The 57,671-nt window shown below is 62.8% G+C and carries 45 protein-coding genes (1 of these 45 running past the window's edge); 16 read left to right on the top strand and 29 right to left on the bottom strand.

The features are described 5' to 3' along the window. Together ilvA and AD662_RS01260 are read left to right on the top strand one after the other, a co-directional pair. Positions 1-274: the 3' portion of a threonine ammonia-lyase, biosynthetic gene (ilvA, locus tag AD662_RS01265; protein WP_018608861.1), read on the top strand. The gene continues 1,241 nt to the left of window position 1, outside the view; the window shows 274 of its 1,515 coding nt (coding positions 1,242-1,515); its start codon lies beyond the left edge, outside the window; its stop codon occupies positions 272-274. Between the two features lie 45 nt (positions 275-319). Continuing rightward, on the top strand, positions 320-745 hold the full coding sequence (locus AD662_RS01260; protein WP_024619583.1) for a DUF2269 family protein: 426 nt from the start codon (positions 320-322) through the stop codon (positions 743-745). 151 nt (positions 746-896) lie between these two features. Here the strand turns inward: AD662_RS01260 and AD662_RS01255 are convergent, their stop codons facing one another. Next, positions 897-1,553 carry a histidinol-phosphatase gene (locus AD662_RS01255; protein ID WP_053185031.1) on the bottom strand — a complete coding sequence of 219 codons (657 nt, stop codon included), beginning with the start codon at positions 1,551-1,553 and terminating at the stop codon, positions 897-899. 143 nt (positions 1,554-1,696) lie between these two features. On the opposite strand from AD662_RS01255, the gene AD662_RS01250 reads away from it, so the two are divergent. Continuing rightward, positions 1,697-2,176 carry an RNA pyrophosphohydrolase gene (locus tag AD662_RS01250; protein WP_003186867.1) on the top strand — a complete coding sequence of 160 codons (480 nt, stop codon included), beginning with the start codon at positions 1,697-1,699 and terminating at the stop codon, positions 2,174-2,176. A 22-nt stretch (positions 2,177-2,198) separates the two neighbouring features. Next, on the top strand, positions 2,199-4,478 hold the full coding sequence (gene ptsP, locus AD662_RS01245; protein WP_018608868.1) for a phosphoenolpyruvate--protein phosphotransferase: 2,280 nt from the start codon (positions 2,199-2,201) through the stop codon (positions 4,476-4,478). A gap of 177 nt (positions 4,479-4,655) precedes the next feature. On the opposite strand, the gene AD662_RS01240 is transcribed toward ptsP, so the two are convergent. Then, the gene (locus tag AD662_RS01240) at positions 4,656-5,402 is read right to left on the bottom strand and encodes an NRDE family protein (protein WP_053185028.1); all 747 of its coding nucleotides are present in this window, start codon (positions 5,400-5,402) and stop codon (positions 4,656-4,658) included. Between the two features lie 284 nt (positions 5,403-5,686). Between AD662_RS01240 and AD662_RS01235 the strand changes: the two genes are divergently transcribed. The 3 genes from AD662_RS01235 to AD662_RS01225 all read left to right on the top strand — a co-directional run bounded on the left by AD662_RS01235 (position 5,687) and on the right by AD662_RS01225 (position 8,368). Next, positions 5,687-6,469 carry a sulfite exporter TauE/SafE family protein gene (locus AD662_RS01235; protein ID WP_024619700.1) on the top strand — a complete coding sequence of 261 codons (783 nt, stop codon included), beginning with the start codon at positions 5,687-5,689 and terminating at the stop codon, positions 6,467-6,469. 68 nt (positions 6,470-6,537) lie between these two features. Then, positions 6,538-7,347, top strand: a complete 810-nt coding sequence (lgt, locus tag AD662_RS01230; protein ID WP_018608873.1) for a prolipoprotein diacylglyceryl transferase — start codon at positions 6,538-6,540, stop codon at positions 7,345-7,347. Positions 7,348-7,396: 49 nt separating this feature from the next. Beyond that, complete coding sequence (locus AD662_RS01225) at positions 7,397-8,368, top strand: thymidylate synthase (protein ID WP_014335997.1); 972 nt, start codon at positions 7,397-7,399, stop codon at positions 8,366-8,368. Positions 8,369-8,613: 245 nt separating this feature from the next. Here the strand turns inward: AD662_RS01225 and cadR are convergent, their stop codons facing one another. Continuing rightward, on the bottom strand, positions 8,614-9,060 hold the full coding sequence (gene cadR / locus AD662_RS01220) for a Cd(II)/Pb(II)-responsive transcriptional regulator (protein WP_003196623.1): 447 nt from the start codon (positions 9,058-9,060) through the stop codon (positions 8,614-8,616). Positions 9,061-9,146: 86 nt separating this feature from the next. On the opposite strand from cadR, the gene AD662_RS01215 reads away from it, so the two are divergent. After that, positions 9,147-11,366, top strand: coding sequence for a heavy metal translocating P-type ATPase (locus AD662_RS01215; RefSeq protein ID WP_053185024.1), 2,220 nt, complete (start codon positions 9,147-9,149; stop codon positions 11,364-11,366). A 155-nt stretch (positions 11,367-11,521) separates the two neighbouring features. On the opposite strand, the gene AD662_RS01210 is transcribed toward AD662_RS01215, so the two are convergent. Genes AD662_RS01210 through AD662_RS01200 form a run of 3 tightly spaced genes read right to left on the bottom strand, consistent with a single transcriptional unit; the run spans position 11,522 to position 16,730 of the window. Then, positions 11,522-14,569 (bottom strand): efflux RND transporter permease subunit, encoded by a 3,048-nt coding sequence (locus tag AD662_RS01210; protein WP_053185020.1) that lies wholly within the window; start codon positions 14,567-14,569, stop codon positions 11,522-11,524. Beyond that, on the bottom strand, positions 14,566-15,630 hold the full coding sequence (locus tag AD662_RS01205; RefSeq protein WP_053185019.1) for an efflux RND transporter periplasmic adaptor subunit: 1,065 nt from the start codon (positions 15,628-15,630) through the stop codon (positions 14,566-14,568). Before AD662_RS01205 ends, AD662_RS01210 begins: the two co-directional genes overlap by 4 nt. Beyond that, on the bottom strand, positions 15,627-16,730 hold the full coding sequence (locus AD662_RS01200) for an efflux RND transporter periplasmic adaptor subunit (protein ID WP_053177583.1): 1,104 nt from the start codon (positions 16,728-16,730) through the stop codon (positions 15,627-15,629). The genes AD662_RS01205 and AD662_RS01200 overlap by 4 nt, the downstream gene beginning before the upstream one ends. Positions 16,731-16,970: 240 nt before the next feature. Between AD662_RS01200 and AD662_RS01195 the strand changes: the two genes are divergently transcribed. Continuing rightward, positions 16,971-18,131, top strand: a complete 1,161-nt coding sequence (locus AD662_RS01195; RefSeq protein ID WP_053185014.1) for an AAA family ATPase — start codon at positions 16,971-16,973, stop codon at positions 18,129-18,131. Between the two features lie 108 nt (positions 18,132-18,239). Here AD662_RS01195 and AD662_RS01190 read toward each other — a convergent pair whose 3' ends face one another. The 4 genes from AD662_RS01190 to AD662_RS01175 all read right to left on the bottom strand — a co-directional run bounded on the left by AD662_RS01190 (position 18,240) and on the right by AD662_RS01175 (position 21,312). Beyond that, complete coding sequence (locus AD662_RS01190) at positions 18,240-19,022, bottom strand: MetQ/NlpA family ABC transporter substrate-binding protein (RefSeq protein WP_018608887.1); 783 nt, start codon at positions 19,020-19,022, stop codon at positions 18,240-18,242. A gap of 352 nt (positions 19,023-19,374) precedes the next feature. Next, positions 19,375-20,310, bottom strand: a complete 936-nt coding sequence (locus AD662_RS01185; protein WP_053185012.1) for a sigma 54-interacting transcriptional regulator — start codon at positions 20,308-20,310, stop codon at positions 19,375-19,377. A 47-nt stretch (positions 20,311-20,357) separates the two neighbouring features. Next, positions 20,358-20,939, bottom strand: coding sequence for an alpha/beta hydrolase (locus AD662_RS01180; RefSeq protein WP_053185010.1), 582 nt, complete (start codon positions 20,937-20,939; stop codon positions 20,358-20,360). Between the two features lie 127 nt (positions 20,940-21,066). Beyond that, positions 21,067-21,312: a DUF2789 domain-containing protein gene (locus tag AD662_RS01175; RefSeq protein WP_018608893.1), complete on the bottom strand. Its 246-nt coding sequence runs from the start codon at positions 21,310-21,312 to the stop codon at positions 21,067-21,069. 147 nt (positions 21,313-21,459) lie between these two features. On the opposite strand from AD662_RS01175, the gene AD662_RS01170 reads away from it, so the two are divergent. Beyond that, entirely contained in the window at positions 21,460-21,984 is a 525-nt protein-coding gene (locus AD662_RS01170) for an NfeD family protein (RefSeq protein WP_018608894.1), read from the top strand. Between the two features lies 1 nt (position 21,985). Further along, entirely contained in the window at positions 21,986-22,747 is a 762-nt protein-coding gene (locus AD662_RS01165; protein ID WP_014335987.1) for a slipin family protein, read from the top strand. A gap of 138 nt (positions 22,748-22,885) precedes the next feature. Here AD662_RS01165 and AD662_RS01160 read toward each other — a convergent pair whose 3' ends face one another. Genes AD662_RS01160 through AD662_RS01140 form a run of 5 tightly spaced genes read right to left on the bottom strand, consistent with a single transcriptional unit; the run spans position 22,886 to position 33,398 of the window. Next, a complete protein-coding gene (locus AD662_RS01160; protein WP_053185007.1) occupies positions 22,886-23,839 on the bottom strand; it encodes a sulfotransferase family protein in 954 nt (317 codons plus the stop codon). Further along, a complete protein-coding gene (locus AD662_RS01155) occupies positions 23,827-24,612 on the bottom strand; it encodes an aspartyl/asparaginyl beta-hydroxylase domain-containing protein (protein WP_053185005.1) in 786 nt (261 codons plus the stop codon). The genes AD662_RS01160 and AD662_RS01155 overlap by 13 nt, the downstream gene beginning before the upstream one ends. A 12-nt stretch (positions 24,613-24,624) precedes the next feature. After that, positions 24,625-26,139: a TolC family protein gene (locus tag AD662_RS01150; RefSeq protein ID WP_053185001.1), complete on the bottom strand. Its 1,515-nt coding sequence runs from the start codon at positions 26,137-26,139 to the stop codon at positions 24,625-24,627. Positions 26,140-26,179: 40 nt separating this feature from the next. Beyond that, positions 26,180-32,500: an Ig-like domain-containing protein gene (locus tag AD662_RS01145; protein ID WP_053184997.1), complete on the bottom strand. Its 6,321-nt coding sequence runs from the start codon at positions 32,498-32,500 to the stop codon at positions 26,180-26,182. Between the two features lie 52 nt (positions 32,501-32,552). Next, positions 32,553-33,398, bottom strand: a complete 846-nt coding sequence (locus AD662_RS01140; protein ID WP_033062911.1) for a sulfotransferase family protein — start codon at positions 33,396-33,398, stop codon at positions 32,553-32,555. A 305-nt stretch (positions 33,399-33,703) separates the two neighbouring features. Here AD662_RS01140 and AD662_RS01135 point away from each other — a divergent pair, with 305 nt between their 5' ends. Together AD662_RS01135 and AD662_RS01130 are read left to right on the top strand one after the other, a co-directional pair. After that, complete coding sequence (locus AD662_RS01135) at positions 33,704-34,291, top strand: phage tail protein (RefSeq protein WP_018613174.1); 588 nt, start codon at positions 33,704-33,706, stop codon at positions 34,289-34,291. Between the two features lie 46 nt (positions 34,292-34,337). Then, on the top strand, positions 34,338-34,649 hold the full coding sequence (locus AD662_RS01130; protein WP_018613176.1) for a DUF6916 family protein: 312 nt from the start codon (positions 34,338-34,340) through the stop codon (positions 34,647-34,649). 176 nt (positions 34,650-34,825) lie between these two features. On the opposite strand, the gene AD662_RS01125 is transcribed toward AD662_RS01130, so the two are convergent. The 7 genes from AD662_RS01125 to AD662_RS01095 form a co-directional block, all read right to left on the bottom strand. Continuing rightward, positions 34,826-35,317: a GNAT family N-acetyltransferase gene (locus AD662_RS01125; RefSeq protein WP_018613178.1), complete on the bottom strand. Its 492-nt coding sequence runs from the start codon at positions 35,315-35,317 to the stop codon at positions 34,826-34,828. A gap of 9 nt (positions 35,318-35,326) precedes the next feature. Continuing rightward, positions 35,327-37,423, bottom strand: coding sequence for a site-2 protease family protein (locus AD662_RS01120; protein ID WP_053184994.1), 2,097 nt, complete (start codon positions 37,421-37,423; stop codon positions 35,327-35,329). A 1-nt stretch (position 37,424) separates the two neighbouring features. Beyond that, positions 37,425-38,744 carry an efflux RND transporter periplasmic adaptor subunit gene (locus AD662_RS01115; RefSeq protein ID WP_053177569.1) on the bottom strand — a complete coding sequence of 440 codons (1,320 nt, stop codon included), beginning with the start codon at positions 38,742-38,744 and terminating at the stop codon, positions 37,425-37,427. After that, positions 38,741-39,517 carry an efflux RND transporter periplasmic adaptor subunit gene (locus AD662_RS01110; protein ID WP_018613184.1) on the bottom strand — a complete coding sequence of 259 codons (777 nt, stop codon included), beginning with the start codon at positions 39,515-39,517 and terminating at the stop codon, positions 38,741-38,743. The genes AD662_RS01115 and AD662_RS01110 overlap by 4 nt, the downstream gene beginning before the upstream one ends. Before the next feature lie 261 nt (positions 39,518-39,778). Then, positions 39,779-42,214: an alpha/beta hydrolase gene (locus AD662_RS01105; RefSeq protein ID WP_053184990.1), complete on the bottom strand. Its 2,436-nt coding sequence runs from the start codon at positions 42,212-42,214 to the stop codon at positions 39,779-39,781. A gap of 9 nt (positions 42,215-42,223) precedes the next feature. After that, entirely contained in the window at positions 42,224-43,666 is a 1,443-nt protein-coding gene (locus tag AD662_RS01100) for a TIGR01777 family oxidoreductase (protein ID WP_053185166.1), read from the bottom strand. Continuing rightward, on the bottom strand, positions 43,659-44,147 hold the full coding sequence (locus AD662_RS01095) for a hypothetical protein (protein WP_053184987.1): 489 nt from the start codon (positions 44,145-44,147) through the stop codon (positions 43,659-43,661). Before AD662_RS01095 ends, AD662_RS01100 begins: the two co-directional genes overlap by 8 nt. A gap of 644 nt (positions 44,148-44,791) precedes the next feature. On the opposite strand from AD662_RS01095, the gene AD662_RS01090 reads away from it, so the two are divergent. Beyond that, on the top strand, positions 44,792-45,163 hold the full coding sequence (locus AD662_RS01090) for a DUF6124 family protein (RefSeq protein WP_018613192.1): 372 nt from the start codon (positions 44,792-44,794) through the stop codon (positions 45,161-45,163). 169 nt (positions 45,164-45,332) lie between these two features. Here the strand turns inward: AD662_RS01090 and AD662_RS01085 are convergent, their stop codons facing one another. From AD662_RS01085 to AD662_RS01055, 7 genes are all read right to left on the bottom strand, one after another. Continuing rightward, entirely contained in the window at positions 45,333-46,199 is an 867-nt protein-coding gene (locus AD662_RS01085; protein WP_053184984.1) for an ABC transporter permease, read from the bottom strand. Between the two features lie 12 nt (positions 46,200-46,211). Then, positions 46,212-47,072, bottom strand: coding sequence for an ABC transporter ATP-binding protein (locus AD662_RS01080; protein WP_053184981.1), 861 nt, complete (start codon positions 47,070-47,072; stop codon positions 46,212-46,214). Positions 47,073-47,077: 5 nt separating this feature from the next. Then, positions 47,078-48,103, bottom strand: a complete 1,026-nt coding sequence (locus tag AD662_RS01075; RefSeq protein WP_053184979.1) for an ABC transporter substrate-binding protein — start codon at positions 48,101-48,103, stop codon at positions 47,078-47,080. A 37-nt stretch (positions 48,104-48,140) separates the two neighbouring features. Next, positions 48,141-49,043, bottom strand: coding sequence for a TauD/TfdA dioxygenase family protein (locus AD662_RS01070; RefSeq protein ID WP_053184976.1), 903 nt, complete (start codon positions 49,041-49,043; stop codon positions 48,141-48,143). 306 nt (positions 49,044-49,349) lie between these two features. Then, the gene (locus tag AD662_RS01065) at positions 49,350-50,717 is read right to left on the bottom strand and encodes an HlyD family type I secretion periplasmic adaptor subunit (RefSeq protein WP_018613202.1); all 1,368 of its coding nucleotides are present in this window, start codon (positions 50,715-50,717) and stop codon (positions 49,350-49,352) included. Continuing rightward, complete coding sequence (locus AD662_RS01060) at positions 50,707-52,863, bottom strand: type I secretion system permease/ATPase (RefSeq protein WP_053185163.1); 2,157 nt, start codon at positions 52,861-52,863, stop codon at positions 50,707-50,709. Before AD662_RS01060 ends, AD662_RS01065 begins: the two co-directional genes overlap by 11 nt. 36 nt (positions 52,864-52,899) lie before the next feature. Beyond that, on the bottom strand, positions 52,900-54,249 hold the full coding sequence (locus AD662_RS01055) for a TolC family outer membrane protein (RefSeq protein WP_018613206.1): 1,350 nt from the start codon (positions 54,247-54,249) through the stop codon (positions 52,900-52,902). Here AD662_RS01055 and AD662_RS29140 point away from each other — a divergent pair. Both AD662_RS29140 and AD662_RS01050 read left to right on the top strand, forming a co-directional pair. Next, positions 54,248-54,391, top strand: a complete 144-nt coding sequence (locus tag AD662_RS29140; RefSeq protein ID WP_018613208.1) for a hypothetical protein — start codon at positions 54,248-54,250, stop codon at positions 54,389-54,391. The two genes, AD662_RS01055 and AD662_RS29140, sit on opposite strands and share 2 nt — an antisense overlap. A gap of 215 nt (positions 54,392-54,606) precedes the next feature. Continuing rightward, a partial coding sequence (locus AD662_RS01050) for a retention module-containing protein (RefSeq protein ID WP_156334886.1) occupies positions 54,607-57,671 on the top strand: 3,065 nt, incomplete at its 3' end.

Here is a 57,671-nt window from a genome sequence, read left to right as displayed (position 1 = left end):
CGGGCATGCAGCCCATGTCATCGACGAAGTGGTGCTGCGCTTCGAGTTCCCGGAACGCCCGGGGGCGCTGTTCAACTTCCTCAACAAGCTGGGTGGGCGCTGGAATATCTCGATGTTCCACTACCGCAACCATGGCGCGGCCGATGGCCGTGTGGTCGCCGGGCTACAGGTGCCGCACGATGAGCGTCACCTGGTGCCGGCCGCCCTGGAAGAAATCGGCTACCCGTACTGGGATGAAAGCGATAACCCGGCCTATCAACTGTTCCTGGGTTGATAAAGCCGGGCTAGGCTGTGAGCAAGACTTAAGGAAAATCCAACAATGGAAACATTGACTGCGCTGAAGATCGCACACGTCGTCGCCACCGTACTGCTGCTGGCAGGCGCCCTGGGGCTGGCCGTCTGGGTCTGGCGCACGCGCCGCAATGGCGATGCCACGGCGGCGGCGCGCACGCTGCAACGTCCGCGGCTGTTCATCTGGCTGGTGATGATCCTGGCTCTTGCGAGCCTGCCCTTCACGGGCTGGTGGATGGTGCATCAGGTTGGCTGGCCGCTGGGGCAGACCTGGTTGCTGGCTTCCAGCGTGCTCTACACCTTGGCGGCGCTGGCGGGGTTCTGGCTGGTGGTGCGACTGAACAAATTGCGCAAGGCACCGGGAGGTAGCGGGAAGTTTACCTTTGCCTTGGCGCTGTTCAGTGTTGTCTGCTTTGTCGCCATTGCGGGGTTGATGGGGGCCAAGCCGGTTTAAAACACAGTCTGTGGGAGCAAGGCTTGCCCGCGATTGGCTTTACGCGATGCAAAGGTACGTATGCCAATCGCGAGCAAGCTTTGCTCCCACAGCCAATCGCGAGCAAGCTTTGCTCCCACAGCCAATCGCGGGCAAGCCTTGCTCCCACAGTTCAATTGCGCAACGAAATTACCGGCCAACCCCGCTTCTGGGCCTCGGCCCGAAGATTCGGATCCGGATCCACCGCCACCGGATGCGTCACCACCTCCAGCAGCGCCAGGTCATTCATCGAGTCGCTGTAGAAATAGCTGCCCTCGAGCGCATGCCCGGTCTCTTCCAGCCAACGGTTCAACCGGGTCACCTTGCCCTCGCGAAAACACGGGATGTCGGTGCTGCGGCCGCTGTAGCGCCCGTCGATCATCTCGCACTCGGTGGCGATCAGGGTCTCGACGCCCAGGCGCTCGGCAATCGGCCCGGTGACAAAGCGGTTGGTGGCGGTAATGATCACCAGCTTGTCGCCAGCGTCACGGTGCTTTTCCAGCAATTCGATGGCCTGGGGCAACACGATCGGCTCGATGCAGTCGCGCATGTAGTCCAGGTGCCACTGGGCCAGCACGTGCATTTCGGTGCGACCGAGGATTTCCAGGCAAAAATTCAGGTACTCGGCGTTGTCGAGCTTGCCGGCCAGGTAATCCTGGTAGAACGCGTCGTTGCGTGCCTTGTACGTGACAGCGTCCAGGAAACCGCGCTCGCACAGGTAATCGCCCCACGCGTGGTCGCTGTCGCCGCCCAGCAATGTGTTATCCAAGTCGAATAAAGCCAGCCGCATTGCAGTTACTCGCTGAAAAATCTGAAGAAAGGCGTCCAGAATACGGACTTTTCACAAGAGTGCACATAAGCTAGGGACGCTCGTTGCTGCTTTCACAACCTTTGTGGAACAATGCGGCGACATGCGTTTGCGAGGTTGTTGCCGTGATCGATCCCGATGGTTTCCGTCCCAATGTGGGGATCATTCTTACGAATGATGCTGGGCAGGTGCTATGGGCACGCCGTATCAATCAAGACGCCTGGCAGTTTCCCCAGGGCGGGATCAACCCCCAGGAGACGCCGGAAGAGGCCTTGTACCGCGAGTTGAATGAAGAAGTGGGGCTTGAGCGAGAAGATGTCGAAATACTCGCCTGCACCCGCGGCTGGTTGCGCTATCGTTTGCCGCAACGCCTGGTCAGGACGCACAGCCAACCGCTGTGCATCGGCCAGAAACAGAAATGGTTTCTCCTGCGCCTGATCTCCAACGAGCAGCGGGTGCGGATGGATTTGACCGGTAAACCGGAGTTCGATGGCTGGCGCTGGGTCAGCTATTGGTATCCGTTGGGCCAGGTGGTGACATTCAAGCGCGAAGTGTACCGACGCGCTCTCAAAGAGCTTGCCCCGCGCCTGCTGACGCGCGACTGACGACGGAGTTCGACCCCGAGCCATGCTCAATACGCTGCGCAAGATCGTCCAGGAAGTTAACTCCGCCAAGGATCTCAAGGCGGCGTTGGGGATTATTGTATTGCGTGTCAAAGAGGCCATGGGCAGCCAGGTCTGCTCGGTCTACCTGCTGGACCCCGAGACCAATCGTTTCGTGCTGATGGCCACCGAGGGCTTGAACAAGCGCTCCATCGGCAAGGTCAGCATGGCCCCCAATGAAGGCCTGGTCGGTCTGGTCGGCACACGCGAAGAACCCCTGAACCTCGAAAACGCCGCGGATCACCCGCGCTACCGCTACTTTGCCGAAACCGGCGAAGAACGCTACGCCTCGTTCCTCGGGGCACCGATCATCCACCACCGCCGCGTCGTCGGCGTGTTGGTCATCCAGCAAAAAGAGCGCCGCCAGTTCGACGAAGGTGAAGAAGCCTTCCTCGTGACCATGAGCGCGCAACTGGCCGGGGTTATCGCCCACGCCGAGGCCACCGGCTCGATCAGCGGCCTGGGTCGCCAGGGCAAGGGCATCCAGGAAGCCAAGTTCGTCGGCGTACCGGGCTCACCGGGCGCGGCGGTGGGCACGGCGGTGGTCATGTTACCGCCCGCCGACCTCGACGTGGTACCGGACAAGGCCATCGCCGACATCGAGGCCGAGCTGGGTTTGTTCAAGACCGCCATCGAAGGCGTACGCGCCGACATGCGGGCCCTGTCGGCCAAGCTGGCGACACAGCTGCGCCCTGAAGAGCGCGCTCTGTTCGACGTTTACCTGATGATGCTCGACGATGCTTCCCTGGGCAGTGAAGTGACCACCGTCATCAAGACCGGCCAGTGGGCCCAAGGCGCGCTGCGCCAAGTGGTGACCGACCACGTCAACCGTTTCGAACTGATGGACGACGCCTACCTGCGCGAGCGGGCTTCGGACGTCAAGGACCTTGGCCGCCGCTTGCTGGCCTACTTGCAGCAGGAACGCCAGCAGACCCTGGTCTACCCCGACAACACCATCCTGGTCAGCGAAGAGCTGACCCCGGCCATGCTCGGCGAAGTGCCCGAAGGCAAGCTGGCGGGGCTGGTCTCGGTATTGGGCTCGGGCAACTCCCACGTAGCGATCCTGGCCCGGGCCATGGGCATCCCGACGGTGATGGGCCTGGTGGACCTGCCGTACTCCAAGGTCGACGGCATCCAGATGATCGTCGATGGCTACCACGGCGAGGTCTACACCAACCCCAGCGACGTGCTGCGCAAGCAGTTTGCCGATGTGGTCGAGGAAGAAAAGCAACTGTCCCTGGGCCTGGATGCGCTGCGGGACCTGCCGTGCATAACCCTTGACGGCCACCGCATGCCACTGTGGGTCAACACCGGCCTGCTGGCCGACGTGGCCCGGGCGCAGAAACGTGGCGCCGAAGGTGTAGGCCTGTACCGCACCGAAGTGCCGTTCATGATCAACCAGCGCTTCCCCAGCGAAAAGGAACAGCTGGCGATCTACCGCGAACAACTGGCCGCGTTCCACCCGCAACCGGTGACCATGCGCAGCCTGGACATCGGCGGCGACAAGTCCCTGTCCTACTTCCCGATCAAGGAAGACAACCCGTTCCTCGGCTGGCGCGGTATTCGCGTGACGCTCGACCACCCGGAAATTTTCCTGGTCCAGGCCCGCGCCATGCTCAAGGCCAGCGAAGGCCTGAACAACCTGCGCATCCTGCTGCCGATGATCTCCGGCACCCATGAACTGGAAGAAGCCCTGCACCTGATCCACCGGGCCTGGGGCGAAGTACGCGACGAAGGCACCGACGTGCCGATGCCGCCGGTCGGGGTGATGATCGAGATTCCGGCCGCGGTGTACCAGACCAAGGAACTGGCGCGGCAGGTGGACTTCCTGTCGGTGGGTTCCAACGACCTGACCCAGTACCTGCTGGCCGTGGACCGCAACAACCCGCGGGTCGCGGACCTGTACGACTACCTGCACCCGGCGGTGCTGCAAGCCTTGCAGAACGTGGTGCGTGACGCCCATGCCGAAGGCAAGCCGGTGAGCATCTGCGGCGAAATGGCTGGCGACCCCGCGGCCGCGGTGCTGCTGATGGCGATGGGGTTCGACAGCTTGTCGATGAACGCCACCAACCTGCCGAAAGTGAAATGGATGCTGCGCCAGATCAACCTCAGCAAGGCCCAGGAATTGCTCGCGGAAGTGATGACCATCGACAACCCGCAAGTGATCCACAGCTCCTTGCAACTGGCGCTGAAGAACCTTGGGTTGGCGCGGATGATCAATCCGGCTTCGAACAAAACCCTCTAGGCACGAGCACCTGTGGCGAGGGAGCTTGCTCCCGCTGGGCTCTGTAGGAGCTGGCGAAGCCTGCGATCTTTTGATCTTTTGATCTTTCGCTTGAGATTCAAGTGTCTGGGGAAAGATCGCAGCCTCGCTTCGCTCGTCAGCTCCTACACAGCTCCTACAAGCTCCTACAGGGCTGAATCAAATGTGCAGCGCCACCTCCCCCAAATGCCCCCCATGCGGCCCGAAACTGCGCTCGACCATCTGCCGCGTCCCATCGGCATGGACAATCAGCGCCGTACTCGCCCGCGTCCCGTAGGCCGGGCTGGCGATGAACACACTCGATAACAGCGTCTCGGTCGCCACGCCCACCCCCGTATCAGGCAGCTCAGCCACCGGAGCAGGTTGCGGGTCGTTCAGCAGCGCCAGCAACGCCTCGGGCTGCGGATCATCCAGCACCTCGCCCAGCGCCGCACGAGCCTTGAGCAACTTGGGCCAGGGCGTGTTCAACCCTGCGTTCGACACGCCATAGAGCCCCTCGCCCAACCGCTGCGGCTGGGCATCGCGGGCGTTGTGGTGCCACAGCTCGACGCCATCGCCGAGCAGCAGGTTGAAGCCACCGTACTCGCTGGCGCGGGGCACGACTTCGCTCAGGTAGTCGGCAATCGACAGATTCCCGGTCAGGAACCGCGCCACCAGCTCGCCGCGCGACTTGAAGGCCGGCAATTGGCCTGGGTCACGGATGTTGGTCAGCGCCGCAAAGCGCCCCTCGGCGCCAATGCCGAGCCAGGTGCCGCCGGCCTCCAGGTCGCGACCGGCATGCACATGGGGCGCATCAGGCCACTGGGCCAGGGGCAAGGTCGGCCGGGCATAGAACTCGTCGCGGTTGGCCGCCACGATCAGCGGCCGGGCGTGGCCGGGGCGCCAGGCAAATACGATCAGGCACATCAGGTTGTCCCGTTAACAATGCCAATCCATTGAAAGAATAAAGCCGAACACTGCTTTTGTGGCGAGGGAGCTTGCTCCCGCTGGGCTACGAAGTAGCCCCAAAAACCTTGTTGGGTGGGCTTCGCCCACCAGCGGGAGCAAGCTCCCTCGCCACAAAGGCTATTCGTCGCTTCACCGCCACTCTACCCATACATCACGGACGCATCCATCGCCTTCAGTGGAGCCCGGGGCCATGGATCCGTTACCATGCCGCTCTTATTTCAGGGATGGTCGGGGAGACGCTGGTGGAATTTGTGCTCTATCTGCTGCTCGGCGCCTGCGCCGGCGTGCTGGCCGGGTTGTTCGGTGTGGGGGGCGGGATCATCATTGTCCCGGTGCTGGTGTTCAGTTTCACCCTGCAGGGTTTCGACCCGCAGGTGTTGACGCATCTGGCCGTCGGCACCTCACTGGCATCGATCATATTCACCTCGGTCAATGCGGTGCGCGAGCATCAGCGCAAAGGCGCGGTGCGCTGGCCGGTGTTCGCCTGGATGACCGTCGGCATCCTGATCGGTGCCGGATTCGGTGCGATCACCGCCGAAGCGATTTCCGGCCCGCACCTGCAAAAGATCATCGGCGTGTTCGCCCTGATCATTGCCGTGCAACTGGCCCTGAACTTCAAGCCCAACGCCAGTCGCAACGTACCGGGCAAGGCCGGACTGACCCTGGCCGGCACGGTGATTGGCTGGGCCTCGGCGATTTTCGGCATCGGTGGCGGTTCACTGACCGTGCCGTTCCTGACCTGGCGCAGCGTACCGATGCAGCAAGCGGTCGCGACGTCATCGGCCTGCGGACTGCCCATCGCCGTGGTCAGCGCATTAAGTTTCATGATTTTGGGTTGGCACGATCCGCTGCTGCCGGCCCATAGTCTCGGTTTTGTGTATTTGCCGGCGCTGCTGGGCATCGCCTTGACCAGCATGGTCTTCGCCCGTTTCGGCGCGCGGCTGGCCCATCGCCTGTCACCGCGCTTGCTCAAGCGGTTGTTTGCCGCCCTGCTATTCTGCGTGGGCTTGAGTTTTCTGTTCTGACGCAATCCTGGCTTAATCCCGAGGTGGCAGCGTCGCCCGGGTATTTTTGACGTTTACGAGGAATATCAATGCTGCCTTACCCGCAGATCGATCCGGTAGCCCTGGCCATCGGCCCGCTGAAAATCCACTGGTACGGCCTGATGTACCTGATCGGCATCGGCGGCGCCTGGTTGCTGGCGTCGCGCCGGCTCAACCGTTTCGACCCGACCTGGAACAAGGAAAAACTTTCCGACCTGGTGTTCTGGCTGTCCATGGGCGTGATCGTCGGCGGACGCCTGGGCTATGTGCTGTTCTACGACCTGAGCGCCTATGTGGCCAACCCGACGCTGATCTTCGAAGTCTGGAAGGGCGGCATGTCGTTCCACGGTGGGTTCATCGGCGTGATGTTGGCGGCGTTGTGGTTCGGCAAGCGCAACAACAAGTCGTTTTTCGAGCTGATGGACTTCGTCGCGCCAATGGTGCCGATCGGCCTGGGCGCAGGGCGCATCGGCAACTTCATCAATGCCGAGTTATGGGGCAAGTCGACCGACGTGCCGTGGGCGATGATCTTCCCGCCGTTCAGCGACCCGGCGCAGTTGCCGCGCCACCCGTCGCAGCTTTATCAATTCGCCCTCGAAGGCGTGGCACTGTTCCTGATTCTCTGGCTGTTCTCGCGCAAGCCGCGGCCAACCATGGCGGTGTCGGGCATGTTCGCGCTGTTCTATGGCATCTTCCGTTTCATCGTTGAATTCGTCCGCGTACCGGACGCCCAGCTCGGCTATCTGGCGTGGAACTGGCTGACCATGGGCCAGGTGTTGTGCCTGCCGATGATCATCGGCGGCCTGGCGCTGATCTGGCTGGCTTATCATCGTGCGCCGGCTGCGGCGGCCAAGGTTTAAAATTCGAACCCCGGGGCGTTGGCCCCGGGTTCAAGGACACAGGTAACCCATGAAGCAATATCTCGATCTGGTGGCCCACGTCATCAAGAACGGCACCAAGCAAGCCAACCGCACCGGTGTGAACACCATCAGCTTCCCCGGCGCCATGCTGCGCTATGACTTGAAAGACGGATTCCCGGCCATCACCACCCGCAAAATGGCCTTCAAATCGGCCATCGGCGAGATGTGCGGCTTCCTGCGTGGCGTGAACAATGCCGCCGAATTCCGTGCCCTGGGCTGCAAGGTCTGGGACCAGAACGCCAACGAAAACGCCCAGTGGCTGGCCAACCCGTTCCGCCAGGGCGAAGACGACCTGGGCGAGATCTACGGCGTGCAATGGCGCAAATGGCCGGCCTACAAACAGATCCCCTTGAGCAACCCGGCCGCCATCGAGCAGACACTGGCCCAGGGTTACCGGCAGATCGCCGAGGGCGAAGAAAACGGCCAGGCCTACGTGGTGCTGTACAAGGCCATCGACCAGGTTCGCCAGTGCGTCGACACCATCATCAAGGACCCGGGCAGCCGGCGCATCCTGTTCCACGGCTGGAACTGCGCCCAGCTCGATGAAATGGCCCTGCCGCCGTGCCACCTGCTCTACCAGTTCCACCCGAATGTCGAGACCAGGGAAATCTCCCTGACCCTCTACATCCGCTCCAACGACCTGGGCCTGGGCACGCCGTTCAACCTCACCGAAGGCGCCGCACTGCTGAGCCTGATCGGCCGCCTGACCGGCTACACGCCGCGCTGGTTCACCTATTTCATCGGCGATGCCCACGTCTACGAAAACCACTTGGACATGCTCAACGAACAGCTCACGCGCGAGCCGTTCCCGATGCCCAAGCTGGTGATTTCCGAGCGTGTGCCGGAGTTCGCCAAGACCGGCGTGTACCAGCCTGAGTGGCTGGAGTTGGTGGAGCCGGGCGACTTCTCCCTCGAAGGCTACCAGCACCATGCGCCGATGACCGCGCCGATGGCGGTCTAGAAGAATCCCACCATCCCCCTGTGTGCGGGCCTGTGGGAGCAAAGCTTGCTCGCGATGGAAACGCCTCGATCCGTCAGAAGATCGCGTTATCGTTCATCGCGAGCAAGCTTTGCTCCCACAGGCTCACACCAAGCTTTGCTCCCACAGGCTCACACCAAGCTTTGCTCCCACAGGCTCACACCAAGCTTTGCTCCCACAGGCTCGCCCATAGGCGACTCTGTGTATTGGGGATTGGTGGCAAGGGCTCAATGCCCGTGACTACGCCCCACATGGGAATGCTCCACCTCCGGCGCCACCGCCCCGCTCACCTCCAGGCGCTGCAAGATCCCGCATTGATCCAGGTCCGGTCCTTCGCCACAGCGATGGCGCAGGTCGATCAGTTGCGTCTGCAAGGCCAGCAGGCCGTCGATGCGGGCCTTGACGTGCTGGATGTGTTCGTCGATCAGCGCGTTGACGCTTTCGCACTGGTCCTGGGGGCTGTCGCGCAGGGCCAGGAGGCTGCGGATTTCTTCCAGGGTCATGTCCAGGGTGCGGCAATTGCGGATGAACGTCAGCCGCTCGGCATGGGCCTGGGTGTAGACACGGTAATTGCCGTCGCTACGGGCCGGTTCCGGCAGCAAGCCTTCGCGCTCGTAGTAACGGATGGTTTCGACCTGGCAGTCGGTGATTTTCGCCAGTTCTCCGATCTTCATGCTGCGACCTCCCAAATAGGTGCTTGACCCTATAGTGGCTACAGGGTCTTTACTGCGCAACAGGCACTTTTCACGGACGTCACCCGATGAGCGATTCCCTTCACATCCACAAACCCGACCACGGCCATGACCACGGGCATTCCTGCTGCGCATCGAAAGCAGCCCCGTCGCAGGTGATCCTCGGCAAAACGCCGACGGACGGTGCGCGGCTGAGCAGTTTCCGCATCGAAGCCATGGACTGCCCCACCGAACAGACGCTGATCCAGAACAAGCTCGGCAAGCTCGAAGGCGTGCAGCAACTGGATTTCAACCTGATCAACCGCGTACTGGGCGTGACCCACGATTTGCCCAGCGACGCGCCGATCATCAAGGCCATCGAATCCTTAGGGATGCAGGCCGAGCCGATGACCCCGGGCAAAGAGAAAACCACCCCTGACTTGCCCGCCCCGGCCAAGCCCTGGTGGCCGCTGGCGCTGTCCGGCGTGACGGCCCTGGGCGCCGAGGTGATCCACTTCACCAACGCCGCGCCAAACTGGGTGGTCGCAGTGGTGGCATTGGTGTCGATCCTCAGCGGTGGCCTGGGTACCTACAAGAAGGGCTGGATCGCCCTGAAAAACCGCAACTTGAACATCAACGCACTGATGAGCATCGCCGTGACCGGCGCCGTGCTGATCGGCCAATGGCCGGAAGCGGCGATGGTGATGTTCCTGTTCACCGTGGCCGAGCTGATCGAAGCCAAATCCCTGGACCGGGCGCGCAACGCCATCAGCGGCCTGATGCAGATGGCCCCGGAACAGGCCACCGTGCAACAGGCCGATGGCAGCTGGCAGGCGCAAGACGTAAAAGTCATCGCCCTCGGTGCGCGGGTACGGGTTCGCCCGGGCGAAAGGGTGGGCCTGGACGGCGACGTGGTCGCCGGTCGTTCGACCATTGACCAGGCACCGATTACCGGCGAAAGCCTGCCGGTGGAAAAAACCATCGGCGACAAGGTGTTTGCCGGCACCATCAACCAGGCCGGCGAATTGGAATACACCGTGACCGCAGCGGCCGATCACTCCACCCTGGCGCGGATCATCCACGCCGTGGAACAGGCCCAGGGCTCCCGCGCACCGACCCAACGCTTCGTCGACCAGTTCTCGAAAGTCTACACCCCGGCGGTGTTTGTCCTGGCCCTGGCCGTGGCCGTCATCCCACCGTTGTTCATGGGCGCGGCATGGTTCGACTGGATCTACCGGGCGCTGGTGCTGCTGGTGGTCGCCTGCCCCTGCGCGCTGGTGATTTCCACCCCTGTGACCATCGTCAGCGGCCTCGCTGCCGCCGCGCGCAAAGGCATCCTGGTCAAGGGCGGCGTGTACCTGGAGGGCGGCTACAAGCTCGACTACCTGGCCTTGGACAAGACCGGCACGATCACCCACGGCAAGCCGGTGCAAACCGACTATGTGGCGCTGGACCCGAGCGTGGAAACCATCGCTCCGGCCCTGGCCGCCAGCCTCGCCGCCCGCTCCGATCACCCGGTTTCCCGGGCGATTGCCAACGCGGCTGTGGATAAGCAACTGGCACAGCAGGTTGTGGATAACTTCGAGGCGCTTGCCGGGCGCGGCGTGCGTGGCGACATTGGAGGGCAGACGTATCACCTGGGCAATCACCGCCTGGTGGAAGACCTCGGACTGTGCTCCCCCGAACTGGAAGAGAAACTCTTCGCCCTGGAAAAACAAGGCAAGTCCGTGGTGCTGCTGCTCGACGCTACAGGCCCCTTGGCGCTGTTTGCCGTGGCCGACACCGTGAAGGACTCCAGCCGCGAAGCCATTCGGCAGCTGCATGACCTGGGCATCAAGACCTTGATGCTCACCGGCGACAACGCCCACACCGCCGACGCGATTGCTGCACAGGTGGGCATGGACCAAGCCCGAGGCGACCTGTTGCCCGAAGACAAGCTGCAAGCCATCGAAGCGTTGTACGCCCAGGGTCACCACGTCGGCATGGTCGGCGACGGCATCAACGACGCCCCGGCCCTGGCCCGTTCGGAAATCGGTTTCGCCATGGCGGCGGCCGGCACCGACACGGCCATCGAAACCGCCGATGTCGCCTTGATGGACGATGATCTGCGCAAGATCCCGGCGTTCATTCGCCTGTCGCGGCAGACTTCAAGCATCCTGAAACAGAACATTGCCTTGGCGTTGGTGATCAAGGCGATCTTCCTCGGGTTCACCTTCGCCGGGTTCGCCACCATGTGGATGGCGGTGTTTGCCGACATGGGGGTGAGTTTGCTGGTGGTGTTCAATGGGTTGCGGTTGCTACGCAAGTAAAGTTTGCGGTGACCGGGAGGGCCTCATCGCGAGCAAGCTTTGCTCCCACAGCAGATCTACAGTGAGTTCAAAATTCTGAACTCGCAACGATCCACTGTGGGAGCAAAGCTTGCTCGCGATGGGCTGCGCAGCAGCCCCCATGATTTAACGCCAATTCAATCACGCTTCGGCTCGCGGATCTTGTACCAGGCCACATACAGCGCCGGCAGGAACAGCAGCGTCAGTAGCGTCGCGATGATGATCCCGCCGATCATCGCGTAGGCCATCGGCCCCCAGAACACTTCCCGGGCAATCGGGATCATCCCCAGGCTCGCCGCGGCCGCCGTGAGCAGGATCGGTCGGCGCCGGTGTTCGGTAGCTTGCACCACCGCATCCCAGGGCTCGTAGCCGTCACGTTCGTATTCATCGATCTGGGTCACCAGGATCACCGAGTTACGGATGATGATGCCAATCAACGCGAGGATCCCGAGGATCGCCACGAAGCCCATGGGCGTGCCCGTCGGCACCAGCGCCAGCACCACACCGATCAATCCGAGAGGCGCGACACTCGCCACCAGGAACAGTTTCTGCACGCTGTGCAGCTGGATCATCAGGAAGGTCGCCATCAAGAACAGCATCAGCGGCACGACACTGGCGATCGGCCCTTGGGCCTTGCTGCTCTCTTCCACCGTACCGCCCGTGGCGACCTTGTAGCCCACTGGCAGGCCGGCGGCGAACGTGTCGATGGCCGGTTGCAGTTGCTTGACCAGGTCGGTGGGTTGGATCTCGTCGCGCACCGCGGCCTTGATGGTGATGGTCGGCTTGCGGTCACGACGCCACACCAAGGGCTGTTCCAGTTCATAGCGCACCGTGGCGAACGCCAGCAACGGAATCGAGGTGTCGCCCGGGGTGACGATTTGCAGGTTCTGCAGGGTTTCCGGCGAACCACGCTCGGCATCTTCGGCACGGCCGACCACGTCGATCAGGTAAATATCGTCGTTGACCTGGGTCACGGGCGAGCCGCTGACAATGCTGTTCATCACCCTGGCCACATCATCGGAAGACAGGCCCAGCTGCCGCGCCTTGTCCTGGGCGATGTCGATGCGCAGCACCTTGCCCGGTTCGTTCCAGTCGTAAATGATTTCGCCAATGTGCGAGTTCTTGTCCAGCTCGGTGGCCAGTTCGATCGCATGTTTGCGCACCTGGTCGATGTCCTTGCCGCTGACCCGGTACTGGATCGGCCGGCCCACCGGCGGGCCCATTTCCAGGGCCTGCACGTAGCTGCCAATCCCGACGAAATCCTCACGCAGACGCTTTTGCAGACGCTCGGTGAGGGCCGTGCGCGACTCCAGGCCCTTGCTGACGATCACCAGTTGCGCGTAGTACGGGTTCTGCAGTTGCTGGTCCAGCGGCAGGTAAAAGCGAATCGCGCCTTCGCCGATGTAGCTGCTCCAGCGCTCGATGTCCGGGTCGCCCTTGAGGGTCGCTTCCAGGCGATCGACCGCCCGGCGGGTCTCGTCCATCGAGGCGTTTTGCGGCAGGTTGAGGTCCACCAGGATTTCCGGCCGGTCCGAGGACGGGAAGAACTGGTTTTGCACGAAACGCATGCAAAACACCGACAGCACGAACAGCAGCACGGTGATGCCAATGGCCCACCAGCGATTGCGCATCGCCCACAGCAGGCCGCCGTTGAATGCCCGGCCGATCCGCCCCGGCTCGGCGCTGTGGGGTTTCACGTTGGTGCTGAGGATGTGCACGCCAATCACCGGGGCAAACAACACCGCGACGATCCATGACACCAGCATCGCCACGGCGATGACCGCGAACAGGGTGAAGGTGTACTCACCGGCGGAACTGGCGTTCAGGCCGATGGGCACGAAACCCGCCACGGTCACCAGGGTCCCGGTGAGCATCGGGAACGCCGTCGAGGTGTAGGCGAACGTCGCGGCCTGGTCCTTGGTGTCACCTTTTTCCAGGCGCGTGACCATCATTTCCACGGTGATCATCGCGTCGTCCACCAGCAGGCCGAGGGCGATGATCAACGCGCCAAGGGAAATCCGCTGCATGGTGATGCCGCTGTATTCCATGAACAGGAAGACCATCGCCAGCACCAGCGGAATCGAGCAGGCCACCACCAACCCGGCCCTGACGCCGAGGCTGACGAAGCTGACGAGCAGGACGATGATCACCGCCTCGAACAAGGCGCTGGTAAAGCCGCCGACCGCCTCCTCCACCACTTCGGCCTGGTCCGACACGGTATGCACGCCAACGCCCACCGGCAGGTCGGCGGTCAGCTCGCTCATGCGCGCATGCAACGCCTTGCCGAAGTCCTGGATGTTGCCGCCCTTCTTCATTGCGATGGCGAGGCCGATGGCCGGTGTACCGTTGAAACGGAACATCGGCGTGGCAGGGTCAACGTAACCGCGGCTGATATCGGCGATGTCGGCCAGTCGATAGAAGCGGTCGTTGAGCCGCAGGTTGACGTTGGCCAGGTCCTTTTCCGACTGGAACTGCCCGGACGTGCGCACGGAAATCCGCTCCGGCCCGGCGTCGATCACCCCTGCCGGAGTCACGGCGTTCTGGGTCTGCAGGCTTTGCACGACCTCACGCTGATCGATCCCCAACGCGGCGAGCTTGCGCGTGGAGAAGTTCAGGTACAGCACTTCGTCCTGCTCGCCCACCATCTCGACCTTGCCCAGGCCCGGTACGCCACGGATCTCGGCGCGCACCTGTTCCACGTAGTCGCGCAACTGGCGCATCGACAGGCCATCGCCGGTGAAGGCGTACACCGAACCGTAGACATCGCCGAACTCGTCGTTGAAGCCTGGCCCTTGCAAGCCGTCAGGGAAATCGCCGCGAATGTCGTTGATCTTCTTGCGCACCTGGTACCAGATCTCGGGGATTTCCTTGGCCCCGGTGGTGTCGAGCAGGTACACGAACACCGTCGATTCTCCCGGTCGGGTGTAGCTTTTGACGTAGTCGAGGGAATCGAGCTCTTCGAGTTTTTTCTCGATGCGATCGGTGACCTGCCTGAGGGTTTCTTCCTGGGTCGCGCCAGGCCAACGGGTCTGGATGACCATGGTCTTGATGGTGAACGATGGGTCTTCTTCGCGCCCCAGGTTCATGTACGAAAACACGCCCATCAGCAGTGCCACGAACATCAGGTACCAGACGAACGACTGATGCCGCAGGGCCCATTCGGACAGATTGAAAGGCCCTTTCATCGTGCGTCCTCGTCGAGTTTCACTTTCTGCCCCGGCTGGAGACTGTTCACCCCAGCGCTGACCACGCGATCGCCGGCCTTGATGCCGTTGGCCACCAGCACCGAGTTGGCCGAACGTTCGAGAATCCGTACGTCACGGGGCGAGACGGTCTGGGTTTGCGGGTCGACCAGCCAGATGCGCGCCTTGCCGTCGATCTCTTGCAGCGCGCTCAGTGGCAGCTCGATGCGTGGTTCGATGGTCGAGCTCAGGGTCACGCTGATGGCCGTGCCCAGGCGAAAACCTGGCGGTGTGTCGGTCAGTGTCAGGCGCGCGCGGCGGGTACGGGTGGCGCTCTGGGCCTGGGGTTCGATCTCGCGCACGGTGGCGGTGGTGTGGATGCTGGGGTCCAACTGCGCGGCGACCTCGAACACCACGTCCGTGGGCAGGCGCTCTGCCAGACCGGCCGGCAGGTCGATCACCGCCTCCTTGATGTCCGGGCGGGCCAGAGTCACCACTTGCTGGCCGGCGGTGACCACCTGCCCGGCTTCGGCATTCCAGGCCGTGACGACGGCGTCGTGGTCGGTGTGCAGCGCGCTGTAGTTGAGCTGGTCGCGGGACTGCTCCACCGAGGCCTTGGCCTGTTCGAGAGAGGCGCCAGTGGTTTTCAAGTCGGTCTGGGCGATGTCCAGTTGCGCCTGGGCGCCGACGCCACGGTCGAACAATTGCTGCTGGCGGCGGGCATTGGCCTGGGCATTGATGTACTGCGCCTCGATCCGCGCCAGATCGCCCTGGGCGGCGCGCAACTGGTTTTGCTGGTCGGTAGGGTCGAGCGTGGCGAGCAGGTCGCCCTTCTTCACTTGCGCACCGACATCGACATTGCGGCTGGCGATCCGTCCAGGCACACGGAAACCCACGTTGCTCTCGTAGCGCGCCTGGATACTCCCGGCGAACCGCCCGAGTGCCTGCTGGTCGAGGGCCCGGACTTCAACGGACAACACCGGACGCACCGGTTCGGGCGGCGCTTCTTCCTTGGAGCAGGCAGCCAGCAAGAGGCCGACCGAGGCCATCCACAAACGCTTCATGGTTGGGCCCCCTGCGTGGTTTTTCCAGCGGTGTTTTCAGCGATCTCGACGCGTACGCCGGGGTGCAACAATTGCCCACCGGCGATGATGATTTTCTCGCCCCCCTTGAGCCCATCACTGATGATGACCTTGCCGGTCAGGTAGCGGCCGACCGTCACCGTTTGCAACTGCGCCTTGCCCTCGCCGTCCACCAGCCAAACGGCCGGGTCACTGAGGTTCTTGGTCAGGGCCGACCAAGGCAGCTCGAAGGCGGTCTTGCCGGCGGACTTGGCCGTGGCACTGACCACCGAGCCCAGGCGCATGCCTTCGGGCAAATCATTGAGGGTGACCTTGACCTGCACGGTGCCGGTCTGGGCCGACACCGCCGGGGTGATTTCGCGCACCGTACCGGTGGTCTTGATCGCGGGGTTATCCAACAAACTGATGGTGATTGCAGGGTCCGAGGGCGGTTCGCTCAACAGCGATTCGTAGATATTGAACACGGCGTCGCGCTCGCCGTCCCGGGCCAGGCTGAAGATCGGCTCCGTGGCCTGCACCACCTGGCCGACTTCCGCCTGGCGCGCGGTGATGATGCCCGGGGCCTCGGCAATCAGTGCGGTGTAGCTCAGTTGTTCGCGGGCGTTGGCCAGTTGGGCCTGGGCGGCGCTCAATGCACTCTGGCTGCTGCGCAGTTGGGCCTGGGCCGCGTCGTATTCGCTCTGGCTGGTGTAGCCCTTGGGCAGGAGTTTCTGCTGGCGCACGAACGCCGCCGCACTCTGCTTGACTCGCGCCTGCTCGGCGGCCACCTGAGCCTCGGCGGAGTCGACGTTGGTCTGCAGGTCCCGGGGGTCGAGCCGGGCCAGCACTTGCCGGGCCGAGACCCGGGCGCCGACATCGACCTTGCGTTCGATGATCTTGCCGCCCACGCGAAACGACAAGTCAGCCTGCACCCGCGCCTGGACATCGCCAGTCAAGGTCACCGAAGCGGCGTATTCGCTGGGTACCGCTTGCTGCACGAAAACCCGTGGCAGGGCTTTTTCTTCGGGCTTCTTATCACCGCACCCCGTCAACAACACGCACACGCCCAAACCAATCATCAATTTGATTCCGGGACCAGCCATGCAGACTCCTTTGCGCTGTACGGACGTACCAGTGACGATACGACTGTGAGCTTAGAACAGGGTTCCACGAATACAACGGGTGCAGCAAATCAGGCAAACTGATCGCCGCCTGTAGGAGCTGCCGAGCGAAGCGAGGCTGCGATCTTTTGATCTTTCACTTGAGAATCAATGGGGTTCGGAAAGATCGCAGCCTCGCTTCGCTCGACAGCTCCTACGAACCCATGCAGCAGGAGTCTGCCCATGCTCAAGACATTGGCGGTGGCCAACTATCGATCGATCAATAAACTGGTCATCCCCCTGGGCAGGCTGAACCTGATCACCGGTCCCAACGGCAGCGGCAAGTCCAATCTGTACCGCGCCCTGCGCCTGTTGGCCGAGACAGCCCAGGGCGGGGTGGTCAACGCCCTGGCCCGCGAAGGCGGACTGGACTCGACCTTCTGGGCCGGGCCGGAAGAAATCAGCCGGCGCATGCGTAACGGCGAGGTGCCGGTCCAGGCGATTGTGCGCCAGGGCACCAAGCGCCTGCGCCTGGGCTTCGCTGGGGAGGACTTCAGCTATTCGATCGCCCTGGGCTTGCCGGAACCCAGTCGTTCGGCGTTTTCACTGGACCCTGAAATCAAGCGCGAATGCCTCTGGGCAGGCCCGGTGTTTCGGCCGGCCAGCCTGCTGGTGGACCGCAACGGGCCGATGATCCGAGCCCGCGAAAGTCGTTCCTGGGATGTGCTGGCCCAGCACACGCCGACCTTCGACAGCCTGTTCGACCAGGTCGGCAGCCTGCGCACTTCGCCGGAGGTCTTGCAGATGCGCGAGTTCATTCGTCGCTGGCGCTTCTACGATCATTTTCGCAGCGACGCCGACGCCCCGGTGCGCCAACCGCAACTGGGCACTCGCACGCCGGTGCTGCACCACGACGGACGCGATCTGGCCGCCGCGTTGCAGACCATCCTTGAAATCGGTGACGTCGAGGCCTTGCATGCCGCCATCGGCGACGCGTTCCCCGGTGCCCATCTGCGCATCGAGAAACTGCAAGGCGGACGTTTCGCCATCGCGTTTCAACAGCACGGCCTGCTGCGGCCGCTGTCCGCCGCCGAACTGTCGGACGGGACCTTGCGCTATCTGTTGCTGGTGGCCGCCCTCCTCACACCACGACCACCCTCGCTGATGGTGCTCAACGAACCGGAAACCAGCCTGCACCCCGATCTGTTGCCAGCCTTGGCGCGGCTGATCATCCGTGCTTCAGTCAATTGCCAGGTCTGGGTGGTGTCCCACGCCACGCGCCTGATCGCCGCCCTGGAGCAGGATGAGCAGTGCAATTGCATCGTGCTGGAAAAGGAGCTTGGGCAGACCGGGATTGTCGGGCAGCGGATGTTGGATGAGCCGGCGTGGCATTGGCCGGACTAATCTGCGCCTGATCAACCGAATCGCGAGCAAGCTCGCTCCCACAATAAAAAACGCCGACGCTGTATCAGCCGTCGGCGTTTGAAACCGTGAAAGGATTTACCGCGCGAATCAGAACGCCGGCAGTACCGCGCCGCTGTATTTCTTCTCGATGAACGCCTTCACTTCAGGGCTGGTCAGGGCCTTGGCCAGTTTCTGGATGGCCGGGCTGTCCTTGTTGTCCGGACGGGCCACCAGGAAGTTGACGTAAGGCGAGTCCGCGCCTTCGATCACCAGTGCATCCTTGGCCGGGTTAAGACCCGCTTCCAGGGCATAGTTGGTGTTGATCAGGTCCAGGTCGACCTGGTCCAGCACGCGCGGCAGCATGGCCGATTCCAGTTCCTTGAACTTGAAGTTGTGCGGGTTCTTGGCGATATCTTTCGGGGTTGCCAACGCATTTTTCGGGTCTTTCAACTCGATCAGGCCAGCCTTCTGCAGCAGGAGCAGGGCACGGCCGCTGTTGCTGCCTTCGTTGGGCAGCGCGATGGTTGCGCCGTTTGGCAGATCAGCCAATTTTTTGTACTTCTTCGAGTAGCCGCCGAACGGTTCGACGTGAACGCCGATCACGGTCACCAGATGAGTGCCTTTGCCTTCGTTGAAGTTCGTCAGGTACGGCAGGGTCTGGAAGTAGTTGGCGTCCAGGCGCTTCTGATCAACCTGTACGTTGGGTTGGACGTAGTCGGTGAAGACCTTGATTTCCAGGTCCACGCCTTCTTTGGCCAGGGCCGGCTTGATCAGCTCGAGGATTTCAGCGTGTGGCACCGGGGTGGCGGCCACGACCAGTTTCTCCGCGGCCTGGGCCAGGCCCGAGGCCAGGGCTGCCGCCAATGCGGTGAACAACAGAACCTTTTTCATGCAGTGTCCTTATCGAAAATCACGGTCGTCATGGACGACGGCCAAATGTGGAGTGCCAGTGAAGTGCTATCGCTGGCGTGATGCGGACAATACCGATATTTTTTATTCCTTAAAAATATCTTTTATTCAAGTTCATATTCATTTTACTCATATAGAAAAGCACCGCTTTTGTGGCGAGGGAGCTTGCTCCCGCTCTGTGTAGGAGCTGGCGAAGCCTGCGATCTTTTGATCTTGATCTTTCGCTTGCGACTCAATTGTCTGGGGAAGGATCGCAGCCTCGTTGCACTCGACAGCTCCTACACAGCTCCTACACAGTTCCTACACAGCTCCTGCAGGCCCGGCGAGGTGTGCCCTATAGCGTTTGCTCCAGTCGATTCAGCAGCGCCTTGAGGGCTAGGCGCTCGGCGTCCGAACCCTGTGCAATGACCTGCGCCACCTGCTGATCAATCAGCTCCAAGGCTGAAGGCTGGGGCGGCAGATTCAAGTGCTCCGGCAAAATCTCATCCCCCGTGCTCACCAGCAACGCGAAGTGAATGACGTTTTCCAGCTCGCGGGTGTTGCCCGGCCAACTGTGCCGCTCGAGGGCGTACTGCGCCGCTTCACTGATCAGCGGCACGGCCAGGCCGAGTCGCTGGCTGTAGATGCCCAGGAAATATTCGGCCAGGGACAGGATATCGCCTACCCGCTCGCGCAGGGCCGGCAGTTCCAGTTGGCCTTCGCTCAAGTAGTGGTAGAGCCGTTCGTGGAATTTCCCGGCCGCCACCGCTTGTGCCAGGTCGATGCTGGTCGCTGCCACCAGGCGGACATCCACCGGGCTGGGCTGATGCGCACCCACGCGGGTGACTTCATGGTTTTCCAGGGCCGCCAGCAATTTGATCTGGATCGGCAGCGGCAAATCACCGATTTCATCCAAGTAGAGGGTGCCGCCATTGGCCGACCCAAACCAACCGGCCCGGCTGCTGGCCGAACCGCTATAGCTGCCGGCGGCATAGCCGAACAGTTCAGCGTCGGCGTAAGTCGGGCTGATCGCGCCGCAGTTGACCGAGACAAACAACCCGCCGCGATCACTTTCGCGGTGGATATGCCGGGCCAGCAATTCCTTGCCGCTACCGGTTTCGCCGCGTATCAGCACCGAGATCGCACGCGGCGCCAGTTGCTCCAACGCCTGGCGCAATTGCCGCGAACGAGGGTCGACGAACACCAGCGCCTTGGCGCGAATGCTCAGGGGGCTTTTTTCTGCATCGGGAAAGGTCAGCAAGGGCTGACCGAAGGTTTCATGCAAACTCATGGCAGGCTCCCGCCCCAGACCGCCGGGAGACGGGGGGCGCTAAAAATTCAGGCGCGACGCAGGGCGTGATGCTCCATGCGGTTTTGCAGACGATAGAGGTAAGCGAAACCCTGCTCCCAACGCTGATGACCGGACTTCACGTTGATATGCCCCGCCCCGGACAGGATCCCGGCCTCGGCGCCCCAGTTGCGCGCCAGCTCCAGGGCGCGCGGGGCGCTCACGGCGGCGTCGTTGTCGGAGCTGACCACTTGGCTTGGGAACGGCAACAGATCAGTGGGAATCGGCGCGAAGTTGCGCAGCGCCGGGGCGCAGGCCGGCCGTTCGACATCCGCCGGCGCCACCAGCAACGCCCCACGCACCTGCCGCAGAAACTGCACCGGCGCGGTGGCGGCCCAATGGGCCACCGTGATGCAACCCAGGCTATGGGCAATCAGGATCACTGGTGTGCTGTCGGCGGCCACGGCCTCGGCCAGCGCCGCCACCCAGTCTTCACGCCGAGGCGTGACCCAGTCGGCCTGCTCGACCCTGGCACTGTTGGGCAGGCTGTTCTGCCAGTGGGTTTGCCAATGATTTTCCGGCGATCCTTGCCAGCCCGGCACAATCAGGTAGCGAATCGATTCGTTGCGCATGGGTGCTCTCCTGCGTGTCTGTTCCCGGACGAGTATAAGGAGGAGAGCTATATTATTTAAGGAATAAGAAGCTATTTGTTAATTCTTTAAAGGAATAACAAATCAACTCTGTGGTATTGCGTCGGTCTCACTCGCTACGCCCCTTGCGCAACAACACATCCAACTGATCTATCACTTCCGCCCAGTCCGCATCTTCGAGGATTTCGTCGCGCAGCATTTGCCGCTGGCCCTCGTTCCAGAAATACGCATCGGCCAAGTGAAGTTCAGGCTTGAGAGGGGAATGGGCCGCGATGAATTTGTCGATATCAACGGCGTCATCAGACAGGCCCAATTGTTTGAACAGCGCGGGCAGGCTGTGGATCGGGGATTCCATGCGAGGCTCCTGAGGATAAGACGGGTGATTGGGTTCTTTCCCGCAGTCTAGCCCTGAATGACCGCCATACTGATCAAAATTCAATCAACCCACGACTCGACTAGACTTTGAATAACGTCCCGACGAATACACGTTGCGGAGGGTCCTGTGAACATTCACTGGTTGACGGTTGCACTGCTGGCGATCAGCGGGCCTGCGTTCGGTGCCGAGGGTCTCGTGCCACTGGGCACCGATCCCCTGGGGTTCTGGCTGGTTGCCGTTGGCGTGGCCTTGCTGGTCTTCGAGGCAGCGCTGCCCAATTACGGCGTCGCGGGGCTGGGTGGCATGGTCCTGTGTGTGATTGGCGCGGTCATCCTGACCAACGCCGATGTCCCGGTTCCGCTGATGCTCGGCCTGGGCCTGATCAGTGCGCTGCTGCTGATCTTCCTGCTGGTCCGTGCGTTGAAAACCCGACCGCGCCAACCCGTCAGCGGCGATGCCGCGCTGTTGGGCAGCGTCACGATGGTGACCGCGTTGCAGGCCGGCAATCATCATCATGGCTGGGTCCAGTTGGAAGGCGAACGCTGGCAGGTGGCAAGTGCGACGCCGCTGCGGTCTGGGCAAGCGGTGCGGGTCATCGCACGCAAGGGGTTGCTGCTGGAAGTGGCCGCCGCTGACTCTGGAGGGGTATGAGATGGGCATGCAAATAGGTTTTGTAGTGCTGTTGTTGCTGTTGATCGCACTGGCGGGTGCGACGTTCCGGATCCTGCGTGAATACGAACGAGCAGTGGTGTTCCAGCTCGGTCGGTTCTGGCAAGTCAAGGGGCCGGGGTTGATCCTGCTGATTCCGGTGGTGCAGCAGATGATCCGCGTCGACCTGCGCACCATTGTCCTCGACGTGCCGCCCCAGGACGTGATCACCCGCGACAACGTCTCGGTGAAGGTCAACGCGGTGCTGTATTTCCGCGTGCTCGATCCGCAGAAAGCCATTATCCAGGTCGAGAACTTCCTCATGGCCACCAGCCAACTGGCCCAGACCACCTTGCGCGCGGTCCTCGGCAAGCATGACCTGGACCAACTGCTGGCCGAACGCGAGCAATTGAACGGCGACATCCAGCAAGTACTCGACGCCCAGACCGATGCCTGGGGTATCAAGGTGGCAAATGTCGAGATCAAGCACGTGGACCTCAACGAATCGATGATCCGCGCCATCGCCCGCCAAGCCGAAGCCGAGCGCGAACGCCGGGCCAAGGTGATCCACGCCGAAGGCGAACTGCAAGCCTCGGAAAAACTCATGCAGGCCGCCGAAATGCTCGGCCGCCAGCCAGGCGCCATGCAACTGCGCTACATGCAGACACTGGGCTCGATTGCCGGGGATAAAAGCTCCACCATCGTCTTCCCCTTGCCGATTGAATTGCTCAAGGGGATGGCGGAGTTGTCGCCCAACAAGTCCTGATGCATTGCAGACAAGGCACGCACTGCCCACTGTGGGAGCAAGGCTTGCCCGCGATGGCGGCGATGCGGTCTTTCAGAAATCGAGGCGCCTGTTTCGCGAGCAAGCTTTGCTCCCACAGCGGGGCGGTGCAACATTTCGCTAGGTCCCCTCGCCACAGTGCAATGTTGCGAGTGCTTCATAAGGCCCCTGCGCCCAGCGCAGGATCCGCTCACGCAACAACGCCGAAGCCTCCAGGCGCTTGTCCTCGCTATCGCCAACAAACGTCTGCGCCGGTTGCTTGGCATGCTGCCCAACCGCGGCGAACACTTGCCTGCCTTGCCCCTCATCGAGCCGGAAAAACGCCGCCAGCCGGCCCGTCATCGCCTCGGGCAGTTCGGTGTAGTTGACCGCCATTCCAGCAAATGCCTGACAGTGTTCCAAACCCGTCGCCAACAACCGCCCCACCCGACGCGAGATGAAATCTTCCGGGCTGCTGAACGGTAATCCGTCGTCCAGGACACTTGTTCCGATCATCCCAGGCACCATGTGCATGCCAGGACGACGCAGATGGGAGACGGCGATTTCCAAGGGATCGCGGTACAGGAACAACCAAGGTGTGTCGGGAAAACACTCACGCAGCAGCGCCAGCTCACCGATGTTCCAGGCGTCGAGCTTGACCACCAGCCGTCGCTCCACGCCTCGGCGGCGCTGTCCGTACGCCGACATCAAGCCCTTGAGCGCCACGCACCGCTCGGCAGGCGGCAGATCACTGCGCAGCAACGTATCCAGGGGCGGCGGTTCCGAAATGACGATGTGATCGTCCAGTTGGGCAAGCATCTGGCTGATCAATGTCGAGCCACAACGGGAGGCATGGAAAATGAACGCACTGGGCGCCAGGCCCGGGCTTTGTCGTTGCCACTGACCGAGCACGTCCAAGGGTGTCTGGCGGCGGAACGCCTGGTTGAAGGGCAAGCGCAGGGCGTCTTCCACGGCGTCGCCGAAGAACGGTTGCGCCAGTCGCGCGTCGCCAAACCAGCACCAATCGACCCGCCACAGCCCGGCCTCTTGCCATACGCGGATCGGCAACCAGCCCTGCAGATTCAGGTCTTCCACTGGTTTCTCCACTGCTGGCGACCGGTGCGCATCGCAGCCCGCAACTCCTCCCGGGTGAAATGAAGCCCTTGTTCGGCCCCCAGCGCCAGGGCAGAGTCAATGAAAGCGTCCAGGTCAGGCAGGTTCTGCAAGGTTCGGACGAGATGAGGATCCGTTTCCACGCGCTGCCGAAAACGGACAAAGTCGCTTGGTCCGACGCCCGGGGCGGGTGTGGTCGGCAGACCATCGGTAATCTGCTGGGCCAGCCACGGCCCGGGACGACAATCGAGTACCAGGTGAACCCGCGAATGAGCACTTCGATTCACAACCCGATGAGGTCGTGCCAAGTCGAGGAACCAGCACTCGCCCACCGTCATCGCAATGATTTGCCCATCCAGGAAGAAGTCCACGCCAGGCGAACTGAGCAACGGCACGTGCAGGCGCAGGTCAGCGTCCGGCCCGCCCAGGTCATAGTCGCGATGTTCGTGGATGCACCCGCCGGGACCGAGCCGCAGCAGCCGGGCCGAGACGATTTCCAGGGGCCAGTCGCGCAACGCTTCATGCCAGCGGCCGTCCGTTGACCAAGGCGCGCGGTGCAGCGGCTGGCCGTACCCGGGCGACAGCTCGGTGACGGCATCGGCCGCCGAGATCAGCGCCACACCGCTCCAGTCGCCACTGTAATAGGCACTGTTGAAATGCCCCTGCCAGCGCTCGTCTTCAATGGCCGCCAATGCCTGCAACAGCAACGGCAGGTTCACCGCCACCGGCAGCCGGGAAAACGCCGGACGCGTCATGCCAGCGCCCGGTTATTGAGTCACCGCGGCCGTCTTCGGCACGGTGATATCGCCCTGGGCCCAGGCCGCTTCGCGGTTAGCCAGCGCCGTGGCGATCGACTGGACTTCGGTCGATTGCACTTCGTTTGGCAGTGGGTCGAGGCCGGCGCTGGCGAAGATCTGCCCGTAGGCGTTGCGCATGTCGGCATAAGCCAGGTCCCGGCGCAGATCGGCCTGCAGGGTGTTCAGTTCACCCTGGATCAGGTCCAGCTCGCCAATGCCGGCAGCCTGGTGACGGCTGCGCAACTGACCGACAATCTGCCCGTCGATGTCCGCCAGTTGCTGGCTGGTCTTGAACTGGCGAAGCGCTTCGCGATAGTTGGCATTGGCCACGTACAACTGCGCCAGCACAGCAATCGACATCGCCTGGCGCCGTGCCGACGCCACTTCTTCACCGGCCTTGGCCACGTCGATGGCCGCCGGGGCGGAAATCACGTTGAACAGGTTCCAGGTGACTTTCACGCCATAGTCGGCCCAGCCCTGCTCCACCAGGAACGAGTTGCTGTCGTAATGCCCGCCGGCGGAAAACTCCAGCCCCGGCAGCAGGCGCAGCATGGCTTTGCGGGTTTCGGCGGCGGTGATGCGGGTCTGGTAATCCTGCTCGCGCAGTTCCGGACGGCTGGCCAGGGCTTCCTGTTCGAGACGGGCCAGGTCGACCTTGAGTTCCGGGATGGTGTATTCATCCTGGGTCGCCAGGGTCAGCTCGGTGCCCAAAGGCAGGTTGATCAAGGTCGCCAGTTCGGTCTTGGCCAGGGACAGCGCTCGGCGCTGCTCTTCCAGCTGGCGGGTGGCCTGGATCAGCGAGCGCTGGTAACCCAAGGCCTGCACCGGGTCACCGATGCGCTGTTCGCTCATGCTCTGGCTGTTGTCACGCGCCGCCTCGACCCGAACCATCAGGCTGTCGATCTGTTTGAGCAGACGCTCGGCGGCCATGGCGCGCCAGTAGGCCGAACGCACGTCCTGGACGATGGTGTTGATCACCTTGCGCCGGCGCTCCTGCACGATCAGGCGCTGGTCCCCGGCCTGCTTGGCGCTGATGTAGCTGACGCCGAAATCGAGCACATTCCAGACCATGGTCAGGTCCGCCACCTCGCGGTCGCGGTCCTGGGAGGTCGACGGCTCCAGGGACTGGGTACCGGTTTCCACGCTCTGGCTGCTGGAAGCACTGACGTTGTTACGGCCCACGTAGCCGGCGTCCAGGGCCATGCGCGGCAGCATGTCGAAACTGGCCAGGTCCAACTGACGCTTGGCCAGGGCTTCCTCCATGATCTTCAAGCGGCCTTCGAGGTTGTACTTCACTGCCCGGGCCATGGCCTGGTGCAGGGTCAGTGGGCCGCTGAGCGGCTCCTGATCCTTGTACATGTTCTGCAGGTCAGTTCGAGCGCGCTGTTCGCTGACGCTACGCTCGATCGGATCGCTGGTGACCGCACATCCACTCACCACCAACGCCAGCACACTCATACCGAATAACTTCTGACTTCTATTCATTCCCTGGATTGCCCCTGGCTGCCCCAATATTTTTTAGAATTCAGGCCTGCACTTGGCTGATGCCGACCTGTCGTAACGCGGTTGCCAGGCTATCGACCTGACGTTGTTCAGTGTCCTTGAGCTGTTGCAGCTGCTGACCCAGGGTGGGCGCCCCGAACATCCCGCGCAGCCCTTGGGACACATCGCCGCCCTGCATCGACTGGCTGCCGAAGGCCTCCATCGACTCGCCCTCGGAAGTGGAGTCCTGGCCGAACAGGGTCGAAAGCGTGCTGCTGCCGAACACCCCGCCATCGCCCCCACCAAAGCCCAGGAACCCCTGGCCACTGCCATCGCCGGCAGCGTCACTGCTGAAAACCTGGGCGATATAGCTCGGCGCCAGTGCGCCTTGGTTGATGAAAATATCCCCAATCGGTCGCAGGCCCCCGCCCACGTCCCGTTGCTCGAACAGCGGTGGGAAGCCCAGCGGCGAACCCAGGTTGCCGGTCGGCGGGGTAAAGACGATCGGTTGCAACGGCACCTCGGACGGCGGGATAACCGTGACCGGGTCGGACGTCAGGAACTCCGGTGGCGGCTTCACATCGTTGGGCACCACGGTGTCGATCGCATAGTTGTTGGACACCGCCACGCTGGCCCCGGCGTTGCCCGTCTGGTCGCTGATGTTGCTGGTGTCCAGGGCAATGAAGTTGCTCGGGTCGGTGAGATTCACCGTTGGTGTGAACGTCGCGGTCCAGGTCCTGCCGCCATCGCTGGTGGCCAGGTTGGTCAGTTCACCGTTGGTGACGCTGAGGTCCGACAGGTCAAAATCCGTCACCGCTTCGCTGAAGGTGAAGGTCACCTGGGTCGTCTCGCCCACCGTCAGGTTCGGGTCGGCGACCACGATGGTTGCCGTCGGCCGGGTGGCGTCGAGTGCGTAGTTGGCGGAAATCGCGATGCCCACGCCGGCGTTGCCGGCCAGGTCCTGCACATTGCTGGCGTCGAGCAGGATCAGGTTGGTGGCATCGTTGACGCCGGCAGTCGGCGTCAGGGTCGCGGTCCAGGTCAGGCCACCGTCACTGCTGGCAAGGTTGGACAACACGCCATTGGCGACACTCAGATCCGACAAGTCGAAACCGGACACCGCCTCGGTGAAGCTGATGGTCACGGTGGTGCTCTGGCCGATGCCCAGGGTGGTGTCGCCCACGGTGATGGTGGCGCCAGGGCGAACCGTGTCGATCGCGTAGTTGTTGGAGTCCACCACGCCGACACCGCTGTTGCCCGAGGCGTTGACCACACCGCTGGTGTCCAGGCTGATCAGGTTGCTGGTGTCGGTGATGCTGGCGCTCGGCGTGAACGTCGCCGTCCAGGTGACGCCGCCGTCGGTGGACGACACATTGCTGAGCGTGCCGTTGCTGATGGTCAAGTCGCTGTTGTCGAAACCACTCACCGCTTCCGAGAACGTAATAGTGACCTGCGAGGTTTCCCCTATCTGCAGCGCACTGTCGGCCACCACGATCGTGGCCGTCGGTACCTGCGTCTCGACCACATAATTGGCCGAATCGGTGGTGCCTGTCCCGGTATTGCCGGCCGCATCGCTCACGCCGGTATTGTCCAGGATGATCAGGTTGCTGGCGTCGGTCACGCCCTGGGTCGGCGTGAAGGTCGCGGTCCAGGTCAGGCCGCCATCGCTGCTGCTGACGGCGCTCAGGGTGCCGTTGGCAACGCTCAGGTCCGCGTTGCTGAAACCGGTCACTGCCTCGCTGAAGGTGATGGTCACCTGCGCGGTTTCACCCGGTTTCAACACCGAATCGCTCAGCACGATGGTGGCGGTCGGACGCTGGCTGTCGACGCTGTAGTTGTTCGAATCGGTGGTGCCGACGTTGGCGTTGCCGGCCACGTCAACGATGCCACCGCTGTTGAGCGAGATGACGTTGCTGGTGTCCGTGACGCCAGCGGTCGGCGTGAGGGTCGCGGTCCAGGTGATGCCGCCGTCGCTACTGCTCAGCCCGGAGATCACGCCATTGGCGACCGCCAGGTCGGCACTGGTGAACGCCGTCACCGCCTCGCTGAAGGTGATGGTCACCAGCGAGGTCTCGCCAGCGGCAATGGCCGTGTCGGCCACGACGATGGTCGCGGTTGGGCGCACCGTATCGACGGCGTAGTTGTTGGAGTCGGTAGTGCCCACACCCGCGTTGCCCGCGCCGTTGATCAAGCCGGTGTTGTCCAGGGTGATCACGTTGCTGGTATCGGAAATGCTCGCGCTCGGCGTGAACGTGGCCGTCCAGGTGACGCCGCCGTCGGTGCTGCTCATGGTGCTCAGGGTGCCGTTGCTGATGGTCAGGTCGCTGTTGTCGAAACCACTCACCGCCTCGTTGAAGGTGATGGTCACTACGGTGGTTTCACCGATGCTCAGGGACGTATCGGCCACCACGATGGTCGCCGTCGGCACGTTGGTGTCGATGGCATAGTTGTTGGAACTGGTGGTGCCGGTGCCGGTGTTGCCCGCCCCATCGTTGACCCCGGTGTTGTTCAGGACAATAAGGTTGGACGTGTCGCTGACCCCGAGGGCCGGGGTGAAGGTGGCGGTCCAGGTGATGCCGCCATCACTGCTGCTGACCGCACTCAGCGTGCCGTTGGCGATGCTCAGGTCCGAATTGTCGAAGCCGCTGACCGCCTCGGAGAAGGTAATGGTCACCAGCGAGGTTTCGCCGACGCTCAGCGCCGTGTCGGCGACCACGATGGTGGCGGTCGGACGCTGGGTGTCGACGGCGTAGTTGTTGGAGTCGGTGGTGCCACTGCCGGTATTGCCCGCGCCGTCCACCACGCCGGTGTTATTGAGCGTAACCAGGTTGGTGGCATCACTGACGCCCGCGCTCGGTGTGAAGGTCGCGGTGTAGGTGATGTTGTCGCTGGTGCTCAGGCCGCTCAGGCTACCGTTGGTGACGCTCAGGTCGGCCAGGGTGAAACCAGTCACCGCCTCGCTGAAGGTGATCGTCACCACCGATGTTTCGCCAGCGGCGATGGCCGTGTCGGCGACCACAATGGTGGCGGTCGGACGCGCGGTGTCGATGGCGTAGTTGTTGGAGTCGGTGGTGCCACTGCCGGCGTTGCCCGCCGCGTCAGTCAAGCCAGTGTTATCCAGGGTGATGAGGTTGCTGGTGTCACTGGTGCTGGCGCTTGGCGTGAGCGTCCCGGTCCAGGTGATGCCGCCGTCGCCGCTGCTCAGGCCGGTGACCGTGCCGTTGGCGACCGTCAGGTCGGCGGTGGTGAAGCCTGTCACCGCTTCGTTGAAGGTGATGGTCACCAGGGAGGTTTCGCCAACGCTCAGGGAGGTGTCGGCTACAACGATGCTAGCGGTTGGCCGCTGCGTGTCGACCGCGTAGTTGTTGGAGCTGGTGGTGCCGCTGCCGGTGTTGCCCGCCGCGTCCGCCACACCGGTATTGGCCAGGATGATCAGGTTGGTGGCATCGCTGACGCTGGCGCTCGGGGTGAGCGTCGCGGTCCAGGTGATGCCGCCGTCGCCGCTGCTCAGCCCGCTCAAGGAGCCGTTGGCAACGGTCATGTCCGCCAGGGTGAAGCCCGTGACGGCCTCGCTGAAGGTGATCGTCACCAGGGACGTTTCACCGATGTTCAGCGCGGTATCGGCCACCACGATGGTGGCGGTCGGACGCAGGGTATCGACGGCGTAGTTGTTCGAGTCAGTGGTCCCGCTGCCGGCGTTCCCGGACAGGTCGGCAATGCCGCTGTTGGTCAAGGTGACCAGGTTGCTGGTGTCATCGATGCTGGCGCTCGGGGTGAGCGTCCCGGTCCAGGTGATACCACCGTCGCTGCTGCTCAGGCCGGTGACCGTGCCATTGGCGACCGTCAGGTCGGCGGTGGTGAAACCACTCACGGCCTCGGTGAAGGTGATGGTCACCACGGAGGTTTCACCGATGCGCAGCGCGGTGTCAGACACCACGATGGTGGCGGTCGGGCGTTGCGTGTCGATGGCGTAGTTGTTGGAGTTGGTCGTCCCCACGCCAGCGTTGCCATTGAGGTCCGCCACGCCCGTATTGTTCAGGACAATGAGATTGGAGGTATCGGTGATCGTCGCATCCGGCGTCAGCGTGGCCGTCCAGGTGATGCCACCGTCGCTGGTGCTCAGGCCGCTGAGCGTACCGTTGGCCACCGTCATGTCGGCCGTGGTAAAGCCGGAAACGGCCTCGGAGAAGGTGATGGTGACCGTCGAGGTCTCGCCAATCCTGAGGGCCGTGTCGCTCACCACAATGGACGCCGTGGGCGCCACGGTGTCGTTGACGATGTAATTGTTCGAGTCGGTGGTACCCACGCCGGTATTGCCGGCCAGGTCGGCCACGCCGGTATTGTTCAGGGTGATGATGTTGGTGGTGTCGGCGATGTTGCTGGCCGCGGTCAACGTCCCGGTCCAGGTGATGCCGCCGTCACCAGTGGTCAAAGTGCCGACGGTGCCGTTCTGCACCGTCAGGTCCGCCGCGGTAAGGCCGGTCACGGCTTCGGAGAAGGTGATGGTGACCGTCGATGTGCCACCGGAGTTCAGGTTGGTATTGGCCACCACGACGGTCGCGGTGGGCGGCGTCTCGTCCGGCACATAGTTGGTGTTGATAGTACCGCCATCGCCGTAGACGTTGGCCACCGACGCCGGCGAAACACCCGCGGTGCCCGCACTCGTCCCACCCACGCCGCTGCCGCCGACGTTACCGGCCAGGGCGGCGAAGTTGGCAGCGGTGATCAGGATCGAACCTTTGTTCCAGATGGCGCCGACACCGACACCGCCCGCACCACCCGCCTGGAGATAGCTACCGCCAGCCCCGCCGCCACCACCGCCACCGCCGGCACCGACGTTGTTGGAAATGGTCGAGTTGCCGATGATCCGCAGGGTCGCGCCGGTATCGTTGTAGATACCCCCCACCGCACCGCCGCCGTCGCCGCCAAAATTGTCATACCCGTCACCGCCGCCGCCACCGCCGATGGACAAGCCTCCGCTGGTGGCCGTGCCGCCGGCCGAACCGGTGCTGTAGCCCGGATAAGCCGCACCGCCCGCGCCACCCGTGGTGGAACCGCCACGCCCGCCAATGTTGAAGAAGCCGCCACCGGCGCCCCCTTGTCCGGCCGTGCCGTTGGAGCCCGTAGAGTTGAGCGTGTCGCCGCCCTTGCCACCGGTACCGCCAGTGAGCGCGCCACCGCCACCGCCGCCACCACCGGCGTACTGCGGCGTTACACCACCGCCACCACCGCCGCCCGAGGCGGCGTTCGCGGTCACCGTGACGTTGCGCAGGGTCAAGGTGCCGGCGTTGTAGATGCCGCCGCCCTGGGACACCAGCGCATCGTCGCCGCCGTTACCACCGTTGCCTGCCACCATGCCCCGGGTAATCACCAGGCCATCGAGGGTGGCCGTGGTGCCGGACGTCACTTGCAGGATCTGGGTTCGGTTCTGACCGTCGAGAGTCACCTCGGCGACGTTGTCGTTATTGAGGTCGCCATCGATGGTGATGTTCACGTCGACCACCAGCACCGAGGTCAGCCCGACGATCATGCCGGTGTTGAAGGTGACGATGTCGCCGTTCTCCGCGGACGCCAGAGCGGCGCGCAGGGAGCCCACGCCGCTATTGAGGTTGTTGGTGGCGGTCCAGGTGGCCAGGCCCCATTGATACTCGCTCATGGCATTGGCCGAGAGCACGTTGGCGCTTTCGATGCTGCCGGTGGCGATTTCCAGGTCCCAGTCGCCGCCCAGGCCCGTGCGGTCGTTGGACGCCGCCACGTCGCGGCCGGTCAACTGCGCCAATGAATCGACCAGACTCAGGCCACGTTCGCCTTCGGCGGTGTAGCAGCCATAGATCAGGATATCGCCACCGGCGTTCATGTCCTGGCCGATCTGCGCGAGCACTTCGCTGCGGGCCTGGACGTTGTCCGCCGACAGGTAGCTGTTGCCCAGCCACAAGTCACCGGCGTTACCGTGGGCGATGATCTGCACCGAGCTGATGCCCTGATGGGTGTCCAGGTAATCGGCAATCTGCTGCAAGCCGTCTTTGGTGGCATCCAGTTGCACCACCTGGGTACCGGGCGCCACGCCTTCGAGCAGGTTGGCGGCATCCTTGACCCGGGAATCGACGAACACCACAGACTTGCCTGGGACGGCAGCCTCGGTGGCGTCAGTCTGACCTTGAGGCGCATGGTTGTCGGAAGGCTGGTCGGCCGTCGGCGCCTTCGCGGCATCAGCGGTCGGCTGCGCGTCCGGTTGCGCGGCGTCGGCCACGGTTGCCGCCACCGCGCCGTCGAACAGCATTCGCGGCTCCAGGGACATGATCATTGGCGATGCCAGGGCCTGTGCGCCCTCGGTTACCCGCGATTTGCCTTTGCTCCACCACATGACGATCACCTGGACTCGAACTTCTTGAACACGCAAATGAAAAAAACCGCAGTCAGCTGACGGCGGCGTCGGTTTTCATACGAATGACATTGGCGGCGCTTGCGGACCCATCGCGCCAGAATGACAACTCGGCATACTTTTCAAACAGATCCGGCGGCAGCAAGGTCCGCCGGGCTTGCGGCGCGACCTTGGGCTTGACCTTGTGCAGGCCGGCAACGCCCAGGGCCTGGTCGAAGGCCGGTGCGTCGTAGGTCAAGTGATTGAAATCGTGTTCGAACCAGGGTTCGCCGATGAAGTCGTACACCAGGCGCATCACCCGCTCCGGGGCCTGGCTCAACAAATCGTAATCAACGATCAGCAGCGACTCGGCGTTCTCACCGTAGTAAGCCTCTTTGAGCGCCGTCCAGGCGAACCCCACCAGGCGGTTGCGCTGGGCCAGGGTTTCACAGCGGCTGTAGACGGTGTTGCGCTCGTCATCGTCGTTGAACAGCTTGGTGTTTTCGAACGGATTGGCGCGGTAGAGCCGCTCCAGGCTGTCGAGCACCCAGGCGACGTTGCGCACACAGGCGATGGTCTTGGCTTGGGGAAACAGATCCTGCAGGGCAGGCAAGCGTGCGCACCACTGACGGTTGGTGTCGAAGATGACCGGCTTGTCGGATTTGTCGGCGTAGTAGGAGTCGAAGAGACCGCGCAAAAGGCGGCGGCGCAGGTCGGTGTCGATCACCGAACCGAACTCGCTGCCAGCGCTGCATTGCTGCAGGACGCTGCTGAACAGCGTGCCGACGGGACTGGTCATGCCGGCGTGAAAGCGCGGATTCTGCAACAAGATGGCAGAAAGCAGGGTCGAGCCTGAGCGCGGTAAACCGGAAATGAAGTGAAACTGCGGCAATCCATTCACCTTGTTTGTAGTCCCTTTGTAGCCGAAGCGTAGCCGAGGAAACAACCTTCGCCTAGTAGTACTTTGATATCAGATTCATCCCAAGCCATAAAAGAAGATGGACGGTAGCGACGCTCGGGAACCTGAATCGATTAAGCCGTGTCGCGACATTTTTCCGCCTGCTTCGCTCGGCAGAATCAAACATCCCGGTCTACGCTCAGCCGTGCGTGACCAGGCCAGGGATTAAGGAGTAGGGCTGATCGCACTTCTCGTCCCTCGAGCCCTGCCGGCATGCCATACCAACAATCTGAAGGGATGAGGAATCTATGGAAGTATTCATCGGCACTATCCAGTCATTCGCCTTTAACTTTGCACCCAGGGATTGGGCCCTGTGCAACGGTCAGACGCTTTCCCTTTCTCAATACCAGACCTTGTTCGCCCTGATCGGCGTGACGTACGGAGGCAACGGCCAGACCACCTTCATGCTGCCCAACCTGCAAGGTCGCCTGCCCTTGGGCCAAGGCAATGGCCTGGGCCTGACCCCGCGCGTCATCGGTGAAGTCTCCGGCACCGAAAACGTCAGCGCCACGCTCAACAACCTACCCAACCACACCCACACCCTCACCGGCATCACCGCCTCGACCACCCTGCAGTTGGCCAACCCGGCCAGCAACCCGGTGAATACGCCAACGGCCACCAACTCGTTCATCGGCACCTCAGGCACCGGGCCGGGCTCGGCAGCGATCTATTCCGACCAGATAGGCGCTTCGCCAGTGCCGCTGCAAGGCGTGACCACCGCGGTCAGCGGCTCGGTTTCCGCCACGGGCAACAGCATGCCCATGGCGGTCATGAACCCGTTCCTGGCCATCAACTTCAGCATCGCCCTTCAAGGCTACTTCCCATCCCGCAACTGATGAGCTGCCGGAGGGCTGCGGTCCTCCGGCCTTTTGGAGTGTCGACATGCTGCAACAGGTTCATAGCCGTCATTTCCAACCGCTGCTGGGCCAGACCGGCCGCCTGACCCTGCCCGACGGCAGTTGCCTGCCGGTGCGCTTCGAAACCCTCGAAGAAACACCTCGGGCCAAGATGCCGAACACCGAGCGCATGCCGTTCAGCGTGGAATTCAACAGCCTGGAAAGCACGGCGTTCGTGGACGGCCTCTGCGGGTTGGAGGTGCCGGAACTGGGCAAGATAGAAGGGGTGTTCGTGTCGCGGATACCGCCCATGGGACGGGATCCGGCGCTGGGGTATTTCTACATCGCGTTTAACTGATCACACAAAACCTGGGTTCAAAACAAACCTATTGTCGGAGCGGGCTGTGTGGGAGCAAAGCTTGCTCGCGATCCAGGCGCTGCGGTCCTCAAGAGACCGCGGCGTTTTCATCGCGGGCAAGCCTTGCTCCCACACAGCCCGCTCCCACAGGAATTTATAGTGCCTGCAAGACTTGCTCAGTCGCCTTTCGGATACCAGACCAACCGCTCCGCCGCCGGGTTGCGCTCTTGTACTTCGAAGCCCAGGGCCAGGTAGTGCCGACGGGCGTGGGGGTTGCTGGCCCAGACCACGGTCGCCACCGGGCAACGGATCTGTTGTGCAGCTTTCTGCACCCCTTGCAGCACCGTCCGGCCATAACCTTGCCCACGCGCCTGGGGGATGAAGGCCAGGTACAGCACGCGGATCTCATTGGGGCCGAAATCCGTGCTCAAGGCGCCGATCGCGGTGCCGAGTTTTTCCACGACGTAATGCATGGCGTTGGGGAAGTTCTCGCCCAACCCTTGCTCCTGCACCTGGAACTGCTGGGCAATCACCTGTTGCACCTGCTCAGGCTCGCCATCGATCCATTGCAAGTCCGGTCGGGCCGCCTGGTACAGGCTCTGCAAGAACGGCCCATCGCTGACCCGCGATGGACGCACCACCAATCCCTCTGCCGCCACTGAATCCATGCTTGCTCCTTAGAACCCGCTTTCCCTGACACCCAACGCCGCCAACCGACGCCAGGCCGCTCCCAACACCGACTCGCCCTTGCCCTGCAACACCGCCACGCCGCGCAGCGGTTGCACCGGCGCCGACGCCTCGTCGACCGCACTCAGGCGCACGCCGTATTGCGCCTGCACCGGCTCGGCCCGTTGCTGCGAGTCGCGGCGCACCGCAATCGGCCCGTGATGGTCGGACGTCAACGCTTGCTGTTCGACCCAGGCCACGCCGTTGGTGTCGATTTCATTCAACTGCACGGCAATCGAGGTGTGCATCGGATCGTCAGCAATGAACCGTCCCGTGGCCCCCGGCTCGACCCGCCAAAGCTCAGCTTCGGTCAAGTACCCGCGCAGCCGCGAATCGGTCTGCACCACCCGCGCCAGCGCCTGCGTCGGTGACAACCAGCGGCCTACCGACAGTTGCGGCAACAAGTCGCGTACCTGGCCGGCATGGGGCGCACGCAGCAACAGGCGTTCACGCTGGGCGACCAGGCCGCGGTACTCGGCCACCGCTTCGGCCAGTTGTTGTTCGATGATGCCGGCATCGGCGGCGGTTTCGCTGCGCCCGGCCTGACGACGCATCTGCAACTGCTGGATCTGGATTTCCCGACGCACGATCGTCAGGCGTGACGCCATATCCGGCGACTCCAACTCAATCAACACATCGCCCTGGGCCACGGTCTGGCCGTCGCGCACATTCACTTGCTTGACCCGCGCCGCCACCGGCGCGTGCAAGGCACTGGCGCGCCCGGCCTCGAGCATGGCCGGCACTTCCACCGCGCTGCGCCAGGGCAACAGCAACACCAGCAGCAACGCCAACAAAACCAGGCCGCTCAGCAGCATCCGCCCACCGTGAGCCTGCTCACGGCGACTCCACCATTGCCGCCATTCATTCACGATGGGCATAAAAATGAACCACGCCAATTCCACCATCATCAGAAAAATGCCCAGCACCTTGAAGAACAGGTGATAGACCGCCAGGGCAATCCCGAAAAACAACAATGCCCGCCACAGCCAGGAGCCATAACCCCACACCAGCAAACGCCGGCGCATCTTCGGCGACCAGGGTTCCGGCGCCGCCGCGCCGTAACCGAACAAGGCTTCGCGCAGGCGCCAGCGGCACAGGGCGAACGCACGCCCCTGAAGGTTATCCACCGCCCAGAAATCACTGAGCAGGAAATATCCATCGAAGCGCATGAAGGGGTTCAGGTTGATGATCAACGTGGTGATCCAGGTGGCGCTGGCCAGCATGAACGCCGCGGTGCGCGCCGGCCCGTCGGGCAGCAGCGACCAGGCCAGCAACGCGATGCACGCCAGCAACAGCTCGGCCAGGACCCCACCGGCACCGATCAGCAACCGCGCGCGGCGATCATTGATCCGCCAGGCGTCGCTGACGTCGGTGTAGAACATCGGCAACAGCACCATGAACGCCACGCCCATGCTTTGCACCCGACAACCGGCGCGCTTGGCCATGAACGCATGGCCGAATTCGTGGCACAGCTTGGCGAAGAGCAATGCCGTCCCGAACGCCAGCGCACCGCCCAGGCTGAACAGGTGCGGAAACGTCGCGATGAAGCGCTGCCAGTCCCGCGAAACCAGGAAGATGCCGACGCCCAGGGTCAGCGGCAGGCCATAGCGCAGGATCCCGGGACCGAACTGCGCCAACCAGGGCCAGGCCCGGTTGAGAAAGGCGTCCGGGCGCCACAGCGGAATGCGAAAAAACAGGTATTGATGCAGCAGGATCTGCCACAGGCTCTGGCGCTGTGCGGCGGTCTTGGAGAGATAGCTGTCGCGCTGTTGCGGGTCCATCGCGCTGATCAGATCATGGCCGCGCAAGAAGCCCAGCAACTGCTCCAGCGATTCGCCATTGAGCGGCAGGCCCGGCTCGCGGTTCGCCGCCTGCAACACCTGTTCCGGATCGCCCAGGGACCAGTGGCGCAACATGCGCATCGCCGCCGCGCCCAGCTTGAAATAGCGCCCGCGCACCGGATCGGCCAAGGTCCACTGCGGCGAACCGTCCGGGTCCGGCGCCGCCGGGGACAGTTGCAGGTCCGGCCGCAGGCTCGGCAGGTCCATGCTACAGGCCTACGCTCTGGCGCAAGCCGGCCAGTGGCCGACGCAGCAGGTACAACGCCAGCGGCGCGCGGTCGCCGAAGACCTTCGCCGTACCTCGCAGGCCGATACGCGGCGCTTGAGCCTCGAAACGCGCATCCAACCGATACGCCAGTTGCCCGGCGGCGGTCGGCTGCGCTTCATAGGCCGAACGTTCGAGCCAGGCCAGGTGCCGCTGCAACGGGTCGCTGTCGAGAAACAACGCCACTTGCGCACCGGGCTCCAGGGCAATCGCGTCGCCCACCGCCAACTCAATACGCAACTCGGCCTGGTTCGGATCGGCGATTTCCATCAGTCGCTCGCCGGTTTGCACGGGCTTGCCGAGCCAGCGCTCGGCGTCGGCAAACACTGCAATGCCGTCCCGCTCGGCGCGTACTTCGCTGCGCTTGAGCAGTTCAAGCGCGTAGTTGCGCTCGGCGCGTTTCTGTTCGACGCGGGCGGCCAGCAAATCAATCTTCGAACTCGATTCCGCGTCGGCAAACGAGCGCTGGGAGTTGGCCTTGAGTTCCGCCTCGGCCACGCCCAGCGCACGCTCGGCCACATCGGCCTGGGCCTTGAGGCTGGTGCTTTCGAAACGCAGCAGCAGGTCGCCGTTCTTGACGGCCTGGTTGGGCTTGACCAGGAACTCGGCGATGACGCCATCCAACGGCGCCGCCACCACCTGCCCGCCCAGCGGCACCACTTCGGCCGGGGCCAACACCGACTGGCGCACAGGGATCAACAAGCCCAGCAGCAACACCGCCACCAGGGCGACCTGGCGCTTGCGCGTCCAGCGCAGGCGCCACGGCTTGCGCGGTTGCAACGCCAGCCACGCATGGCTGTAGGTGTCGCCCAGTTGCGACAGCAGCACTTGTTCGGGTGGGGTCCAGGGCAGATCGCGGGCCAGCCACAAACCGCCGAACACCTGGCCCTGATGATCGATCAACGGCAACCAGAACACTTGCCCGGCCGACAGGCTTCGCCAGTCTGCCCGGATGGACTCGCTCACCCCATCGGCGGCAATCACCCGGGCCTGCTTCAGCACCCCCTGCTTGAACAACTGCGCCACCGCCTGCTCGACAAACGCCACGAACGGCGCATTCGGCTCCACGGTACTGACGCCAGTCACGGCCTGGACCTTGCCGGCGATCAACAACGCGGCGTGGCGAAACCCGAACAAGGCCTGGCCGTCGTTGACTAGGCTGTAGCTCAACTGCGCTGGCGTTCGTGCGGCCCGGGTCTGGCGTTCAAGGTCGAGGAAGCGGGCAAACACCTGCTCGGCGCCGCCCGATATCGGCGCGTTCACTTGGGCTCCGCGAAACGCGCCGTGCCGCTCATGCCCGACAGCAGGCCGCTGGCATCCGGCACGTTCGCCACCAGCAGCAGGGTCTGGCTGCCCTCGTCGATGCGCGCACCCAGGCGCTTGACCGTCGCTTGCAACGGCTTGCCAGTTTCATCGGGAACAAAGGTAAAGGGCTGGCCGGGCTTGAGCCTGTCCATCCAGCGTGAAGGCACCAGCAGGTGAATCTCCAGGGTGCGGTTGTCGACCACATCCAGCAACGGCGCGCCGGCTGCGACGCTTTCATAACGCTGGACCTTGCGCGCCACCACTTGCCCGTCGAAGGGTGCGATCACGCTGCAGCGCTTGACCTGGACCTGATACACCTGGGACTGCGCCTGGGCCTCGCTGAGCCGGGCCTCGGCCCGCGACACCTCGAAACGCCCGACGGATTTCAATGCTGCCAATTGCCGGTTATGCGCCAGTTCTTCACCGGCCCCACGGCTGGCCGCCTGGGCCGCATTGAGCTGGGCCTGATAGGCCGAGCAATCGAAACGCGCCAGGGTGTCGCCCTTCTTGAACGACTCGCCCTCACTGAACGGCAACTCGACGATACGCCCGGCCAACTCGCTGGCCAGCACCGCCTGATCCCGCGCCCGAAGCACCCCTCGCGCCTCGTTGCCAGACGCACTGGCCGAAGCATTGCTCTCAAGCAACGGATCGTCGGAAGCCGACGTTTGCGCCTGGACCCCGCACGTTATGAAGGCCAATCCCACAACCCAACTGCTCAAACGTCGCATGACCGTTACTCCCTGACGGATGGGCGGAGTCTACGACAGCGGTGGGGGGCGTCAAGGGAGTAGCGGTGTGAGGTGAGAAATATGGTGGTCATACACACCCTGTGGCGAGGGGATTTATCCCCGCTGGGGCGCGAAGCGGCCCTGAAAACAGTCATCTCGGTGTATCAGGCTGTTGGTCTTTAACCATTTAGGCCTGCTGCGCAGCCCAACGGGGATAAATCCCCTCGCCACAGGTTATGTGGTTGGCAGACATCGCGCTGCCTACTCCACCAACCTCAACACCCCATCGCAATACACCACCTCACGCCCCAACCACCCCACATCCACCTGAGGCAATACCGCCGAAGGTTTGCGCAATTCACGCAGCAGCGTCGAGCCGTGGGACAAGCGGCCGCCCATCCGCGCGATCACAGCCCGGGCGCTTTGATAGTGGGCATGGCGGCCAGGGTCCAGGGTGTCTTCCAGCAGGATGTCCTCGCCCAAAATACCTTGAGCCTGCCCTGGGTAGATCAAGAACCCACTCGCCTGCTCGGTGCCTTCACGACCGTCCTGCCAGAAGCTGCCATCGCGGGTGCGGATGTCCGGGTGCGGCGCGAACCAATGCGCCCGGTCCTCCGCCGGCATGGCGTGATGCAGGCGGAAGAAGATCCGCATCAGGTTGTCGCGATACCATTCGCGCACCTGCAAGTAGTAACCGCGCAACCCCGGCAGGCAGGCCCCGTGAGCCAGGCGAATCGCCAACGGCCATTGGGGAAAGACCTGCAATGGCAGCGCAGTCGGCGCCGGGCGGGGCGTGGCCGGATCGGTCTCCCACGGCAGGCGATGAGGGCTGTGTTCAAGGTTGTCATAGGCGGTTGGTGGCCGGCCCAGCCAGTCGCCGCCACTGCTGGCCAAGGCACTGGCGATGCACAGGTTGCCTTGCACCACGAATACGTAGAAACGGGTAAACCAGTCGGCCAGTTGCTGGCCGTCTGCGCCTTGTGCGGTCAGTTCGTGCAGCTCTCGATCAAAACGTCGCAAGCCGTTTTCCAGCGTCAGCAAATGCCCGCGGGCGATGCGTTGCATGCCCAGGAACAACGGCAGCGAACGCAGCAGGCGCAGCGGCCGCCAAGGCAGGTGCGGAGTCGCGCCGCCGACCTCGCCGGCGTAGCTGCTGGCGCTGATGCCCCAGTCGACCAGCCGGGCGAGAAACAAATCATTGTTGATATACGAAGCGCCGCCGAACACCGCCGTGAAAGGCTCGTTGTCCTGCAGCACCCGCGAATCCCAACGCGCCATGATCGCCGGAATGCTCGCCGCCGCCCGGCGCTGAGCGTACTCCACCAACACGCTGGGTTGCGGCGGCAGGATCTCGGCGATGTTGGCGGCGGTCAGGTGGCGGCGCCAGCCGTAATCGCTGATCGGTCGGTATTGCAGCAGCCAGAGTTGCGTACCGTCCCAGGCCCATTCAACGTCGCCGGGTACGTAGTGGAAGACCCGCAGCACGCCTTGCAGGAAACGCCACAGCAGGTCTGCAGTCAGGCCATGGGCGGGCTTGAAGGTGTCGCTGTTCCACGACGCGCCGAGGCGGGAAATGATCGCGCGCTCGGGGCTCACGTGACCGTCGGCCAAGGACTCCAAGTGACCTTCGACCCATTCCAGTTCGACTGACAGGTGACGCACAAAGGCTATCCCGGACAGCCGTGGTGTGATGAAGCGCTGCACCACCACTTCCTCGACACCTGCCCCACTCAACTCGGCAATGCGCGCCGGCACGTTGTGCGTCGGCTCGCGTAGGAATGTGGTGCTCAAGCCGGCATTGGCCGCATCGGCCTGATCCTCCCCGTAACTGGAGGAACGCACGGCCCAGATAGCGTCCGGCTGGCTCTTCAGAAAGTTTGGCAAGCGCGGGTCAGCGCAATCGTTGAGCGACAGCGCGGCAGGCACCGGCTGCCCAGCCAACGCCGCCAGACGCAAGCGGCCGCCCTTGGTATGCGCGACGAAGCCACGCTCGCCGGACTCCAGCCACGCCGCGAACTCAGCGGGTGAGTCGATCCACGGGTAGTGACCCCAGCCGGGCTTCACGCTGATGGTCAAATCGGCACGGGCAAGAATGGCCGACCAGGCCGCCGCCTGCGCGACGCCCAGTACCTTGTCCTGATCGCCCCACACCAGTTCGACCGGGTCGGTGATCCACTCCAGCAATGGCAAGGCAGTGTCGGCACGCACCAAGTCCCAGTGCGGCACAAAGGCGCGGCAGCGAGCATAGCCGGCGCCCATGCGCTGGTACTGCGCGGGCGTCCAGGCCTGGCTGGAAAACTTGTGGGCAAACAGCGTCGGTTTGTTCGCCAGCAGCCAGTGAATGGTCTTGCGAATCGGCAGCGGCGACATCAACGCCGGCAGCCGTCGTTGCCACAAAAACGCACCCACCGGCGCCAGCAACACACTGCGGCAAAAGTGCCCCGGCTGACGTTGCAAGGCGTGCAGCACCAGCAAGGCGTTGACCCCGACCGCCATGATCGCGCTGCCCTTGTCCGTTGCCGCCAGCAATGCCTGGGCGTAGGCCGCCAGGTCTTCGCAGGGAGCCTGAGGGTTGCTGCCAAAGCCAGGCAGCTCCAGCGGCACCACGTCGTGGTGTTGAAAATGCGGCAACGCGTCGTCCCACCAATCGGCGGCGCTGCCGTTGCCGGCCAGCAGGTACATCCGGGGCTTGCTCATGGGCGCTCCTCAGGCCAGGTCGCGCAGGGCAGCATCAAGCGTCGGGTAACGGAACGTATAGCCCGCCTCGACGAGACGACTTGGCAGCACACGTTGGCCGTCGAAAAACAACTGGGCCATTTCGCCTGCCAAGGCACGCACTGGCGCGGCGGGAATGTGGAACCACACCGGGCGCTTGAGCACCTTGCCAACGCTTTCGGCGAACAGCGCCTGAGTGACCGTTTCTGGCGCCACCAGGTTGTAGGTGCCGCTCAGGCTTTCGTCATCGAAGGCCCGGGCGATCACCTGGATCACGTCGTCGCGATGCACCCAACTCATGATTTGCCGACCGTCACCCATCCGCCCGCCAAACCCCAGGCGAAATGGAATCAGCAACGGCAACAAAGCACCGCCCGGACCAAACACCACGCCCAGGCGCATCACCACCTGGCGCACGCCCAACTCCGTGGCAGGCCGGGCTGAGGCTTCCCAACGCACACAGAGTTCAGCCATGAAGCCATCACCCTGGGTGGCGCTTTCATCGAGGCTTTCGCTGGCGTCACGCACGCCATAAAAACCGACGGCCGAGGCCTGTATCCACAACGCCGGTTTGTGCCGGGCGTTTTTCAACCAGGTCATCAAAGCTTCAGTGGTATTGACCCGGCTGGCGATGAGCTGCGCCTGACGCGCAGGGCTCCAGCGCGGCCCGGCCACCGGTGCGCCCGCCAGGTTGATCACCACATCGAAGGTTTCGTCATGACCCAGCTTGCCCAGCGAGCGGAGGCAGCGGACGCGGCCATCAAACAGATAGGCCGCTTTCAATGGATCGCGAGCCAGCACGCTGACTGTGTGCCCGGCGTCGAGCAATTGATTGACCAGCGTCTCGCCGATAAATCCGGTGCCCCCGGTCACCAACACGCGCTTGTAGGCACCACCGGCAAACGGGTTGGCGGGCTTGCCCGCGCGCTGCATGCGCAAGGCCGCCAAGCCGTCGCGAATCCCCGAGGCCGTAACCCCAATGGCGAACAAGGTCAGCAGCCAACCGCGCCAGCCGAGGTCGATCGCGCTCAGGCCGGTGGGCAAACTCGCCCACTGCGCCAGTTGCACGCCGTACAGCGCGAAGAAGGCCCCGCCGTTGACCGCCAGCACCGTGTGCATGATGCGCTCGATGGCGGGCAGCTTGCGGCTACGGTCCTCGACCACGAAATCCCAGAGCGTCAGACCGATCTCCAGTGCAAACAGCAGCGCGATGACGATCGCCCACGTCCCCTCGAAGGCCAAGTGCGCCATGCCCAGGAACAGGATCCCGTAGAAGCACGAGCGCAGGGCATGGATAGAGAGCTCCAGCCGGGCACTGTGGCGATAGGGCAAGGCGACAGTGAGTTCGTGGTGATACAGGGTATCCAGCGCACCGAGGATCGCTTGGGCAATCAGCAGGGTGATGGCCCAGTCCAGCAGTGAAAAGTCAGGCATGGTTTGCATCACTCGACGCGTTGTCAGTCAGGGAGGTGCGGCGGTCGTGGCGATAGAGCCAGAACAGCGGCGGCAGTAATAGCAGCAGCGCGAGACTGTCGAGCCACAGGTGCGACCAGACTTGGGCATGGGCGGAAATCAGCATGTCCTGGGGTGCCCAGAGCAGAATGCCGGCGATTAACCATCCCCAAGGCATGGCGCGCTTCAATCGATTGCCGATATGGACCAGGGCGAGCATGTACAGCCCATAGCTCTGCAATGTGGCGCCGAACAAGGCCAGCCACCAGACTTGTTGCGCGCGGGCCGTGGCGGGCACGACATTGACGCCCCAGAAAGCCTGCTCGATGTTCTGCAGATAACCGTCGAGCAAGCCCGAATGACCGGCCCAGGTCAGCGTGACGCCAGCGAGCAGGTGCATCAGAGCGCCGGCATATAACCAAACGACCAGGGCTTTGCGAAAGGGGCTGTGAGGGGTTGGCATTCCATGTCCTGAAGGCTTGCTTGAGGGCGGCCAGTCTAAAGGAAATGGGAGGGGCTTTACTTGGCTAATGGCCCGGGCAGCGAGAAATAAAATCAGTCGTCTGGAGCACTTGAAACCCAAGCCGAACACCGTTGTGGCGAGGGGATTTAGCGAAACGTCGCACCGCCCCGCTGGGCTGCGCAGCAGCCCTAAAGCCAGTCACCTCGGTGTGTCAGGTTGTTGGTCTTCAGCCCATTTGGGGGCTGCTTCGCAGCCCAGCGGGGCGGTGCGACGTTTCGATAAATCCCCTCGCCACAGGTTTGGTGTGCTGCTTGCGTACAGCAACGTCCTAGGAGATTTCCTTCAAGTTGCGGCGATGTTGGTGAACTTGTCCGCCTTTGGGCTCACCGCTAGTCTGGGTTTGTCACTGAAAAAACGGTGACACGGACGTGCAAGTCCGAACAAACTGTTTAGGATGCAACGCTGCATCGCTCAGGGGCTTTCTTCTGCCCTCTGGCTTTATGGCGGCTGCGCGCAGGAGATCCTTGGATCTGCTGGGTGTCCTAAACAGGCCCGGTCTTGCACACCTGCGTACGGCCGCCACCCCATTCGCGTGCAAGCGGACGGTGACGGTTCCCAACTAATTACTGTTTAGGGTATCTCTCATGTTCAAAGTAACTCCAAATCCGCCAGGAAATCCTGGCAACACGTCCGACAAATCCTCGAAATCCAAAAAACTCGACGAAGCCGCCGAGCGCGCCCTCGACTACTACCTCAACCCCAAACCCACCGATGAAGCCCCGGGCAAAACCCAAGCATCCCAACTTTTCATGGTCGCCCCGGACATCGACACCGAAACCCTGTTGGCCAATGCTTCCGAAGATCTGCTGTCCATCAGCGCCATCGCCGCCGACCTGGCCGATGATGTCGACGGTTCGCGCCGCAGCGTCATCCTGGCGATCAGCCGGATGGCCGATGGGGTGCATCTGTTGGTGGAAAGGGCGATGGATCGGCTGGAGGTTCAAGCGGCGGGCTGACAGGCCTGTGGTGAATTGAAAACCGCTTTCGCGAGCAAGCCCGCTCCCACAGTTGATCGGTGTTGATTTCAGTATTTCGGTTCAACACAAATCCAGTGTGGGAGCGGGCTTGCTCGCGAAGGCGTCAGCCCAGGCAACCCAAAACCCTTGGCAAGGGAGTATTACTTAATCACCGCTGCATCCCCCAGCGCTTCACCGTCACCCGTTCCAAACTGTCGAACACCAGGTTCTCCACCAGCAACCCGATCAGGATCACCACCGCTAACCCGGCAAAGACCTTGTCGGTGTACAGCTCGTTGCGGTTCTGGAAGATGTACCAGCCCAGGCCACCCTTGCCGCTGGTGGCGCCGAACACCAGTTCGGCGGCGATCAGGGTGCGCCAGGCGAAGGCCCAGCCGATTTTCAGCCCGGCGAGGATCGACGGCAGCGCCGCCGGGATCAGGATGAACAGCACAAAACGCAGGCCCTTGAGCCCGTAGTTGCGCCCGGCCATGCGCAGCGTTTCCGACACGCCGAGAAACCCCGCATACATGTTCAACGCCAGCGCCCACAGCACCGAATGCACCAGCACGAAAATCAGGCTGTTCTGCCCCAGGCCGAACCACAGCAGCGCCAACGGCAACAGGGCGATGGCCGGCAACGGGTTGAACATCGACGTCAGGGTGCTGAGCAAGTCGCGGCCGAACTGGGTCGACACGGCCAGCGTGGTCAAGCCAAACGCCAGGACGATCCCCAGCAAATAGCCCTTGAGCAGCACCACCAGGGAAATCCACACCTTGCCCAACAGCTCGCCGCTGAGCAAACCGTCGTACAACGCGCTGGCGGTCTGCAAGAAGCTCGGCAGCAGCAGGTCGTTGTTCTGGTAACGCGCCACGCCCTCCCACACCAGCGCCAGCAGTAGCAGGATCAAACTTTTGCGCAGCCAACCCTGTTGCCAGAGGCGCTGGCCCAAGGGCAACTCGCGCTCCAATGGCACCCGGGTCAGGGGTTGCAAATCGACTTCGTATTCTTCGCGCGCAGGCGATAGCTGGCTCATGGAACGCTCCCCTTAATACGCGATACGGATATCGGCGAAATCCAGCTCACGCTCGGTGTCCGGCGACTGGTTTTCATCGAACAGCAACCGATGAATCCGCCGCGCCGTGTGCTGGAACCCCACGCCGCCGAGGCTGTGCCGATCGTATTGATGGCTGTGGATTTCCGCCCGTACCCTTCCTGGGTGCGGTGACAGCAGCAGGATGCGATTGCCCACCACCAACGCTTCTTCAATGGAGTGGGTGACGAACAGCAGGGTGAAACGCACCTCTTCCCAGAGCAGCAGCAATTCTTCCTGCATCTTGCGTCGGGTCAGGGCATCGAGGGCAGCGAAGGGTTCGTCCATCAGCAGGATCTTCGGCTGCATCGCCAGCGCTCGGGCAATCGCGACGCGGGCCTTCATCCCACCAGACAAGGTGTGTGGGTAGGCATCGGCAAACGCCGCCAGGCCGACTTTGTCGAGATAGTGCAGTGCCCGCTCCTCAGCCTCGCGACGCTTGAGCGTGCCGGATGCCAGCAGCGCGAACATCACGTTCTGCTTCACGGTTTTCCAGGGCGGCAGTTGATCGAACTCCTGGAACACCACGATCCGATCCGGCCCCGGTGCGCTGACAGTCTGGCCTTGCAAGCGAATCTCGCCTTCGCACGGCGTGATAAAGCCGCCAATGGCCTTGAGCAAGGTGGACTTGCCGCAACCCGATGGCCCGAGCAGTACAAAACGGTCCGCCGGATCGACTTCGAAACTGACCTGGTGGGTGGCCCGCACCACCCGCTGCGGGGTGCGGTATTCCAGGCTGACGTTATCCACCGACAACAACGCCGTGCCAGTGGAGGTGGGGTTGCTGGCCGCGTGGCCTTGCAAAAGCGCGTTCATGACAATCAGCTCCCCTGCAACGATTTGGCGTCCTGGAAGAAATAGTCTTCCCACGACGCCGGTTTGTTCTTGATGGCGCCGACGCGGTAGAGGAATTCGGCCAGCGGGTAGGTGTTTTTCGGGCTGACGGTGAATTCGATCTGCGGGTTGTCGATGATCTTCAGCAACGTCGCCCGGTCGATCTTGGCCTTGGTCACCCGCAGGTAGGTGTCCGCCGCCGCGCCTTTGTCCTTCTGGGCGAACTCGGCCGCTTCGGTCAGCGCCTCGACGAAGGCCTTGTAGGTTTTCGGGTTTTCATCGCGGAATTTCTCGGTGGCGAACAGCACCGTGGGCGAATTCGGCCCGAGCACGTCATAGGAGTTGAGCACCACGTGGACGTTGGGGTTTTGCAGGGCCTGGTCCTGGAACGGCGGGTTGGAAAAGTGCCCGGTCAACTCGGTGCCGCCGGCAATCAGCGCGGCCGTGGCGTCTGGATGCGGAACCGCCAGGGTGTACTTGTCGAGGCGATTGAAGTCCTTGTCGCCCCACTGTTTCGCGGCGGCGTATTGCAGGAAGCGCGACTGCACCGAAACGCCCACCGCCGGCACCGCGATGCGGTCCTGCTCGGTGAAGTCGGCGATGGTCTTGACGTTCGGGTTGTTGCTCAACAGGTAATAAGGGAAGTTGCCCAGGGAGGCGACGGCTTTGACGTTCTGCTTGCCACGGGTGCGGTCCCAGACCGTCAACAACGGCCCGACGCCGGCCCCGGCAATGTCGATGGAGCCCGACAGCAACGCATCGTTGACCGCCGCGCCGCCGGACAACTGGGTCCAATCAACCTTGATCTCGATGCCTTCCTGCTTGCCGTATTTCTCGATCAATTGTTGATCACGGACCACGTTGAGCAGCAAGTAAACAATGCCGAACTGTTCGGCGATACGAATCTCGCCCTCAGCGTGGGCGCTGGCCGGCGCGACCAGGCTGCCGGCCAGCAAACTGAACCCCAGGCCAATGGCGGCGGCCAGCGGTGCAAAAGCAATGCGTTTGGACATGGTGATTCTCCGGGCTCTTTGCGCAAGGCGCAGCCGATCAGAAAGGGGCGTCGCCCTGGATGGTGGTGCGGTACAGCTTGCGGCGCAGATGACTCGGGCAACCGGCGGCCAAGTGGGTCAGCGAGCGGTTGTCCCAGAACACCAGGTCATGGGGCTGCCATTGATGGCGATAGATGTTCTGCGGCAGCACACTGTGGGCATACAGCTCGGCCAGCAGCGCGGTGCTTTCGTCTTCCGGCAGACCGACGATGCGGGTGGTGAACCCCTCACTGACGAACAACGCCTTGCGCCCGGTTTCCGGGTGGGTGCGCACGATCGGATGCACCACTTCGGCGACCTGGGCCAGTTGCTCTGGCGTGAGCGTCGGGCGCCAGTTGCCTTCGAATTTGGTTTCGCTGTAGCGCGCCGTGTAGGAATGCGCCGCCGAGCGGCCTTCCACGGCTTTACGCAGCGCTTCGGGCAGAGCGTCCCAGGCTTTGTGCATGTCGGCAAACAACGTGTCACCGCCTTCACTCGGCAACTCCTGGGCGTGAAGCATCGAGCCGAGGCTGGGCAGTTCTTTATAGGAAAGGTCCGAATGCCAGAATTTGCCGGCATCGCCGAGGCCGATGGATTGGCCGTTTTCGATGATGTTGGAGACGATGAGGATTTCCGGATGCCCGGCCAGCAGGAACTGCTTGAGCACATGGATCTGCAGCACGCCAAAACGGCGACTGAAGGCGATCTGTTGTTCCGGGGTGATGCGTTGGTCGCGGAACACCACGACGTGATAGTCCAGGTGTGCGCGGTGGATGCGGGCGAAATCCTGGTCGCTGATCGGTCGGGACAGGTCCAACCCGACGATTTCGGCGCCTACGGCATCGCGGAACGAGCGGATGTCGAACGACTGCGGGGCAATGTTCGCGATAGATGAATCTGGAGAATAAGAGACGGCTGGCATACATCACTCCCACGCACGGCGCGCTTGAACAGGCGCGCAATCGATCAAAACTCACGGCGTTACCGTGTTGGTTTATGTCGTGCGGCGCGCCGATTGGTCGGCAGGTACGCAGGGGGATGAGTTTAAGGATATAAGCAGCAGAATTTAAATACCGTTAGCGAATAACGATATGACCCGGAATTTGGCACTGCACCGCTGTGGGAGCAAGGCTTGCCCGCGATGAAGGCAACGCGATCCTTCAGGGACCGAGGTGCCTGTTTCGCGAGCAAGCTTTGCTCCCACACATGGGAATGATCAACCAGGGTACTAGCGCTCGTGCAACGCCTCGGACCGGGCCTTGATGATGGGTTTGAGCAGGTAGCTGAGCACGGTTTTCTTGCCGGTGATGATGTCCACAGACGCCACCATCCCTGGGATGATCAGCAAGGGCTTTTCAGGCGTGCCCAGGTGGCTGCGTTCGGTGCGCAGCTTGATGATGTAGTAGGTGGTTTTCTTGTCTTCATCGGTGATGGTGTCGGCGCCGATCTGTTCCAGCTTGGCTTTCATCCCGCCGTAGATGGTGTAGTCGTACGCGGTGAATTTCACCGTGGCGTCCTGACCGGGGTGCAGGAAGGCGATGTCCTGGGGACGGATTTTCGCTTCCACCAGGATGGTGTCGTCCAGCGGCACGATTTCCACCAGGTCACTGCCGGGCTGGATCACGCCGCCGATGGTGTTCACCAGCAACTTGTTGACAATGCCACGCACGGGCGACGTCACCAGGGTCCTGCTCACCCGGTCTTCCAGGGCTTTGCCGGTGGCCTGGGCCTTGTTCAAGTCGGTGCGAGCTTCGTTGAGCTGGGTCAGGGCTTCACTGCGGAACTTGCCGCGGGTCTCGTCGATCTTGCGCTGCACTTCCTTGATCGCCGATTCGGCACGCGGGATCGCCAGCGTCGTGGCGTCCAGTTGCCCACGGGTCTCGACTTCGGCGCGCTTGAGCCGCAGCACTTCCACCGGCGATACCGCGCCCTGAGCCACCAGCGGCTCGGACATGTTGATTTCCTGGCGTTGCAGCGCCAGGCCGGAGCGGTACTGCGCCTGCTTGGAGACGAATTCGCGCAGTTCCTGCTGGCGCTGGATCAACTGCTCCTGCAAGCCGCCGATTTCATCGTGCAACTGCTGGCGGCGGCTGATGTACAGCGACTCCTCGCTGGCGGCCTGGCCCGGCACCGCCTTGAGCACGTCGGCCGGGAAATTCAGCGGCCGGTCATCGACCTCGGCACTCAAGCGCTCGACCCGCAACAGCATGGACTGGCGGTCAGCCTCGGTTTCGCCGACGTTGGAGACAAACCGGGTGTCGTCCAGGCGAATCAACGGCGCGCCGGCGTCGACGATCTGCCCTTCCGTGACGAACAGCTCAGCAACGATGCCGCCTTCCAGGTTCTGGATTTTCTGGATCTTGGACGAGGGAATCGCCTTGCCGTCGCCCTTGGTCACTTCGTCGATCACGGCGAAGTTGGCCCACAACATCAGGAACACAAAGAAACCGATGATGCCCCAGATCGTCAAACGCACCACCCGGGGAGCGTCCTCGATCAGCGCCTTGTTGACCTCGGGCAGCGGTTGGCCGTGCAGCGAGTCGGAACCTTTGAAATAGCGACCCACAGCGCCCTTTAAGCCGGTTTTAAGCAACACTGATCTGCCCCTTCTTCAACGCTTCCATGACAGCGGCTTTCGGGCCATCGGCGAGGATCTGTCCACGGTCGATCACCAGCAGGCGATCCACCAGCGACAGCAGGGATGCCCGGTGCGTCACCAGCAGCACCGTTTTGTTTTCCACCACGGCGGCCAGGCGCTGTTTCAAGCGTTCTTCACCGGTGTTGTCCATGGCGCTGGTGGGTTCGTCCAGCAACAGGATGGGCGGGTTGAGCAGCAGCGCGCGGGCCAGGGCGACGTTCTGGCGCTGACCACCGGACAGGTTCTGTCCGCGCTCACCGACTTGCAGTTCATAGCCTTGCGGGTGCAGGCGGGCAAACTCATGCACGCCTGCCAGTTCTGCGGCCTGGAGCACCAACTCATCTTCGACGTACCGGGCGCCGGAAGTCAGGTTGTCGCGCAACGTACCGGCCAGCAGTTGGATGTCCTGGGGCACGTAGCCAATGTTGTAGCGCAGCTCGCTGACGTCGATCTGGCGGATGTCCACGCCGTCCACCAGCAAGGCACCATCGTCGGGTTGGTAAAGCCCCACCAGCAACTTGGCCAGGGAACTCTTGCCCGAGCCGCTGCGGCCAATGATGCCGATTTTCTCGCCCGGCTTGATCACCAGGTTGATGTTCTTCAGCGCGGCGTTCTGCTGGTTCGGGTAAGTGAAATTCAACTGGCGGCATTCAATGGCGCCCTGCAGGACCTTGCGGCTCAGCGGGCGCTCGTCGAAATTACGCTCCTGGGGCAGCTCCATCATCTGGTCGACCGAGGTCATGGTCACCCGCGCCTGCTGGTAGCGGGTCAGCAAACCCGACAACGACGCCAATGGGCTGAGGGCGCGACCGCTGAGCATGTAGCAGGCGATCAGCCCGCCCATGCTCAAGTTACCAGCGATGATCTGGTACACGCCGAAGACGATCATGATCACCCCGGCCAATTGCTGGATCAGCAAGGTGATGTTCATCGCCAGGCCGGACAGCATCTTCACTCGCAGTTCGAGACGGCTGAGGGTGCCAATGGTCTGTTCCCACTGGTACTGGCGCTCGCTCTCGGCATTGTTGACCTTCACCGCGTCCAGGCCGGACAGGGTTTCGATCAGGCTGGATTGGCGCTCGGCGCCCAAGGCCATGGTTCGCTCCATGGTCGCCACCAAAGGCTTCTGCAGCGCATAACCGATCAGCAGGGCAATCGGGAACGCCAGCACTGGAATCCACACCAGGTGGCCGCCTAGGATCGCGATGACCGCGAAGATCAGCAGGGTGAACGGCAGGTCGATCAGGCTGGTGAGGGTCAGCGAGGCGAGGAAGTCCCGCAGGCTCTGGAATTCATGGATGTTCTGGGCAAAGCTGCCGACCCGCGCCGGGCGGTATTTCATGGCCATGCCGACGATGCGCTCGAACAGCGTCGCCGAAATGATCAGGTCGGTTTTCTTGCCGGCCAGGTCCAGGCACAGGCTGCGCAGCATCTTCAGGATCAGGTCGAACACATAGGCGCCAGTGATGCCGACAGCCAGCACCCACAGGGTCGCTTCGGCCTGGTTCGGCACCACGCGGTCGTAGACGTTCATCACGAACAGCGGCGCGGCCATGGCAATGATGTTGATCAGCAGGCTTGCCGCGATAGCATCGGCATACAACCAGCGTGACCGCTTGAGGGTGTCGCGAAACCACGAACGCGCCCGGGGAATCAGCGTGCCGTGGTTCACGTCAAATTTATGCTGCGGCTGGGCGAAGAACACCTTGCCGCTGTAGTCATCGGCCAGCAGCTCACGACTGACCGTGACTTCACCACCCTCGCTTTCGCTGAGCAGCAGCCGCGCCTGGTCATCGCCGACCCAGCCCAGCAGCACGGCGCTGCGGCCGTCCTTGAGCAGCAACAGCGCCGGCATGGCGATGGTCGGGATTTGCTCGAGCTTGCGTTGCAGCACCCGGCCTTGCAGCCCGGCGCGGGCCGCCGCGCGCGACAATAATTCGACGCTCAGCCGTTGCTTGGGCAGCGGCAGGCCGGTGGTGAGCATTGCCGCACTGGCCGGCTTCTGATGCAGCATGCAGAGCGCCAACAAGCCGTCCAGCAGCGGGTCGTCGTGCAGCGTGCGCGGATCATGAACGAGTTCAACTGGACTGACTTCTGATTCCACGCTCGACACTCTGACTGATTAAAACGGGTGGTAAACTCAATTCATCCCAGGCAACTGGACCTTGGGTTTCACGTCGCTCTGCACAACCGATGCCAACGGTGCGACCACACCCTGGCTTTTCAACAGTTGGCCCATGGTTGCCTTGATACGGTATTGGGTGAACAATTGCACGTTCTTGATTTCCGCCAGGCGTCGGGAAGCGCTGAACAGCTCGTTTTCGCTGTCGAGCAAGTCGAGCAGGGTCCGCTCGCCGAGGCTGAACTGCTTCTGGTAGGCGGTGCGCACATTGGCGCTGCGGTCTACGTATTGCTGGGCGATCGGCACTTGGGCGTTGGCGTTGTTCAAGGCGTTCCAGGCCAGGCCCAGCTCTTCATTGAGCTGGCGCAGCGCGTTGTTGCGGATATCCAGGGCCTGGTTGGACAGGTACGACTTGGATTCCAGGTCCGCCTTGTTGCTGCCGCCGGCATACAGGTTGAAACGCATGCGCAGCATGGCTTGCCATTCATTGTTATGGCCGTTCTGGCCGTCCAGGTCGTTGTCGGCGGTGCGGCCCAGCTCGGCGTCGAAGCGTGGGTAGAAGCTCGACTTGGCAGCTTCGTACTGTTGCTCGGACGCGGCGATGTCGGCTTCGGCCGAACGCAGCACCGGGCTGTTCTCCAGCATCTGGGCGCGGGCTTCGGTCAGGTTGGCCGGCAGCAACGCCAGAAAATCGGCAGGACGCTCCAGTTGATCGGGCAGTTGGCCGACGGCGCTGAGGTAGTTGGTCTCGGCATCGGCCAGGTTGGTTTGTTCGGTGATCAGGTTATTGCGGGCCTGGGCCATGCGCGCTTCGGCCTGGTCCAGGTCAGCGCCACTGCCCACGCCACGGGAAGTGCGCAGTTTGATCTGGTCGAAGATGCGCTCGTGGCTCTTGAGGTTTTCCTCGGCCAGACGCACGAACTCGCGACGGGTCAGCACGTCCAGGTAGACCTGCGCCACCGTCAACCCGGTACGCTCGGAGGCGTCCAGCAACGAGTAGGCACGGGCATTGACGGTGGCTTGTTGACGCCCCACTTCGCTGGACGTCGCAAAACCGTCAAAAACCATTTGCGACAGGCGCAGGCTCGACTCGCTGCGGTTCAGGGTTTCCCAATGATTGGTACCGCCCGACCGGGTGGTGACGCTGTCGGTGCCTTCACGGCCGTATCCGGCTGCAAGGTCCACTCTAGGCAGGTAGCCGCCCTTGGCCGCCTTGAGCTGGTAATCCGCCGCGAAGCGGCTGTTCACGCCGGCCTGGATTTCAGGATGGACATCCAGCGCCTGTTGCATGGCCTGCGGCAAGGTTTGTGCTTGTACGAAACTGGCGGCGAGGGCAAAGGGTAAAGCCTTGAACAGGTGCAGACGCATGGTGGATTTCTTCCTGAAACACTTGTCTTGGATCACAGCGAAACGTGGCGCTGCATCGGATGATGGCAACCGGAATGACCGTATGTCGGAAAGTTCAAAACAGGAGCTGGAACACGCACTGAAAGAACAGGTCGCCGCTTAAATATCAATGTGACATTACCTCGGCAATTGTTTAGGATGGCCGGCAGAAGGTCAATAGTTTGGCACAAACAAAATAATTGAAAAAAACAGCCAAAATATTGACATACGGAAGCGTCAAATAACCTTACTTTGTGAACATGTACGTCCAGACCGCTGCTGCCTACAAGCTGCCGGGTCCATGGAAGTCTACTGAGCGTGGCACCCGGAGAGTCTTCAATGAGCAGTGTTATTGCCGTTGTCAAAAGCATTGTTGGTCAGGTTTTCGTCGTATCCCCAGAAGGCATCCGACGCGTACTCATTGAAGGTGATCGCCTGTACACGGGCGACCAGTTGGACACTGGCCCGTCCGGCGCCGTCACATTGGATCTGGCCGATGGCCGCACCCTGGACCTGGGCCGCGACACCCAGTGGAGCGCCAATGCCCCGGACTCTTCCACCGACCTGGCACAAGCCACTGCCCAGGCCGCGCCGTCGGTAGAAGAGTTGCAGCAAGCCATCGCCGCGGGCGTCGACCCGACGACCGCCCTGGAAGCCACCGCCGCCGGCGCCACTGCCGCGGGCACGGGGGGTGCCGCCGGTGGCGGCCACAGTTTTGTGGTGCTGGATGCCACCGCTGGTAGCGTCGACCCTACCATCGGTTTCCCAACGGAAGGCCTCGCTGCGGCTGCCGCCACCGATGACAACATCCTGGGTGGCGATACCACGGCCGATACGACCGCCAACGCCGTGCTCAATGCGACGATGACCCTGAGCGCCACGCCGACCCTGACCGAGGCCGGCGGCGTGTTGGTCTACACCGCGACCGTGACCCAGGCCCCGCAGACCAACCTGACCGTGACCTTGTCCAACGGCGCGGTGATCGTGATCCCGGCTGGTCAGCTGACCGGCAGCGTCAACGTTCCACTCGCGCCGAATGACACGGTCTACAACGACCCGAGCCAGATCAGTGTGACCGTCACTGGCACCACCGGTGGCACTGGCATTGCCGTGACCGTACCCACCACGCCGGCCGTGACCCAGATCACCGACACCATCGACACCACCACCGTCACCCTGAGCGCGAGCAATACCGTCACCGAAGGCGGCCAGATCACCTACACCGCCACCCTGACCAACCCGGCCCAGACGCCGGTGACCGTGACCTTGAGCAATGGCTCGGTCATCACCATCGCCGCCGGCCAGACTACCGGCACCGTCAATGTCGAGACGCCGGCCAATGACGTCTACAACAACGGCAGTACGGTCAGCACCACCATTACTGGTGCAACGGGCGGCAACTTCGAAAACCTGGTGCCGAGCACGGCGCCTGCGGTTACCACGATTACTGATTCGGCGGACACCACTGGCCTGACTCTGACAGCCAGCAACACCATCACCGAAGGCGGTTCGATTGTTTACACCGCGACGCTGACCAACCCGGCCCAGACGCCGGTGACGGTGACCTTGAGCAACGGCTCGGTCATCACCATCGCTGCCGGCCAGACTACTGGCACCGTTAACGTCGAGACGCCAGCCAACGACGTCTACAACAACGGCAGCACCGTCAGTACTACGATTACCGGCGCAACCGGCGGTAACTTCGAAAACCTGGTCCCGAGCACTGCGCCTGCGGTCACCACGATTACTGATTCGGCGGATACCACTGGCCTGACCCTGACGGCCAGCAACACCATCACCGAAGGCGGTTCGATTGTTTACACCGCGACGCTGACCAACCCGGCTCAGACGCCGGTGACCGTGACCTTGAGCAACGGCTCGGTCATCACCATCGCGGCTGGCCAGACTACCGGCACCGTTAACGTCGAGACGCCAGCCAACGACGTCTACAACAACGGCAGCACCGTCAGTACTACGATTACCGGCGCGACGGGTGGCAACTTTGAGAATCTGGTGCCGAGCACCGCACCTGCCGTTACTACGATTACCGATTCGACCGACACCACCGGCCTGACACTGAGCGCCAGCGAAACCATCACCGAAGGCGGCCAGATCACCTACACCGCGACGCTGACCAACCCGGCCCAGACGCCGGTGACCGTGACCTTGAGCAACGGCGCGGTGATCAACATCGCCGCCGGCCAGACCACTGGCACCGTCAACGTCGAGACACCGGCTAATGACGTCTATAACAACGGCAGCACTGTCAGCACCACCATCACGGGTGCGACGGGTGGCAACTTTGAGAACCTGGTGCCGAGCACTACGCCTGCGGTCACCACGATTACCGATTCGGTGGACACCACTGGCCTGAGCCTGTCCGCGTCTACCGAAGTGGCCGAAGGCGGCTCAATCGTCTACACCGCCACCCTGACCAACGCCGCCGGCTCGCCAGTGACCGTGACCCTGAGCAACGGCGCGGTGATCAACATCGCCGCAGGTGCTACCACCGGCACCGTGACCGTCGATGCGCCAACAGACGACGTCTATAAAGACGCGGGCAAAGTCGAAGTCAGCATCGACAACGCCACTGGTGGTAACTTCGAGAACTTGGTTCCGAGCACCACGCCGGCGGTGACTGACGTCACCGACACCATCGACACCAGCACCGTTTCGCTCACAGCGACTTCGACTGTGGCCGAAGGCGGCACCGTGGTTTACACCGCCTCGGTCAATGCACCCGTGACCGAAGCTCCGTTGGTTATCACCCTGTCGAACGGCCAGACCATCACCATCGCGGTCGGCGCCAGCAGTGGCAGCGTGAACTTCGTTACACCAAACGACGCCCTCGCCGGCGGCGACAACCTGAGCGTGAAGATCGACGACGCCCAGGGCGGTAACTACGAAAAACTGGACATCGATGGCACTCCGGCAGACACCACCGTTACCGACGTGCAGGACACCACTGGCCTGACGCTCTCGGCAACCGACACTGTCGCTGAAGGCGGTTCCATCGTTTACACCGCTACCCTGACCAACGCCGCTGGCTCGCCAGTGACCGTGACCCTGAGCAACGGCGCGGTCATCAACATCGCCGCCGGCGCCACCACCGGCACAGTGACGGTCGATGCGCCAACAGACGACGTCTACAAAGACGCTGGCAAAGTCGAAGTCAGCATCGACAACGCCACCGGTGGTAACTTCGAGAACCTGGTTCCGAGCACTACCCCAGCAGCGACCGACGTCACCGACACCATCGACACCTCGACTGTCAGCCTGACCGCAACGTCCACCGTCGCTGAAGGCGGGACTGTGGTTTACACCGCCTCGGTCAATGCTCCGGTAACTGATGCCCCGCTCGTCGTGACGTTGAGCAACGGCCAGACCATCACCATCCCAGTCGG

Origin of the sequence: Pseudomonas kilonensis (assembly GCF_001269885.1) — a bacterium.
Taxonomy (GTDB): Bacteria; Pseudomonadota; Gammaproteobacteria; order Pseudomonadales; family Pseudomonadaceae; genus Aquipseudomonas; species Aquipseudomonas kilonensis.
Note: the sequence above shows the minus strand (reverse complement) of the source record. Positions and strands in the feature narration are given on the sequence as shown.

What these genes read in the sequence shown, in the direction of transcription:
- AD662_RS01260 (WP_024619583.1), top strand. Translation starts at nt 320, where the DNA reads ATGGAAACATTGACTGCGCTGAAGATCGCACACGTCGTCGCCACCGTA.
- AD662_RS01255 (WP_053185031.1), bottom strand. Translation starts at nt 1,553, where the DNA reads ATGCGGCTGGCTTTATTCGACTTGGATAACACATTGCTGGGCGGCGAC.
- ptsP (WP_018608868.1), top strand. Translation starts at nt 2,199, where the DNA reads ATGCTCAATACGCTGCGCAAGATCGTCCAGGAAGTTAACTCCGCCAAG.
- AD662_RS01240 (WP_053185028.1), bottom strand. Translation starts at nt 5,402, where the DNA reads ATGTGCCTGATCGTATTTGCCTGGCGCCCCGGCCACGCCCGGCCGCTG.
- lgt (WP_018608873.1), top strand. Translation starts at nt 6,538, where the DNA reads ATGCTGCCTTACCCGCAGATCGATCCGGTAGCCCTGGCCATCGGCCCG.
- AD662_RS01225 (WP_014335997.1), top strand. Translation starts at nt 7,397, where the DNA reads ATGAAGCAATATCTCGATCTGGTGGCCCACGTCATCAAGAACGGCACC.
- cadR (WP_003196623.1), bottom strand. Translation starts at nt 9,060, where the DNA reads ATGAAGATCGGAGAACTGGCGAAAATCACCGACTGCCAGGTCGAAACC.
- AD662_RS01215 (WP_053185024.1), top strand. Translation starts at nt 9,147, where the DNA reads ATGAGCGATTCCCTTCACATCCACAAACCCGACCACGGCCATGACCAC.
- AD662_RS01210 (WP_053185020.1), bottom strand. Translation starts at nt 14,569, where the DNA reads ATGAAAGGGCCTTTCAATCTGTCCGAATGGGCCCTGCGGCATCAGTCG.
- AD662_RS01205 (WP_053185019.1), bottom strand. Translation starts at nt 15,630, where the DNA reads ATGAAGCGTTTGTGGATGGCCTCGGTCGGCCTCTTGCTGGCTGCCTGC.
- AD662_RS01200 (WP_053177583.1), bottom strand. Translation starts at nt 16,730, where the DNA reads ATGGCTGGTCCCGGAATCAAATTGATGATTGGTTTGGGCGTGTGCGTG.
- AD662_RS01195 (WP_053185014.1), top strand. Translation starts at nt 16,971, where the DNA reads ATGCTCAAGACATTGGCGGTGGCCAACTATCGATCGATCAATAAACTG.
- AD662_RS01190 (WP_018608887.1), bottom strand. Translation starts at nt 19,022, where the DNA reads ATGAAAAAGGTTCTGTTGTTCACCGCATTGGCGGCAGCCCTGGCCTCG.
- AD662_RS01185 (WP_053185012.1), bottom strand. Translation starts at nt 20,310, where the DNA reads ATGAGTTTGCATGAAACCTTCGGTCAGCCCTTGCTGACCTTTCCCGAT.
- AD662_RS01180 (WP_053185010.1), bottom strand. Translation starts at nt 20,939, where the DNA reads ATGCGCAACGAATCGATTCGCTACCTGATTGTGCCGGGCTGGCAAGGA.
- AD662_RS01175 (WP_018608893.1), bottom strand. Translation starts at nt 21,312, where the DNA reads ATGGAATCCCCGATCCACAGCCTGCCCGCGCTGTTCAAACAATTGGGC.
- AD662_RS01165 (WP_014335987.1), top strand. Translation starts at nt 21,986, where the DNA reads ATGGGCATGCAAATAGGTTTTGTAGTGCTGTTGTTGCTGTTGATCGCA.
- AD662_RS01155 (WP_053185005.1), bottom strand. Translation starts at nt 24,612, where the DNA reads ATGACGCGTCCGGCGTTTTCCCGGCTGCCGGTGGCGGTGAACCTGCCG.
- AD662_RS01150 (WP_053185001.1), bottom strand. Translation starts at nt 26,139, where the DNA reads ATGAATAGAAGTCAGAAGTTATTCGGTATGAGTGTGCTGGCGTTGGTG.
- AD662_RS01145 (WP_053184997.1), bottom strand. Translation starts at nt 32,500, where the DNA reads ATGTGGTGGAGCAAAGGCAAATCGCGGGTAACCGAGGGCGCACAGGCC.
- AD662_RS01135 (WP_018613174.1), top strand. Translation starts at nt 33,704, where the DNA reads ATGGAAGTATTCATCGGCACTATCCAGTCATTCGCCTTTAACTTTGCA.
- AD662_RS01130 (WP_018613176.1), top strand. Translation starts at nt 34,338, where the DNA reads ATGCTGCAACAGGTTCATAGCCGTCATTTCCAACCGCTGCTGGGCCAG.
- AD662_RS01125 (WP_018613178.1), bottom strand. Translation starts at nt 35,317, where the DNA reads ATGGATTCAGTGGCGGCAGAGGGATTGGTGGTGCGTCCATCGCGGGTC.
- AD662_RS01120 (WP_053184994.1), bottom strand. Translation starts at nt 37,423, where the DNA reads ATGGACCTGCCGAGCCTGCGGCCGGACCTGCAACTGTCCCCGGCGGCG.
- AD662_RS01110 (WP_018613184.1), bottom strand. Translation starts at nt 39,517, where the DNA reads ATGCGACGTTTGAGCAGTTGGGTTGTGGGATTGGCCTTCATAACGTGC.
- AD662_RS01105 (WP_053184990.1), bottom strand. Translation starts at nt 42,214, where the DNA reads ATGAGCAAGCCCCGGATGTACCTGCTGGCCGGCAACGGCAGCGCCGCC.
- AD662_RS01100 (WP_053185166.1), bottom strand. Translation starts at nt 43,666, where the DNA reads ATGCCTGACTTTTCACTGCTGGACTGGGCCATCACCCTGCTGATTGCC.
- AD662_RS01095 (WP_053184987.1), bottom strand. Translation starts at nt 44,147, where the DNA reads ATGCCAACCCCTCACAGCCCCTTTCGCAAAGCCCTGGTCGTTTGGTTA.
- AD662_RS01090 (WP_018613192.1), top strand. Translation starts at nt 44,792, where the DNA reads ATGTTCAAAGTAACTCCAAATCCGCCAGGAAATCCTGGCAACACGTCC.
- AD662_RS01085 (WP_053184984.1), bottom strand. Translation starts at nt 46,199, where the DNA reads ATGAGCCAGCTATCGCCTGCGCGCGAAGAATACGAAGTCGATTTGCAA.
- AD662_RS01080 (WP_053184981.1), bottom strand. Translation starts at nt 47,072, where the DNA reads ATGAACGCGCTTTTGCAAGGCCACGCGGCCAGCAACCCCACCTCCACT.
- AD662_RS01075 (WP_053184979.1), bottom strand. Translation starts at nt 48,103, where the DNA reads ATGTCCAAACGCATTGCTTTTGCACCGCTGGCCGCCGCCATTGGCCTG.
- AD662_RS01070 (WP_053184976.1), bottom strand. Translation starts at nt 49,043, where the DNA reads ATGCCAGCCGTCTCTTATTCTCCAGATTCATCTATCGCGAACATTGCC.
- AD662_RS29140 (WP_018613208.1), top strand. Translation starts at nt 54,248, where the DNA reads ATGGTGGATTTCTTCCTGAAACACTTGTCTTGGATCACAGCGAAACGT.
- AD662_RS01055 (WP_018613206.1), bottom strand. Translation starts at nt 54,249, where the DNA reads ATGCGTCTGCACCTGTTCAAGGCTTTACCCTTTGCCCTCGCCGCCAGT.